Origin of the sequence: Idiomarina sp. X4 (genome assembly GCF_002808045.1) — a bacterium.
Taxonomy (GTDB): domain Bacteria; phylum Pseudomonadota; class Gammaproteobacteria; order Enterobacterales; family Alteromonadaceae; genus Idiomarina.
In genome coordinates, this window is the sequence record NZ_CP025000.1 from 2,065,298 (window position 1) to 2,122,968 (window position 57,671).

A 57,671-nucleotide genomic window follows, 5' to 3' on the forward strand; every position below is an offset into this window, starting at 1 on the left:
CGTGGCTAAATATCCAATTGTGACCTACGTTCATGGCTTTACCGGTCGTTCAGAGCTGGACAAGGCCTTTGCTCAAGCAGGTAAAGAACCGCAAATTGTGTTTACCGCAACCGATGCTGACGTCATAAAAACTTACGTCCGAATGGAACTAGGCATTGGTGTGTTGGCATCTATGGCCTATAACTCAGAAGAAGATCCTGATTTAGTCGCGATTCCGGCTAGCCACTTGTTTGAAGCCAGCACGACGAAAATTGGTTTCCGTCGCGGAACGTTTTTAAGAACTTATATGTATGACTTTATTGAAAGCTTTGCGCCACATTTGACTCGGGAAAAAGTTCAACAAGCGGCTCAGCTTAAAACTCAGGAAGAGATTGACGCCTTATTTGAGGGGTGTGAATTGCCGGTGCGCTAAGCACCGGCTTAAACTTCTAGCATTCGATGATATTAACTGCTAAGCCGCCCCGGGCGGTTTCTTTGTACTTGGTTTTCATATCGTTACCGGTATCCCACATGGTCTTAATGACCTTGTCCAGAGATACTTTATGGTCTCCGTTACCACGCATGGCTAAACGAGCGGCATTAATGGCTTTAACAGAGCCCATGGCATTTCGCTCAATGCACGGCACCTGAACTAAACCACCAACCGGGTCACACGTCAGACCAAGATTATGCTCCATACCAATCTCAGCAGCGTTCTCTACGGTTTCTGGACCACCGCCCATAAATTCGGCCAGTGCGCCTGCAGCCATAGAGCAGGCAACGCCCACTTCACCCTGACAGCCCACTTCTGCACCGGAGATGGAAGCGTTTTTCTTGTACAAAATACCGATAGCAGCCGAGGTTAATAAGAAACGAACGGCAGAGTCGTCGTCCAGTGTTTCAATGAATTTGTCCGCATAGCTCATGACGGCTGGAACAATGCCTGCTGCACCATTAGTTGGCGCAGTGACAATGCGACCGCCCGCGGCGTTTTCTTCGTTGACGGCCAAGGCGAACAGGTCCACCCAATCCATGACTTGCATAGCGTCGCTCGACTTTTCTTTTTTAAGACGCTGATAAAGCGACGATGCACGACGACGCACTTTCAAACCGCCTGGCAAAATACCCTCGGTGGTAATACCGTTGGTAATACTTTGTTGCATGGTACGCCAAATTTTCATTAAGCCGTCGCGAATTTCGTCTTCACTGCGGAACACTTTTTCGTTTGCCATCATTAATGAGCTAATGCGCAGTCCGTGCTCTTTGCAATGCCCTAATAGTTCAGCGGCACTGTCGAACGGATAGGGAATGGGCTTAGACGATTGCTCAATGGCTTCTTCTAGAGTCTCATCAAAGTCTTCGTCACGAACAATGAAGCCACCACCAATTGAGTAATACAGGTCGCTGTAGATAACGTCATCGCCTTTAAGCAGCTTAAGTTCCATAGCGTTAGCGTGCTTTGGCATGGTTTTACGACGATGGAACGTGATAGCACCTTCAGATGGAAAGGTTACTTCATGCTCTCCTAATAACGCCAGCTTTTCGGTTTTACGGGTTTGTTCAAGAAAGTTTTCAACGTTATCGGTATCAACCGTTTCCGGTAATTCGCCCGCTAACCCCAAAATAACCGCTTTACCGGTTCCGTGACCCTTACCGGTTTGTCCTAAAGAGCCGAACAGTTCTACTTTAACGCCGTCGGCCTGAGTTAAATGGCCAGCCTCTTTAGCGGCTTGCAGAAAATCAAATGCAGCCTTCATCGGACCCACTGTGTGCGAGCTTGAAGGGCCGATACCAATTTTGTAAATATCAAAAACGCTGATCATACTTATCCTTACCTGTCGCGTTTGTTTGTATTAATTATAGTATTGTCGCATGAATTGTGTGGGGGCTGGCAAGCTTTATAGCGAAATAACTGGTCAGTTGAGTGGTTTAAAGTGGCTTTTCTGGTCAGGTTGAAGCTGTTCGGCTAACTCACGCAGAATGCCTGCCGTTGCTCCCCAGATGTTTCGGTGCTGCCAGGGAATAAAGTAAACCCGGTCATAAATGAATTTACGGATACGGTAAACGTAATGGTTACTGGGGTTGATAATATCCGCTAGGGGAACCTCAAATATCTCGGCAACTTCACTTTCCTGTGCCACCAGTGCTTGCTGGGGAGACACAAATGCCACGTATGGACGAATCATAAAATAAGACAATACGGGGTAGTCGTGTAAACGTCCAATAACGTCGACTTGCGAGCGGGGCAGACCGATTTCTTCTTCTGTTTCTCTTAGTGCGGTTTCTAATAAGTCGCCGTCTGTTTTGTCGTAACGCCCTCCCGGGAAACTGATTTGCCCGGCGTGTTTTCTTAATGACGCAGAGCGTCGAGTCAGTATCAATGACAAGCCATGGGGACGTTCGACAATAGGAATAAGCACGGCTGCGGGTCGCAAACGCTTGCGCAAAGGCTCGTCGAGCTGTCGATTGACGGACGGTGAGGGCGTGAGGCTAAAGCGTCTGACAAACTCGGCGCGGCTTTTGATAGTCATGAGCTTAATACCGGCAAAATACGAGACACTTTGTCTTTGGTTTCCTGATACTCGTCTGCTGCTTGAGAGTCTGAGACCAGACCGCCGCCCGCCCAACAGTATAGTTGGCCTTCTTCGGCGAGTAGCGTACGAATCGTAATACTGGTGTCACTTTGTCCATGCTTAGAGAAATAGCCGATGCTACCACAATAAATGCCGCGGCGGTTCGGCTCGAGCTCTTCAATAATTTGCATAGCTCGAATTTTAGGTGCACCGGTGATAGATCCGCCTGGGAATGCGCCTTTAAACAGACTTAATGCAGAACAATTCGGCTTAAGTTTCCCAGTGATGGTTGATACCAAATGGTGCACCGCAGGAAAGCTTTCAATAGCAAACAGTGTTGGCGTTTTGACAGAGCCGGGGTTGCAGTTTTTACTTAAGTCATTACGCAGTAAATCCACAATCATGAGATTTTCCGCACGATCTTTTTCTGAATTCAACAGTGATTGGCGGCTGGCGGCGTCTTTGTTACTGTCCTCATAACGAGGGCGGGTGCCTTTTATCGGCTTAGTTTGTACTTCTCGCGCGGCACTGGTGCTGAGAAAGCGCTCAGGGGAAACGCTGAGAATAGCGCTTTGAGGCGTGCGCATGAAAGCCGAAAACGGCGCGTTATTCGACGCCCGTAACTGTTTATATGCTGCCCACTCACAACCTTGATAACTTGCTTGATAGCGTTGGGCTAAGTTAATTTGATAGGCGTCACCGCTGAGCAAATAGGCTTGCACCGCATTAAACTTAGTATGGTATTCAGCCTCTGACATATTGCTTTGCCAGGCACTGGTCAGTTTTAACCGGTTATTTGAGGCCGGTGTTAGTGACTGTTCCCAATAAGCTTTTTGTTTATTTAAATCCTGTTCAGGCGCAACCAGCCAAACCTCATTACGCCTCTTGTCAAAAATGACCGCTTCCGAGTAATAACCCAGTGCAGCATCGTTGGATTTGTATTCATTGGTGTTAAACTCAGGTATTACCTCCAGGCAACGACCAAAATCGTATCCTACCGCACCGGCGAAGCCCCCCTGGAAAGGTAGGTGGTCAGGCCCCTCATAACGACCCGCCAGCGCCATTAGTTGTTCAGCATAATCGAACATATCGGCAGCGTGAGTTGGTGCCTTAGGAAGGTCTGACTGGTTATTACCCGAAACGGTTAGCTTATTGTTTTTACTGCTGATGACACATTCGGGGGCTCGAAAGATAACGTCATAACGGGCGTTTTCGTGAGTCTTTGAGGCTGAGTCCAGAAACAGTGCATAAGGCTCATCCTGGCAGCGTTCAAACAGCTCTAGTGCGGTCAGGGATGTTTCCAATTTTACGGCGCACAAGTCAGGAAAAATGCTCACACTCAGCCCCTTGAGTTACTTAATGAGATCTCGAATTTACCGATAAAAACCATTCTATCACAGTGCCACTGACTCGGTTAGTTACACTGGTCAGTTGTCGGTGAAAACGCTATTATAGCGCCACGTTTATCAGAACCAATATCGGCATTGTTCGATATAAAAAGCAAAGAGGTAAGGCCATGACCACCATTCGTCAGGCGGATTTTATTGACAGTATTGCCGATGCGCTGCAGTACATTTCTTATTATCACCCATTGGACTTTATTAAAGCACTGGACGAGGCGTACCAGCGTGAAGAGAGCGAAGCGGCAAAGAATGCCATTGCGCAGGTGCTGACGAATTCGCGGATGTCGGCACAAGGACATCGTCCGATTTGTCAGGACACTGGTATTGTCACCTGCTTTGTGAAAGTGGGCATGGGTGTGCAATGGGACAAAACCGACCTGACCGTTCAGCAAATGGTGGATGAAGGCACGCGTCGTGCGTACAGCAACCCGGACAACCCGCTACGCGCCTCAATTGTTGCCGACCCTGCAGGCACCCGCAAGAACACCGGCGACAATACTCCGGCCGTGGTGCATATTGATATGGTGCCGGGCAATGAAATTGAAGTCATGATTGCCGCGAAAGGCGGCGGTTCTGAGAATAAATCGAAAATGGTCATGTTGAACCCCAGCGATTCGATTGCCGACTGGGTTGTTGAAACCTTGCCGAAGATGGGCGCTGGCTGGTGTCCGCCAGGTATGCTGGGCATCGGTGTGGGCGGTACTGCCGAGAAGTCAGCGGTACTGGCGAAAGAGTCATTGATGGAACCTGTTGATATTCATGAGCTGATAGAGCGTGGTCCGCAAAACGCCGAAGAAGAGCTGCGCTTAGAGATTTTTAACCGCGTTAACGCATTAGGTATCGGTGCTCAGGGACTGGGCGGTTTAACAACAGTGTTGGATGTGAAAATTAAATCACTGCCAACTCATGCGGCTTCTAAGCCAGTCACCTTAATTCCAAACTGTGCGGCAACGCGTCACGTCCACTTTACGTTGGACGGCAGTGGTGCTGCCGAATTAACCCCGCCGAAATTAGAAGATTGGCCGGATGTCACTTTTGAGTTAGGTGACGACGCACGTAGGGTGAACCTGGATGAAGTGACCAAAGAAGATATTCAGGACTGGAAAATGGGTGAAACCGTGCTCTTGTCTGGTAAGTTACTGACCGGGCGTGATGCGGCTCATAAACGCATTAAAGGTATGTTGGATAACGGTGAAGAGTTACCGGTAGATTTCAACAATCGCTTTATTTACTACGTTGGTCCGGTTGACCCTGTGGGTGACGAGGTTGTGGGTCCGGCAGGTCCGACAACGTCAACGCGTATGGATAAGTTTACCGATCAGATGCTCGAAGAAGCCGGCATTATTGGCATGGTTGGTAAAGCTGAACGCGGACCAGAAGCCGTAGAGAGTATTCGCAAACACAAAGCCGTCTACTTGATGGCGGTGGGCGGTGCTGCGTACCTAGTTGCTAAGGCTATTAAGAAAGCCAGAGTCGTCGCGTTTGAAGATTTGGGTATGGAAGCCATTTATGAGTTTGAAGTGGAAGACATGCCGGTCACAGTCGCTGTCGATAGCGACGGTCAAAATGCACATACTCAAGGTCCTGCTATTTGGAAAGCGAAAATTGCTGACTTGAATGAAAAACTAGGAGCTTAATGATGTCGCTGGCACTGTGGCAATGGATGGCAATAATTGGTGTGCCGGTTGTGACGGTCATTACGGCGTTGTTGTTGCTTTGGCAACAGCAGCGCCGTTTGCGCTTACAAGCAGAGCAACAAAATACGGTACTGGAGCAAGACGCGGACATTCTTCGCGAACGCATTGATGAGCTTCAACACGAGGTTTATGAAAAAGACAGCCGCCTTCGCGAGACGTTCGCCCGGGCTGATCATGAGCAAAAAACCGCAGAAGAAAAACTGAACTTGTTGAAAGCGAGCGAGGAGCGACTGACGCAGCAGTTTGAAAACCTAGCTAATCGCATTTTTGAAGAAAAATCGAAAGGCATGCAACAGCACCATCAGCAGTCATTGCAGGCAACGCTAGAGCCGTTTAAACAGCAAATTGAAGCCTTTAAAAAGCAAATTACTCAGCAGTATACGGACGAAACCAAAGAGCGTTCAGCACTTAAAAATGAGGTGATGTCGCTTAAGGATTTGAATCGCCAAATGGCGTCTGAGGCTGAAGCGCTAACCCGAGCTTTAAAAGGCGATACGAAGCAACAGGGTAACTGGGGCGAAGTCGTACTCGAGCGTATTCTGGAGCAATCGGGTTTGCGTGAAGGGCACGAATATCAAACCCAGGCACATCATCGAGATGAAGACGGAAAGTCTTTTAAACCGGATGTTATTGTGCACTTGCCGAATAAAAAAGACGTGGTGATTGACTCGAAAGTCAGTTTGTCGGCTTATGAACGCTACTTTAATTCGGACGATGACCTTGAGCGTGAGCGCGCGTTGAATGAACACGTTCAGTCACTGAAGCAGCATATTAAACAGTTGGGTAAGAAGAGTTACCACCAACTGGAAGGGCTGCGCACGCTGGATTACGTGTTGATGTTTATTCCGATTGAGCCAGCGTTTTTGTTGGCTGTTGATCGTGATCCAGAACTTATTCGGTTGGCACTGGACAATCAGATCATGTTGGTGAGCCCAACGAACTTACTGGTTGCGCTGCGCACGGTTCATAATATCTGGCAATACGAATACCAGAATCAAAACGCTGAGAAAATTGCTACCGACGCCGCACGTTTGTACGACAAGTTTGTGGGCTTTGTGGAAGACTTGGAAAAAATCGGTAACGGCTTACAAACGCTTGATAACCGCTACCAGGAAGCTATGAAAAAGCTAAGTACCGGGCGAGGTAACCTCATTGGGCGGGTCGATAAATTCCGTCAGATGGGTGTGCAAACCAATAAACGATTAAATTCTGACTATTTAGAGAGTGACACCGAACATGACGACTGAGCAATGCGCTCAGTCGTCATTAACGCTTTAGCGCGGCTCTAATGCGCTACGTCGGTAATGGTCAACCCACAACGCCGTTGCGCCAGAAACCGCCAACGGCATAATAATCAGGTTTACCAGAGGAATCATGGTCAGTAGGGTAATGCCCAGGCCAAACGAAAACGTGCGTCCGCGCTGCTGGTTTAGTTCCGAACGCATACGCTTGAAGGACAGCTTATGATTGTCAAACGGGTAGTCCAGGTATTGAATGGACATCATCCAGCAGACAAAAACGTACCAGAGCACTTGCCCAAACACTGGAATAATAAGCGATAGCAAGAAGAAGCCGATAGCCCGTGGCAGGTAATACATCAACTTCTGGAATTCACGGCCAACGGTTCTTGGTATGTCTTTAATTAACCCCATAAAGCCTTCATCACCTAATGCCTCACCACTCTCATAGCGCTCGACTTTCTCCGCTAGCAGCCCATTAAACGGTGCCGCCAGAAAGTTCATAATGCTGGTAAAAATAAAGGAGAAAAAGGCGACCATCACAATGACCACCAGTGGCCATAAGATAAATTCTAACCATTGGAAAAAGTCGGGTAGCCAAGCCATAAACTTATTAAGCCAGTAGTCGGCTTCGCTGTACAGCCAGCTGAAGGCAATGGTGAAGAGAATCAGGTTGGCCAGAATAGGGACAATAACGTAGCGCCGTAGCCCTTTGGTGCGAATGAGCTGTAAGCCCCTTCCTATATAGGATACTCCCGACTCACTGTAGATCGGTTTGTGCATGCGAACTCCTGCTGTCACTTTTGTTGCTCATAATAGGGCAAAACCACCCTTATGTGTCGTTGAAATTGTTACAAATGACTACGGGATCTGCTAGAGTCTTTGGATTATAAATAACGTCAGTAATAACTATAAAAACAGCCGAATGCGACTGAAACACATCAAACTCGTGGGCTTCAAATCGTTTGTCGACCCAACCAAAGTACCTTTTCCTGATCAAATGACCTGTGTTGTAGGTCCGAATGGCTGTGGCAAATCCAATGTCATTGACGCGGTACGTTGGGTGCTGGGAGAAAGTTCGGCAAAAAACCTGCGTGGCGACGCCATGACTGACGTTATTTTTAATGGCTCTAACGCCCGTAAACCGGTTTCCCAGGCCAGTGTTGAGCTGGTATTTGATAACAGCGCCGGACGCATTCAGGGAGAATACGCTGCTTTCAATGAAATTTCTGTAAAACGATTAGTCACCCGAGACGGGCAGTCCAATTATTTTCTGAATGGCAGTCGTTGCCGCCGTCGCGATATTACTGATTTATTCCTCGGAACAGGACTTGGACCGCGCAGCTACGCCATTATTGAACAAGGCATGATCTCCCGCTTAATTGAGTCAAAACCTCAAGAGTTGCGGGTGTTTATTGAAGAAGCTGCGGGTATTTCTAAATACAAAGAGCGTCGCCGCGAAACAGAAAACCGGATGAATCACACGCGCGAAAATTTGGAGCGTCTGAGTGATGTGCGTGAAGAACTGGGCCAGCAGCTGGATAAGTTAGAGCGTCAGGCGGCTGCGGCAATTCGCTATAAAGAACTGAAGAAACAAGAGCGCCAATTGAAAGGCGAGCTGCAGGCACTGCGTTGGTTAAAGTTAGATAACCAGCGGCAACAACTTGATGCCCAATACTCTGAGCAGCAGGCCGAACTTGAAAAGTGGCAAGCGCAGCAAAGCGGCGACGAACGTGGAGCTATAGAGCTGAAAGAAAGGGCTGAAGAGTTACGCTCTCAAGTTGAACAATCACAAGAGACAATGTTCACCTTGGGTAATGAAGTGACCCGCATTGAGCAAACTCTAAAGCATCAGCATGAAATTAAAGCGCAGCGCGAAGAGCGTTTGCAGCGAATTCAAAGCGAACTGACGCAACTTGAGTCGCAACTTGACGAAGATAAACTGCAAAAGGAGCAGTTGGTTGAGCAGGAAATGATGCTTGAACCGCAGCTTGAAGAGTTAGCTGAGCAGGTTGAAGAGGTTTCGGAGCAAGCGCAACTGGCTGATGAAAACTACCGAAGCTGGCAACAGCAACAACGCTCACAGCAGCAAAAAGTTCGTGATATTGAACAACAGCATCAACAGGCGCAGCTGAAAGAACAGCAGCTTCAGCAAAGCCGTGATTACACTGAACAACAGTTAGATCAAATTAACCACCAGCAACAAGAGCTTAAAAGGCAGCTTGGTGAGGTATCGTCAGACAGCTTGCAGCGCGAATTTGATGAGGCTAATGAGCGACTAAACATCGCTATTGAGCGGCTTCAAACGACAAAGCAACGGTTAACGGACAGTCGTGAGCAGGTAGAGCAGGCCCAGGAAGCGAAGCGCAGTGTTGAATTAGAACAAAATAAAGTACAGGCGAACCTGCAAGCCATTGAGCAGTTACTCGTTAAGCATCAGTCAGGCGATGACAGTGCGGATGAGTGGCTTGAAAAGTATTATCCAAATACCCCGAGAGTCCGTGACGCTCTGAAAGCTGAGCCTGGTTGGGAGTTAGCTGTTGAGCAGTTTTTGTATGAGTGGCTGGATGCCGCGGTTCTTGAAAGCGCACCTGAGCGAACTGAATCGGTAGCTGGCCTGAAGCTGATATGGCCAAGCGCCGGAGAGCCTAAGTCCACAACTTTGGCGAGCAAAGTTTCTGGCGCATTAAGGCATTGGTTGCCGCTGCAACTGTGTGCCGTCGCAGACAGTGATGAACAGGCGCAGAAACTGGTATTAGACGGTAACGTTGAGTTTGCTGTGTCAAAGCAGGGCAACTGGCACTGGCCGAATGGCTTTATGTCGTCACGAATTGACAGTGATACCAGCCAGTTACAGTTGCAGAATCAGTATGACGCTTTGGAAGTTGAGCAAAAAGCACTTGAGTCTTCTCTGGAAAGCGCCTCAAAAACACTAGAGCAGGCGCGCGAAACGCAAAAAGAAATTGAGCAGGAACTTGAGCACCAGCAGGAGCTGCAACAGGCTGCGCAGAGCGACGTAAATAAAGCGGAGCAACAGTTAAGCTGGGCTAAGCAGCAGCAACAACAGTATACGCAACAACTGGATAGGCTTAGCGACCAACAATCAGAGCTTGAGCAAAAAACAGGAGAGCTTAACGAACGTATTGAGGAAGTGGCATTACAGCGAGAAGAGCTGAATGAAAGGTTATTGGAGAGCGACGCGGCGGATGATGACTCAGGCGATGAGTTAGAACGGCAGGCCAGCGACAAGAAAGAGCAGCTGCAGGCACTAAAGTCTAAACAACAGCAGCTGTCTATGCAGCAACAAAACATTACTGCTCAGGTACAGCAGCTCGACACGGTCTTACAACGAAGCCAACAGCGTTATCAGCAATTACTTGATGAGCAGAATACGCAACAAAGTTCTGACAGCGAAGACAATAAGCAAGAATTGGAAGAGCGACTGACAGAGCTTCTCGACCAGCGTCAGCAGCAGGAAACTATTCTGCAGGAGCAACGCGCACAACTGTCCGAATTAGAGCACGAACTGTCAGAGCTCAATCAGGGACAGTCGGCCGTGCAAATGCGCATTGCACAAGCCAAAGAAGCACTGCAAAGTACCGAGATTGAAAAGGCTAAGTTGCAAGAACGCAGCCAGGGTGTTCTTGAGGGATTGACAGAAACGGGAATGACTTTAAAAACCTTGCTGCAGGAGCTGCCACAGGAAGCTGAGGAACAGCCGTGGCAGGTCAACCTCGAGAATGTGCAAAATAAAATTAAGCGTCTTGGTGCTATTAATCTGGCTGCCATTGAAGAGGCTGAAGCGCAAAGAGAGCGTAAACAGTATCTGGATCAGCAAGTGGATGACCTATCATCGTCGTTAGAAACGCTTGAGTCAGCGATTCGGAAAATTGACAAAGAAACCCGACACCGTTTTAAAACCACCTTCGATGCAGTGAATAACGACTTACAGGTTTTATTTCCGAAAGTGTTCGGTGGCGGTAGCGCGAGTCTTGAGCTCACCGATGACGATTTATTGGAAACCGGCGTCACCATCATGGCAAGACCACCGGGTAAAAAGAATAGTACGATTCACCTGCTAAGTGGTGGAGAAAAAGCATTGACCGCATTATCATTGGTGTTTGCCATTTTTCGGTTGAACCCAGCACCGTTTTGCTTGTTAGATGAGGTTGATGCGCCGCTCGATGACGCAAATGTGGGGCGTTTTTGCCGGTTAGTCAGTGAAATGTCGGAATCGGTACAGTTTATATATATCAGCCACAACAAAGTGGCTATGGAAATGGCGTCACACCTTGCCGGGGTGACAATGCAGGAAGCAGGTGTGTCGCGCCTGGTTGCCGTTGATGTAGAGCAGGCCGTCGCTATGACGGAAGCCTGACGATAATAAAAAGGTTGATAGAGCACATGGGCAATTTACAACTGACGCTCGGAATTTTAGGGGTACTGGCCATTGCTGGTATTATCGCGCACGGACTATGGAAAATTCGCAAAGGGAACCAGCAGCAACGCCAACAAGAACAACGTGTTGCTGAAAAGCGCCAGAAACAAAGTGGTGGTTTTGACGACGATGGCATAGGTGAAGTTAGGGTGGTTCGTCAGGCTCTCTCTGAAACACCGGATACCGCGGACGCGGCGTCAGCTGACGATGAAGATACGAGTGTCAGAGACTCTACTGCTGGGCCGAATACACCAAAGCGCGAAGAAAAGCTTCAAGAAAAAGCTCAGGAGAAACCAAGTCAGCCTCTTTCTGCGGCTGAGCAAATGGCTATGGATTTGGACGTTAATGACGAAATAGACTCGCCATTGCCTTCTATGCGGGTGGAGAAAAACGAAGAAGTAGAGCAAACGGAATTATCGCTAGAACCTTCAGAAGACCAGAGTTCTCAAGACTCTGAAGCGTCAAATGAAGCAGCAGAGTCAGAAACGCAACCTGATTCAGACATCGGTGAGCCTGAAGAGGTGATAGCGCTGCATGTAAAAGGTTCTGTCCAAGGCGCATTGCTGCTGCAAATGATGACCGAGCTTGGGTGTAAGTTTGGAGATTTAGGAATTTTTCACCGGTACGAAAACACGGCGGGCACGGGCGAGTTAATTTTTAGTGTCGCCAATATGTTTAATCCAGGCACTTTTGACCTCGATAACCTGGAAAACTTTGAAACCGACGGCGTTGCGTTTTTCATGACCTTGCCGATGAAGTTTGACGGCCAGCAAGCGTTTAATATGATGCTTAATGCCGCCAAAAAGCTGGCGACAGAAATACCTCAGGGGCAGGTTTTAGATGGCCAACGGCAACTGTTAACCCGCCAGTCGATTCACGAAGCGAGACAAACTATCCGTGAGTTTGAACGTCAACATTCAGCATAGAATTAGGTGTTATGAATCAATCTACTGCCCAGCGAATGCAAGAGCTGGAACAATTACTGAATCGCTACAACAAAGAATATTACGAAAATGATGAGCCGTCGGTTCCTGATGCTGAGTACGACAAACTATTTCGTGAATTGCAGGAACTGGAAAAGCAAAACCCGGACTTAAAAAGTAAGACATCGCCAACGACTAAAGTGGGCGGTAAGCCGTTAGCCAAATTTAACACGGTAAAACATGAAGTACCGATGTTGTCTTTAGATAATGCCTTTTCTGCGGAAGAGTTTGCGGCATTTTCTAAGCGCATTGGGCAAAAGCTGGATGAGGGAACTCAGGTCACGTTCTGTTGCGAACCCAAGCTGGATGGTGCGGCAGTGAGTTTGCTGTATGAGTCAGGAGTACTGGTGCGCGGCGCAACCCGTGGCGACGGTGAAAGTGGCGAGGACATTACCGAAAATGTCAAAACCATTCGCAATATCCCGCTCAAATTAACAGGCGATTTTCCTGAACGACTGGAAGTGAGAGGCGAAGTGGTGATGCCAATTAGCGCCTTTGATCGCTTTAATGACAAGGCGCGCCAACAGGGAGAGAAAGTATTTGCTAACCCAAGAAATGCGGCAGCGGGCAGCTTACGGCAACTGGACTCCCGGATAACCGCCAAGCGACCTTTGCATTTTTATGCCTATAGTCTGGGATTAGTTTCCGAACAAACCGTACTGCCGGACAGCCACTATGAGCGGCTTCAACAACTCGCTGGCTGGGGACTTCCTGTCAACAGTGAAATTGAACAAGTAGACTCCGTTGAGGGTTGCGATAATTACTACGAGAAAATACTTGAGCGCCGTGACTCATTGAATTACGACATTGATGGGGTGGTTTTTAAAGTTGATACCATCGCACTGCAGGAAACGCTTGGCTTTGTTGCCAGAGCGCCTCGCTGGGCTATTGCCCGAAAGTTTCCGGCACAAGAGCAGCTGACTACCATTACCGGTGTCGACTTTCAGGTAGGACGTACCGGCGCGATTACTCCAGTCGCTCGATTGAAACCCGTTAGTGTGGGAGGCGTTACCGTATCGAATGCAACCTTGCATAACGCCGATGAAATTGAGCGCTTGGGTGTGCAAATAGGAGACACGGTGAGTATCCGACGCGCCGGTGATGTGATTCCTCAAGTCGTCAGTGTGTTAAAAGACAAACGTCCGACGGACGCACAGGACATTATTTTCCCGACACATTGTCCCGTTTGTGATTCTGACGTTGAGCGCATTGAGGGCGAAGCTGTTGCTCGCTGCAGTGGTGGACTCTATTGTGCGGCTCAACGCAAAGAAGCAATTAAGCACTTTGCCTCGCGTAAGGCCATGGATATCGACGGGTTAGGGGACAAACTGGTCGATGTCTTGGTTGAAAAGGACTGGATAAAGTCTCCAGCTGATTTATACCGTTTGAGTAAAGCCGAGTTGGCAACCTTGCCAAGAATGGCGGCTAAATCCGCTGAAAACCTAAAAAGCGCAATAGCAGCAACCGAAGAGACAACGTTGGCTCGCTTTCTCTATGCGTTAGGTATTAGAGAGGTGGGTGAAGCTACTGCAAAGGCCTTAGCAAGGCACTTTAAAACCCTTGAGGCGATTCAGTCTGCCAGCAGCGAGCAATTGCAGGAAGTGCCTGATGTTGGGACGGTCGTGGCCGAACACATTGTGCGCTTTTTCCGCGAATCGCATAACGAAAACGTAGTGAAAGAGCTACGTGAGTTTATCCATTGGCCGGAAGGCGAAGACGCAGGCGACATACAAAGCGATCGCTTAGCTGGAAATACTTACGTCATTACCGGTACGTTGTCGACAATGACCCGTGACGAAGCCAAACAGGCGTTAGAAGCGCTAGGAGCAAAAGTCAGTGGCAGTGTGTCTAAGAAAACAACCGCGCTCATCGCTGGAGAAAGTGCCGGTTCAAAACTGACGAAAGCCCAGTCGCTTGGGCTTTCGATACTGTCCGAAGATGAACTGAAAGAGTTGCTGGAGAGCTAGCGACTGCGGGTGCTCAGGTCTTTTAACAGGCCTGAGCCGCTAATGTCGGCGATACCGTCTTCTTCGTCAAACTCAAATTTGATAGTCGGGTGTGTCGTATCAAGCAGGTAACTGCGATCATTAATGCGAACCCTCAGGTGTGATAACGGCTCTTCTTCATCAAATTCACGTCTGTGCTCGACCACAATATTGTGCTTACCGATAGCAAGTTCAAAGCCTTTGAAAAAGCCTTCGGCGAATTCAGCAACGTACACCTGGCCTTTATCATTCACAAACATATTGAGAATGTAGTTAGGTGGCATTTCAGAAGTGCGCATTTGTGATTTACCAGCGGTAAATACCACGGTGTCATAGACTTTCTTATATTCAAAACCGAAGTTCAGAGGCTCAGTTCTACCCGATGGGTAAATCACCTTGCCTTCCCCTTTAGCTTCCCAGTCTGCCAGACTTTGGGTGCTGAATATTAAAGCAATACAAGTAATAGCGTATTTAAACAGTTTCATAACGGGCCTCAACTACTCACCTCGGTTACATCTACTTTCAGTCGCAGCATCTGTCCAGGTTGCAGGTAACGGTTGCGTTGAATGTTATTCCATTGCTCAATTTGGCGAATGGTCACGTTAAATTTATTAGCTATCCTTGCAAGAGAATCTCCTGACCGTACACGGTAATTCACCGTTCGAATAATGCTGTTAACACTACTGCGAACAACAGAAGAAGGCTCAGCTTCGGTCCAAACAACAAGTTCTTGCCCAGGTCGCAAATAATCTCCGGGCGCCATTGAATTCCAGCGGGCCAAGTCCCTTAAATTGACATCGTAAGCTCGGCTGATATCCCAAAGAGTGTCGCCCGACTGGACAATATAATCAATACGTTTACCGTCGCGTTTTTGATCTTGGCGGTTTTCACGGCGCTGATCTTGCGACAGTGTGTAACTTTCTTCACCTAAAGTGGCAACGGGCACCAGCAGGTGCTCACCGGCACGAATGATATGACTGCTAATGTCATTAAGCTGCTGGATGACATCAACGGACGTATTGTATTTTTTAGAGATGGTCAGCAAGCTCTCTCCTGACTTCACCTTGTGGCGAGTCCAGGTCAGCCAGTCTTTAGGCTCGGTTTCTTTTAACGCCTGACTAAATAGCTCTGCATTGCTTTCTGGTAATAAAAAGCGGTGAGGGCCATCGGGTGCCGTCGCCCAGCGGTTATAACCAGAATTAAACTGATGCAGTTCCTCAAGTGACAGTTCAGCCATTTCAGCCGCTAAGGCTAAATCGATTTGTGCTGGCGCTTCGACAATTTCAAGCATGGGCTGATTTTCAATTGGATACCAGGTAATACCGTACTTCTCGCTATTGGCAAGAATATCCGCTAACGCTAATAGTTTAGGAACATAAGCGCGCGTTTCACGCGGTAAGTCCAGGCTCCAGAAATCTGTCGGTTTACCGGCTTGTTTGTTTCTGCGAATGGCATTTCCAACACGGCCTTCGCCGGAGTTATAGGCTGCCAACGCGTGCATCCAGTTACCGTCAAAATAGCGGTGCAGGGCTTCCAGGTAGTCCAGCGCAGCATGCGTAGCTGCGTAGACATCACGGCGACCGTCGTACCACCAATTGATATCCAATCCATATTGACGGGCTGTGCCGGGAATAAACTGCCAAACTCCCGATGCACTGCCGTGAGAGTACGCGAACGGGTCAAACGCACTTTCGACAATAGGCAGTAACGCCAGGTCGACTGGCATTTCGCGGCGTTCTAACTCTTCGACAATTAAATGCAAATAAGGCTCGGCACGCTTGGCTACGCGATCTAAATACTCAGGGTGGCTGGCGTACCAGTTTCTCTGGCTTTGTACTCGCTGCACATTCGGTACGTCAAAGACCAGTTGTTGACGAACACGCTGCCATAAGTCCTCTTGTTCTTGCGGTGTTAATTGCACCGGTTCAGGCTTTTTAGTCGTTGTAGCTTGGGTATCGGCAACGACCTCTTCAGGTACCGGTGTTAACTCTAAAGAGGGTGTTTCATGGTTGGTTTCTTGCTGCTTCTCAGCAAAGAAAAGACCAGTGCTTTGGCATCCTGAGAGAGCGATAGCGCTGGTCAGTACACTCAACTTCAGCCAAGTTTTGCTGCTTTTATTGATTACCATGAACTTTAAAACCCTGAATATGTTAAAACTTGGTGAAGTTTAAAGAATCAGCCGTTATCTTTCCACTGTCTAATAGTGTAAAAAACGTCCTCAGGGGCATTTTTTACACTTCCGGAGTGTTCAGATGCCGCTTCTATCACTGTTTTTTGATCAAATCGAAGGAACGGATTTATCGCAAGCTCCAGTTGCAGTGTGCTCGGCAGTGTAATTTCATTTTGTTCGCGTAGCATTTTGACCTTTTCGGCATAACTTTTCAGTATCGCGTTGTCAGGCTCTACTTTTTGCGCAAAGTCTAAGTTAGCCTGTGTGTATTCATGTGCGCAAAACACTCGAGTATCCCCGGGAAGTTGACGAAGCTTAAGTAACGACCGACTAAATTGCTCCGGCGTTCCCTCAAACATACGTCCACAGCCACCGGAAAATAGCGTGTCCCCACAGAACAGAAATCCGGGCGTGTAAAAACTAATGTGATCAAGTGTGTGTCCTGGAGTTTCCATGACTTCCCATTCAACGCCAGCCATTGAAAAGTGCTCACCTTCTTTGACCGGCTGGGTAATGGTTTTTATCTCGGGGTTGTGTGGACCAATAACCGGACATGCGTATTCTTTGAGCAAGTCAGCAATACCGCCAGTATGATCATAGTGATGGTGCGTGACAAAAATAGCGGTAATGGTTTTACTATTCTCTTTCAGCCACTCAAAAACGGGAGGGGACTCGCCGGGATCAACAATAATGACGCCATCGTTTGTGTTTGTCTCAATTGCCCAAATGTAATTGTCGTCAAACGCACAAATAGGGTGAACTCGCATAGAAACCTCGATAACGCTAAGCTATGATGAGTTAGCGATAGTGACAGAATGCTCCCATAATACAGGATGACGCAGTGTTTATTAAACCGGCATATTCTAAGGCTCCGTTAAAGACACCTACACAGTGGAGCAGTCTGGCTTGCGGAGACTTCATTAAGTCTCAAACTCGTGAGGTTATGCGCCGTTATGAGCGTAAGATGAAGCCCGGTTGCCAGGTCATTGTCGGCAATTTAGGGGCAGAACTTCAGCAACAAGAGCATATGGACAGGGTTTCAGTTGCGCCATCGGGACAGGCGGATATGTTAGGAATACTGACCGAGTTGCCAATAAAAACCGACAGTGTTGACACTTTAATTAGTCCTTTTACCCTTGAATTCCATCAACATCCCCACCAACTTTTAAGAGAGTACACACGGGTTCTGGATGACGATGGTGTCTTGGTATTAATGGGATTTAACCCACTAAGTCCAGCGGTGGTAAGTGGTTTTTTCTTACGCCATGTAAAACCATTTCCCTGGTGCGGACGTTATTTTTCAATAGCAAGAATGAAAGACTGGCTGGCGCTATTGGGGTTCGACGTAAAATACAGCGAGTATTTCGTCCCGCATTTGTTGCATAAAGCTGAATTTCAAGGACAGGACTGGTCCAGTGCACTCTGTGAAAAAGTTAAACCGTTTAGTGCAGCGTATTTATTAGTGGCAACCAAGCAGACATTGATTGGTCGAATTAACTCAGTATCAACACGACGAAAGATCAGCCTGTCAAGGCGACGGCCAGCGACAGCAATGACATCGGACAGTTTTAAATTAGATAAGTCAGAGAGGTAATTATGATTACAGCAAAAGAATTATGTGGAAAAGCGAAAGCAAACGTAAAAGAAGCGAATACGGAAGAGTTGCAAAAAGCCATAGAGCAGGGCGCTAGAGTGATTGATGTGCGCGAACCGGCGGAATACAGTCAGGGTCACATTCGCGAAGCGGTGAACATGCCGCGCGGCGTGTTGGAAATGCAGCTGAATCAACACCCCGACGTTGCTGGGTACGATGATGCATTAGAGCGTATCTCGCAAAAGCCACTGTATCTTATCTGCAAAACAGGTGGGCGCTCAGCGTTAGCCGCTGAGAGCCTTGAGCGCATGGGCTTTAATAACGTTTATAGCGTCGACGGCGGCATGACCGCATGGCAGGAAGAGAAACGCCCAGTCGTGGCGGGTGAGTAACTCACCTATTCAGGTTTAAACCCTGTATCTTCGAGTAAGGGCTCGCGACTGGCAGCGTCGCGGGCCAGCTCATCACAACGTTCGTTTTGAGGGTGCCCTGAATGGCCCTTTACCCATTGCCATTTTATTTTATGGTTTCGAACTTGCTCGTCTAACTGAACCCAGAGATCCTGGTTTTTAACCGGCTTCTTTGCGGCTGTTTTCCAGCCGTTTTTACGCCACTTGGTCATCCACTGCTCAATGCCTTGTTTAACGTATTGGCTGTCTGTGGAAAGGACGATCTCGCAGGAGCGTTTTAACGCTTTTAGCGCAACAATGGTTGCCAGCATTTCCATACGATTATTCGTGGTTAACCGATAGCCCTGACTCATTTCTTTGTGGTGAGAACCATACTCCATAACAATGCCATAACCCCCTGGCCCCGGATTGCCAAGGCATGAGCCGTCAGTATAGATGTGAACAGTTTTTGAGTTGGGCATGTTAATTGGTACTATATTGAAAAGTTTCAGCCAGTATATCAGGAATTTTAAATGCGTCAGGTCGTTTTAGATACGGAAACCACGGGCATAGACCCTCAGAAAGGGCACAGAATAATTGAAATAGGCTGTGTTGAGCTTATTGATCGGAAGCTCACCGGGAATCACTTTCATGTGTACATCAACCCTGAGCGAGTGGTGGAAGAAGAAGCCATAAAAATTCATGGTATTACTAACGATTTCTTGATCGATAAACCGGTGTTTGCTCAGGTTTGTGACGACTTTATTGAGTTTATTAAAGGCGCTCAGCTGGTGATTCACAATGCACCGTTTGACGTCGGCCATATGGACGCTGAGTTTTCGAGAATGAAGCCTTTCCCGGGTCTGACCAGCGATTTCAGTACCGTACTGGATACTTTGCAGCTCGCCCGGGAAATGCGGCCGGGTCAAAAGAACAACCTGGACGCTTTGTGCCGTGCTTATGATGTCGACAATTCGTCGCGTGAGCTGCACGGAGCCCTACTCGATGCGGAAATACTGGCTGACGTTTACTTAATGATGACCGGTGGGCAAAGAGCCCTCAACTTGTCAGAAAACAAAAAGTCCGCATCGGGTGTTGCCGGTGAAATACAGCATCAGGCCATTGATAACCGTCCACAATTAAAGGTTTTGCGTGCATCAGCCGATGAAGAAGTATTACATCAACAACGGCTTGATAAAGTTAAAGAAGAGGGTGGGCGCTGTTTGTGGCTAGATTCATAACTCAGCTTGTCTGGGCTGCGCTGGCATTTGTTCTGCTTTCCAGTTCAGTGACCGCAGTACAGCAAACATCGGACGCGTCATCTAAGGACGACGCTCTTAAAAAGGCGATGTCGCTCATCGATGGTGACATGAGCAACAAACTTCCTATCGACGGGCAGCGCTTTCGAATTGATGAAAACGTTGATGAAATCACCTTGCTATTTTTTCGGGAGCCGGGCAGTAAGCCCTTAATATTAATTAAGCCTGACGGTAGCAAGTGGTATGACAGCCGCTACCCTACCGACCAAGTGACCTGGTATACCGATCCAAATTTCGACATTATTCGCATTAAAAAACCGCAGCCCGGTCCATGGCAGGCGGCAGGGCGTATTGATGAAGAGAATAAGGCTTTAGTCGTTTCTGATATTCGCTTCGAAGCCGATCCGTTGCCAGAGCCGCTGTATCAGAACGAAGAGCTGAAAGTAGAAGGTCGACTCTATAATGGAGAAGACATTGTCGAAACAGCACGTTTTCGACAGACGGTGACTCTCGATGTGCTTTTTATCAGTACCAATAACGCCGATTTTGATAACTTTGGCGCGACACCAGTGCGAGTGGCGCAGTTCCTGGATAATGGGCGCGGTCATGACGAGCGTGTTGGTGACGGCGTGTTTACCGGTTTTTTTAACTTAGATGTTGAACCCGGCGAATGGATGGCGACTTATGAAATGACCACGCCGCTTTATGAGCGAGTGTTTGAATTTGGTCCTTTAGTGGTTAAGCCGTTACCCGTTGATTTTGAAGTGATAGAGTCTGACGCTGTAGAAGATGACCACCAACTGATTGTAACGGTTAATGAGAACGAAATAGACCCGGATAGTTTGGTGGTTAATGGTGAAACGCAATTTCCTAATGGCGAAGTGCGCAAATTTACCTTTAGCCAGGTTGATGAATTTCCGTATCAGGTGCCTATTGCGAATTTGGCATTCGGTAAGCACTTAATTGATATTGATATTTTTGCGACCACGTTGGCCGGACGTGAGTTTGAAGCCAGGCTTGATGATTTTAGTTTTATTTCCACAGAGCCACCGCCACCTGAACCCACAGCCGCGGAAATAGCAGAACGGCAGCGTATTGAAGCAGAGCGTCAGAGGGAAGTTGAACGACAAGAGCGTGAAGCAAAGGAAAAGCAGGCAATGATGAACTTAATTATCATTGTCATAGTGAACCTATTGATAATTTTTATCGCGCTTTTTGCACTGTGGTGGTTTAAGTTCAGAAAGAAGAAAACTGATAAAAATGACGCTTAGTGGTTAAAAAACCGCAAAACTGAATATAAATCAGACAAACAGAAAAAATCTTTAAAAAAAGTGTTGACTCATTTGTCCCTCACTCGTAATATGCACGCCGCGTTGAGGGACATACTTCAACGCAGTACTGATGCGGAGTGGTAGTTCAGTTGGTTAGAATACCGGCCTGTCACGCCGGGGGTCGCGGGTTCGAGTCCCGTCCACTCCGCCATTTAGTACATCCCCCGAATTTTTGCGGAGTGGTAGTTCAGTTGGTTAGAATACCGGCCTGTCACGCCGGGGGTCGCGGGTTCGAGTCCCGTCCACTCCGCCATTTTTCTTAAGCGCAAATCTGTGCAGCATCACCAATTATTTTTTTAGATACCACCAAAGCCGGTCTTGCTTGGTTTGGCTGAATCGTTTTCGCATTCGACTTGTACCTCCTGCTTTTTACCTCTAAGAATGGGCTTTTTGACGCTTACCCCTTGAGCAAGCGCTCATACAGGGCTAGAGTAATGGCACAAAAATCACAATGACAAGAAACAGTGGGAGTTATCCATGCGTAAAACATTATTAGCCGTCGCAATTGGTGCAGCGGTATCACTCGGCGCTTGCAGCGATGCGAGCAAGCCATCAAATACTGAAAACGGTTCTGCACAAGCTGAAAGTAGCCAGGAAGCAACGGCAATGAACCCATTCTTCGAAGCCAGCTCACTGCTTTATCAAGCGCCTGACTTCAATGCCATTGAGTTTAAACACTTCAAGCCTGCTTTTGAGCGTGGCATGAAAGAGCATATGGAAGAAATTAAAGCCATTGCGACCAACTCTGAAGAACCAACGTTTGAAAACACTATTGTTGCGATGGAAAAGTCTGGCGCAATTCTTGGTCGTGTAAGCTCTGTATTCTATAACTTGTCTTCGTCACACTCGAATGACCAAATTCGCGAACTGCAAGCTGAACTTGCACCCAAAATGGCGGCTCATGGTGACAACATTAGCTTAAACCCAGACTTGTTTGCTCGAATCAAAACCTTATACGAACAGCGCGATGAGCTGGAATTAAATGGTGAAGAAAAGCGCCTTCTGGAAGAAACCTATAAAGACTTCGTTCGTTCAGGTGCACTCCTAAACGAAGATGAGAAAGCGCAAATTCGTGAAATCAATGAGCAGCTTTCAAGCCTGACTAACGAATTCCGCGATGGTTTAATGTCGCTGACCCAAGAAACCGTTGTGTTTGTTGACGACAAAGAAAAGTTGGCAGGCTTAAGTGATAGCCGTATTGAGAGTCTGGCGAATGCAGCGAAAAGCCGCGATAAAGAAGGCCAGTACGCGATTGTTCTGACGAATACCACTCGCCAGTCTATCTTAGCTGAACTGGAAAATCGTGAGCTTCGTCAGGAAATCTGGGAAGCGTCTGCAAACCGTGGTACTGGCAACACGGAAACCGATCAAAACCCATTGGTTAAACAGTTAGTTAAGCTGCGTGCTGATAAAGCGCAACTTTTGGGCTACAACTCTTGGGGTGACTATGTTCTGGAAACGAACATGGCAGGTAACCCTGATGCGGCGAAGAAAATGCTGCGCGACTTAGTGCCTGCGGTAGTTTCAAATGTGGAACGTGAAGCGGCGGAAATTCAGGCGGCGATTGACGCGGACGGTAAAGATTTCGAATTGAAGCCTTGGGACTGGTTCTATTACGCTGAGAAAGTGCGTGCAGAGAAGTATTCACTCGATTCTGATGAAGTAAAAAAATACTTCGAATTTAACCGTGTATTAGAAGACGGTGTTTTCTATGCAATGGGTGAGCTGTTCGGTATTAAGTTTGAAGAGCGTAAAGACATTCCTGTATATCAGGAAGACGTAAAAGTTTACGAAGTCTTCGACGTTGACGGCAGCAGTTTAGGCCTTTTCTACGCTGACTATTATGCACGTGATAGTAAGCGTGGCGGCGCATGGATGAGCTCTTTCCGTACTCAGTCTGAGCTGATGAACCAGAAGCCGGTTATTCTGAACAACATGAATATCACAAAAGCGCCAGAGGGTGAGCCGACATTCCTGAGTTTTGATGAGGTATCGACAATGTTCCACGAAATGGGACACGCGCTTCATGGCATGTTCTCAGATGTGACTTACCCTTCATTAGCGGGTACATCGGTGTCTCGTGACTATGTCGAGTTCCCTTCAACGTTCCAGGAAGACTGGATGTTGAATGAAAAAGTGATTAATAACTTTGCGAAGCACTACGAAACGGGTGAACAAATCCCACAAGAGTTGTTGGACAAAGTATTAGCTGCGCGTAATTTCAACCAAGGTTTTGATACTCTAGAGTATGTAGCAGCTGCGTTACTGGATCTTGAATACCATACGGTTGAACCAGGTACTGAAATTAAGGACGTACAAGCGTTTGAAAAAGAAGCGTTAGAGCGTAACGGTGTTTTAGTTGAAGCGGTGCCTCCTCGTTATCGTTCGACTTATTTTGCGCACGTATTCGCGGGTGGTTATTCTGCAGGTTACTATGCGTACATGTGGAGTGAAGTCTTAGCGGCTGACGCGTTTAAACATATGAACAACAATGGTGGTTTAACGCTGGAAAATGGCCAAGCATTCCGTAAAGAGATTCTGTCGCAAGGTAACAGTAAAGATCCAATGCAGCAGTACATCGATTGGCGTGGTCAAGAGCCAACAGTTGAAGCGTTATTGGAGCGTCGAGGTCTGACGGATCCAAGTATCGACTAAGCTGCTATAAAAAATGACTGAATAGTCGCTATAAAAAGCCACTGGCGTTATCATCGTCAGTGGCTTTTTTGTATCTACAGGATGAGGTCGGTAATGAAGGAACGGATAGTAATTGTTGGCGGTGGCGCAGGTGGACTTGAGTTAGCGACACAGCTAGGTCGTAAATTGGGGCGTAAAGGTAAAGCTCAAATTACCTTGATAGATCGCAACACAACACATCTTTGGAAACCGTTATTACATGAGGTTGCTTCTGGCGCTTTAGACTCAAGATTGGCAGAGGTTGATTATCGAGGACAAAGCGCCCGGGAAGGCTTTCAGTTTCTGATTGGTACGTTGGAACACGTTGATAAAGATGCCAAAACTGTCACCCTTGCGGCCATTAATAATAGCGAGGGTGAGGAAGTCCTAAGTACAAGAAACGTGCCCTATGATCGTTTGATTCTAGCCGTTGGCAGTGTCACTGCAGATTTCGGTACCCCTGGGGTCAAAGAGAATTGCTATTTTTTGGACTCTTTAAAACAAGCTGACGCATTTCATGCTGAGCTGCTCGACGAGTTTTTGAGAGTGAACCAAGCACTCGAGGATGGTAAAGAGGCTGAATTGTCATTGGCTATTGTTGGCGGCGGTGCGACTGGCGTCGAGTTAGCTGCGGAGCTTGTTCACTCGGTGTCCTTATTGTCTATTTACGGACTCAAACATCTCGATAGAAGCCACTTCAAGGTTCAGTTGATTGAGGCTGGAGAGAGGTTGCTACCGGCTTTACCGGAACGTTTATCCACTTCCGTTCTGAAGAAACTCCGTAAGCTGGGTGTGGAGGTCATCTTGAATAACCCGGTTAAAGAGGTAACAAAACAACAGCTTTGCCTTTCAGAGGGGGAGCCAATAACGGCCGATATGATGGTATGGGCAGCAGGTGTCAGAGCGCCGGATATTACCCAGTCCTGGAATTTACAACTTAGAAAAAACAATCAAATAGAAGTTAATGAGTACCTTCAGTCAGTTTCAGATAAGTCCATTTATGCAATGGGCGATTGTTCGGCCTGTCGGATTGACGACGAACGCTGGGTGCCGCCGCGTGCTCAATCCGCGCATCAGATGGCTGAATGTTTATACAAAAATATTTCACGGGAATATGCTGGCCGCGACCCCAAACCTTTTCGTTACAAAGACAGAGGCTCGCTAGTTTCGCTGAGTCGTTTTTCGGCGGTGGGCAATTTAATGCAAAGCAAAAGTGTGTCTATGTCGATTGAAGGGACATTAGCACGATGGGCCTACGCTAGCTTGTACCGCATGCATCAGCGAGCGTTGCATGGCTGGTGGAAAATGTTTTTAATTCTGTTGGTCGATAAGTTAAACCATGCGGTGAAACCCCGTCTGAAGTTGCATTGACGATATACTTCAGTAGTCGCATCAGGCACAATATGGCGTCTGACATTAGAATAAAAAAGTAGACTGACACGGCGAAATGACAGCACCAAACTTTATCCATTTACGCATTCACAGCGACTTCTCCATGGTCGATGGCTTAGCCAAAGTCGGCCCGATATGTGATGCCGTAGCTGACGCCGGTATGCCGGCATTAGCGATAACCGATCAAATGAATTTTTGTGGTCTGGTTCGTTATTACGGTACGGCGCATAAATTAGGATTAAAACCTATTATCGGGTGTGACTTTTGGGTACAGCACAGCTATCCGGAAGGTGAGATATTTCGTTTGACGGCATTGGCAATGGATAACGACGGTTATCAGCAAATTACACAGTTAATGTCGAAAGCTTATTTGCGAGGACACATAGCGGATAAACCCGTTATTGATAAAGACTGGCTAAAAGAGCACAACCAGGGGATTATTTTGCTCTCCGGCGCTCGTGAAGGTGATATCGGCCATGCATTATTGAGAAACGACGATAAAGAACTTGATGCGGCATTGGACTTTTATCAAGAGTATTTTCCTGATCGCTTTTATCTTGAATTGGTGCGAACTGGACGTCCTAAAGAAGAAGACTACCTGCACAAAGCGGTAAAGTTAGCTGGTGAAACACAGCTACCCGTCGTTGCGACCAACGAAGTCGTTTTTCTGAAGGAAGAAAACTTTGACGCCCATGAGATTCGTGTATCTATTCATGACGGTTATCAGCTTGAAGATCGCCGCCGCCCCAAGAAGTATTCGCCGCAACAGTATCTAAAAACGGCCGAAGAAATGGCGGAGCTGTTCTCCGATATTCCTGAAGCGTTGGAAAATACCGTTGAAATCGCTAAGCGATGTAATGTGACGGTCCGTTTAGGCGAATACTTTCTGCCGAAATTTCCGACCGGAGATATGACGACGGAAGACTACTTGGTCAAAGTGTCTGAAGAAGGTTTAGAAGAGCGTCTCGCGTTTCTCTTTCCTGACGAGGAAGAACGCGCGGCTAAACGTCCAGAATATGATGAGCGTCTAGTAGAAGAGCTTAACGTCATTAATGGGATGGGCTTCCCGGGCTACTTCCTTATCGTTATGGAGTTCATCCAGTGGAGTAAAGACAATGGCATACCCGTTGGTCCGGGGCGAGGGTCGGGTGCGGGGTCGTTAGTTGCTTACGCACTGAAAATTACCGATTTGGATCCGCTCGAGTTTGACCTGCTTTTCGAACGGTTTCTGAACCCTGAACGGGTCTCTATGCCGGACTTTGATGTGGACTTCTGTATGGATCGTCGTGATGAGGTTATTGACCACGTTGCCGATTTGTACGGTCGCGAAGCGGTATCGCAGATCATTACGTTTGGCACCATGGCTGCGAAAGCCGCAATACGTGATGTAGGGCGTGTCCTGGGACACCCGTATGGCTTTGTTGATCGCATATCGAAGTTAGTGCCCGGTGACCCGGGGATGACGCTGGAGAAGGCATTTGAAATAGAGCCTCAGCTGGGAGAATTGTACGATCAGGACGGTGAGGTCAAAGCCATTATTGATATGGCCAGGATTCTAGAGGGTGTCACACGTAATGCCGGTAAACACGCCGGTGGCGTGGTTATTTCGCCTACCACTATTACCGACTTCTCACCGCTGTATTGTGACGATGAAGGCAAGAACCCGGTCACCCAGTTTGATAAAAACGATGTTGAATCGGCCGGCTTGGTCAAGTTTGACTTTTTAGGCTTGCGAACACTGACCATTATTCAGTGGGCCGTCGATATGGTAAATGCCCGCAAGGAGAAAGCAGGCGAAGAGCTTATCGATATCACCGCTATCGATTTGACCGATCCGGCATGTTTCAAATTACTTAAAAAGGCCGAAACAACCGCCGTTTTCCAGCTGGAGTCGCGCGGCATGAAGGAGCTAATTAAGAAGCTTTTGCCTGACTCTTTTGAAGACATTATCGCATTGGTTGCTCTATTCAGACCGGGACCGTTGCAGTCGGGTATGGTCGATAACTTCATTGACCGAAAGCATGGTCGTGAAGAAATCTCTTATCCGGATGTTAAGTATCAGCATGACAGCTTGCAGCCGATTCTCGAACCGACATACGGCGTTATTTTGTACCAAGAGCAAGTTATGCAAATTGCACAGGTACTGGCGGGCTATACTCTGGGTGGCGCTGATTTGTTGCGTCGAGCTATGGGTAAGAAAAAGCCCGAGGAAATGGCAAAGCAGCGCGAGATTTTCCGGGAAGGAGCAGCGAAGAATAATATTGACCCTGAATTGGCGATGAAAATCTTCGATTTGGTAGAGAAGTTCGCCGGTTATGGGTTTAATAAATCGCACTCGGCCGCTTATGCCTTAGTGTCGTATCAAACGCTGTGGATGAAGACTCATTATCCGGCAGAGTTTATGGCTGCGGTGATGTCAGCGGATATGGATAACACCGATAAAATTGTTACGCTGGCGGATGAGTGTGAGCGAATGGGTCTTGAATTATTGCCGCCAGACGTCAATAAGGGCGCCTATAAGTTTACTGTTGATGAACAACAGCGTGTTGTTTATGGCATTGGGGCTATTAAAGGTGTTGGCGAAGCGCCGATTGAGTCTATTATTCAAGCTAGAAATGAAGGTGGTCCGTTCAAAGATTTGTTCGACTTCTGCTGTCGGGTGAATTTGAAAAAAATGAATAAGCGGGTTCTGGAGCGGCTAATACGAGCAGGTGCTATGGATAATTTAGGACCACACCGCGCGGCGCTTATGGCGACGCTGGAAAAAGCCATTCGCCAGGCAGAGCAGCATTTGCAGGCAGAGCAAATTGGTCAGTCCGATATGTTTGGTGTGCTGACTACCGAGCCGGAAGCCGTTGAGCAGGAATTTGTGCAAGTGCGTCACTGGCCGGAGGCCGTGTGGCTGGAAGGTGAACGGGAGACTCTTGGGCTTTACCTCACCGGACACCCCATTAACCGCTTTAGAAGTGAGTTGAAACACTATGTGTCAAATACTCTGTCTAATGTCGGTCCTACACCAAAAGACCAAAGTGTTGCTATTGCGGGACTCGTGATAGATATTCGCGTGCTGACAAACAAACGGGGCCAACGTTTTGCTATAGTAACGTTAGATGACAAGACGGCGCGCATGGATGTACGATTATTCAGCAATGAATACGAAAGTTATCAAGAATTGCTCGAAAAAGACCGAATTTTGTGGGTAAAAGGTGAGGTCAGATTTGATAACTTTAGTAATAGCAATACAATGACCGCTAGAGAAGTGATGGCTATCGAGCAAGCGCGTGAGAGTTATTTACGCAGTTTGTCGATTACGCTGACGGAAGATGCACTTGAAAATGGTGTGGCAGGTAAGCTGGAGACAGTGCTGGCGCCTTATGCGAAAGGAACCTGCCCAATAAAGCTTCGTTATAACTCGTCGTATGCGAAGGCAGAATTGTCAGTGGAAGCGAATTGGTATGTGACGCCATCGGATGAATTAATAGACGAATTACAGAACTTGCTGGGGAATCAGCAGGTTTCACTCGAATTTTAAAGGAAATGACAGCGAATGAGCCTTAATTTTCTGGATTTTGAACAGCCAATAGCTGAGCTCGAAGCGCAGATCGAAGAATTAAAGTCAGTCGGCAAGCGCGGCGAACTTGACATTAATATTGAAGAAGAAGTTCAGCGTTTAACAAAGAAGAGCCAGGAGCTCACAGAAAAAATATTTTCTGATTTAGGCGCCTGGCAGGTTGCGCAGTTGGCTCGCCATCCATTACGACCGTATACACTCGATTACATTCGGATGATTTTTACCGAGTTTGATGAGCTGGCGGGTGATAGAACGTTTGCGAATGACGAAGCTATTGTTGGCGGTATGGCACGCCTTGATGGCACACCGGTGATGGTGATTGGCCAGCAGAAAGGACGCGAGACCAAAGAGAAAATTCGCCGTAACTTTGGTATGCCAAAACCAGAGGGCTACCGCAAAGCGCTGCGATTAATGGAAACCGCGGAACGTTTTAATTTACCTATTATTACATTCATCGACACCCCAGGAGCCTACCCGGGCATTGGTGCCGAAGAGCGCGGACAAAGTGAAGCCATTGCCCGTAACTTAAAAGTTATGTCGCGACTGAATGTGCCCATTATCTGTACGGTAATTGGTGAGGGAGGCTCAGGTGGTGCATTAGCGATTGGTGTTGGCGATAAAGTGAATATGTTGCAGTACAGCACTTACTCGGTTATTTCACCCGAAGGGTGTGCGTCTATTCTATGGAAGAGTGCCAGTAAAGCGCCATTAGCGGCAGAAGCCATGGGGGTTACTGCGCAGCGGAGTAAAGAGCTTGGCCTTATTGATGCTATTATCCCAGAGCCGTTGGGCGGTGCGCATCGCCACGCAGAGGAAATGGCGAGCCGTTTGAAGCAGCAACTGCTGTCAGACGTGAAATCATTGGAAGGACTGAGTAAGTCTGAACGTTTGGATCAGCGTTACAAAAAACTGATGTCGTTTGGGTACTGCTAAGCATAATGTCCACTGATGCGCTTTATGAGCGTTTCTTAAATGTTATTAACCGACTATCTCTGCACCCGGGGCAGCAAATTGTTGCTGCCTTAGGTGGTGGAGCCGACTCACAAACCATCCTCGATTTATTGATGCGCTTTCGGCGCGACAACCCGCAGTACAATTACTTAGCTATTCATTTGGATCATAGCTTTCATCCAGACTCAGGTCGATGGTCAGACGTTATTCACGAAGCTGCAAAGGCTTATGGGGTTGATACCATTTTTGAGCCTCTTGAAGTTCCCATGAAAAGTCGAGTGAGCAAAGAAGCTATTGGTCGAGAGCTTCGCTATAAGCGTTTGGCAGAGCTGACCGAACCTAATGCGGTGTTGCTGCTAGGGCAACATAAGAATGATCAAATAGAAACCTTTTTGCTGCAATTAAAACGAGGTAGCGGTCCTAAGGGTTTAGCGTCCATGGCTGAGGTTCAGCCCTGGGAAGGGGAACGCACGATTTGTCGACCGTTACTGAGTACCAGTAAAAATGAAATCTTAGGCTACGCCGAGTCTAATCAGTTAACCTGGATTGAAGACGACACCAACTACGACACGACAATTGAGCGTAACTTCTTAAGGCATGACGTTATTCCTACATTAGAAAAACGCTGGCCCCACTTTGGTATGAGTGTTATACGCTCTGCCAAACTGTGTGCCGAACAACAGGACGTCATGGATGAGCTACTTCTGGAAAAGTTACAGTTGGCTCAGCAAGAGAAGAGCTCCCATTGTTTTCCTCTGAATATACTCGAAGGCGCATCGGCGGCAATGCAACGTGCATTACTGCGCACCTGGCTTCAAACGCTCGGCAAAAGTTTGCCAAGTTATGAGCAACTCGAGCAAATAAGGCGGCAAAGTTTGAACGTTCGTTCAGACAGTCAGCTGGAAATTAGCTGCCAAGGTTATTGGGTTCGGTATTTTCAGAACGCTCTATGGGTTGATGACGGTGCTCCGGAAGCTATTTCCGAAGTAGCCATTTCCAAGCCCTTGACAAATTTTGGCGGATGGGGAAGTTTGCGGGTTCCTGAAAGCTTATTGTCGGAGTCGGAACGACTTACCATCAGTTGCATCCATCCGAAAAGCAAACTTGGCAAGCCTGGGCGGAGCGGACGCAAGAAGTTAATAGACTGGCTGAAAGAAAGAGGTTTAGCGCCCTGGTTGAGGCAGCGGATGCCAGTTTTACAATCTGGCGACAACTGTATCTGGACACCTGTCACAGGCTGGTTGACCACAGATCCCGAAAACCACAAACCGCCGACGTTAAAACCAAGCTGGGAAACGTCGCTACAATGGCTAAATGATTAGTTCACCCTAGAGCGCAATGACTTTGCCTCGTACAAACGCTTATCCACTTCGTCAAGAACATCGTCTGCAGAGTGAAAGCTTTCCATCTGTATCGCACCTGAGCTAAAAGCAACATTTAAAGACATCAACTTTGAATCGCGACTAATGGCTTTCTTTATACGTTCAATAATTTCACTCACCTGGCTTTTGGGCGTATCTTCCAAAACCAAAACGAACTCATCGCCGCCGTAGCGAAAAATGCGATCGGTGTCTCTGAGTTCATGTTTGATAAGCTGAGCGAACTGCTGTAATACTTCATCACCCTGTTGATGACCAAAGTTATCATTCACCTGTTTAAAGTTATCCATGTCGATAAGCACAATACTCACATCTTTTTGAGGGTCGCGCTTAAGTTTGGCGGTGATGTGTGCCAGAGTTTCATCGAGCAGCGATCGGTTGCCAACACCGGTTAGGTGGTCTTTAACCGCTGCCTGACGTACTTTGGAATAAGCCATGGAGTTGCGCAAAGGGAAAGTCAATTGTTTATGCATTTGCTCAAGACGAAGCTTTACAGCGTACGACGCCGGTTGCTTGAATTGGTAAAGCATTTGCCCAAGATATTGGTCGTCAGCGTAAAGCATAACCGCATATTCAAAGTGACTTTCGTCGTATTGACCGCATAAGTTAATGACTTGATCATCGGAGACAAATTGCATCGCTTTGACAGGCATTCGCTCTAAAACGGCATGGCTGTAAATTGATAGCAAAGAGGTAATATCAAGCGTTGTCTGCAGCTTCTCACTCAACGACGATGAGTTTGCTTTAATATCGTCACTTGAGGTGAGTTGGCTGACCAACGCCTGAGTTTTGTTGATAGCAGAGTTTAAGCGATCTCTAATTACAGCTTTACCTAACATGTGCTATTTGACTCCAGTGAATTTTGTCTGAATATCGTTAAGCAAAATTCAAGCCAATATAAAAAATAACAATTAAAACAAATGGTTATAAAGTCAGTTTTTCTGAAACAAAACAGTGTTAATATTTTGACAGCAATATTTAAGACAAAGAGGGACTGAATGAACGGGACGTTTTCCAGCTTATTGATGTTACTGGCGGTAGCGGTAGTGCTTGTATGGCTCTTCCGAAGAGTAAAACTACCCGCAATACTGGCGTATCTGGTGGCTGGAATTATAGCCGGGCCGGAAATCATGGGTTGGATTAAGGATCCTGACGATTACCACTTGGTTGCAGAGTTGGGTATTGTTTTCCTTCTGTTCTCTCTTGGTTTGGAATTTTCCTTGCCCAAAATGATGGCAATGCGTCGTTGGGTATTTGGTTTAGGTGCAGCTCAGGTCATTGGCTCATTACTGGTGTTTATGCTTATCGGCTTCCTTTGGCTTGGTGAGTGGGCGGCGTCACTCGCGATTGCCGGGGCGCTGGCGTTGTCATCGACTGCCGTGGTTATTAAACAGCTCAAAGAAAGTGCACAAACCGCGACTCGACGAGGGCAAATGACGGTAGCCATTTTGCTGTTCCAGGACATTGCGGTTGTTCCGTTACTAATTATTATTCCGTTGTTGGCGTCAGATTCAGGCAGTATCGGTTATACGTTACTCCTGGCCTTAGCCAAAGGTACCGCCGTTATCGCTGTACTTATGGCTGTGGGTAAATGGGTACTACCGTACTTATTTAAAGAAATAGCCAAGCAAAGAACCGACGAGCTGTTTGTACTGGCAACCTTGTTGGTCGCATTGGTTGCCGGTGGTATGACGCATTTATTTGGCTTGTCGATGGCGCTTGGCGCGTTTTTGGCCGGTATGATGCTGGGCGAGAGTCAATACAAACATCAGTTAGAGGCTGATATTAGGCCGTTCCGCGACATTCTAATGGGCTTGTTTTTCACCACCATAGGCATGCAGTTACAGTTGGATGGCTTTGTAAACAACCTGCACTGGATCTTACTGGCCGTTTTGATCATGTCCATTGTTAAAATTGCCATTATCAGTTCTGTTGCCAGACTGATGGGGGAGCGAGATACCGACTCCTGGGGTAGTGCGATATCGCTGTTTCAAATGGGCGAGTTTGGTTTTGTTATTGTGGCTTTGGCCAATAATCACAATCTTTTGTCGCCGGAAATTGTGACCAGCATGATAGGTATTGGTGTGTTTAGTATGGCGATAACGCCAATCATTATTCACCGCCTCAAGCCTTTAGTCGATGCAATTATTCGCACACCTGACCCTATTGAGCAAATAGAAAGTCAGCGCATACCAAAAGGGGACGGACTGGAAAATCAAGTACTTATTTGTGGTTTTGGACGCACAGGACAAACCATCAGTCGCTTCTTGGATGCCGAAGGTATTACACACATAGCCGTTGATAACGACCCTTTACGTGTCCAGGAAGCGGTTGCGGGTGGCGCACGTGTTTACTTTGGTGACAGTGCTCGCAAAGACATATTACGGGCGGTTGGCGCTGAGAAAGTTGACCTGGTTATTATCAGTTTTGCAGATGATGTGCGAGCAATAGAGGTATTAAAAGAGCTGCGGTTACTCAATCCGAACGCCTATGTCATTGTGCGCAGTCGGGACGATCAAAATCTAAGCGCTTTGCAAAATTCTGGTGCTTCTCAGGTTGTGCCGGACACACTCGAAGCCAGCCTAATGCTTATTTCTCATGTATTAAGCCACAGTGGCATCCCTATTCGCCGTATTTTAGCGCGCCTGGATAAAGAGCGTCGTAATCATTACGGGGAAATGCACGGGTTTTTCCAGGGGTCAGAAACCGATATGGGGCCTGAAATGGTGGATAAACTGGAGTTCTTGCGCGCGGTAACTTTACCTGAAGGCGCTTGGGCGAACGGCAAAACAGTCGCGTCTCTAAATTGGGAAGAGCATAATGTTCAGCTTAAAGCGATACGCCGCGACGATGAAGAGTATCCTAACCCGGACGATGCCACCGAATTTGAACCTCAAGACGTGGTTCTGTTAGTCGGAAAACCGCGCTATGTAGAGGCGGCGGAGCGTTGGTTATTGGAAGGGTAACTTAGTTTTGTAATAGTCCGTTACAACTTATTAGGGAAAAATCACAGTTCGCAACAGTTAAGGTCTAACAATTTACATTTGTTAGGCTGATAATAACACTATAAGAAATCTTAAAATTAACTAAAGCTGAGCGAACTGTGATGAAACTAAAAAAACGCGCTTTTATACCACCTCTCATTATTCTTTTGGCAATCTTGCTTGCCGTGTTAGCGAGCATGGCTGCTAAACCACCAGAGAAGAAACAACAGCAGAAGCCTGCGGCTATGGTCGAGGTGAAGGAAGTTACTCCGCGAGACATGACCTTCCTGGTTGATTCTCAGGGGACTGCTGTGCCGAAGCATTCCACGACTTTAGTTGCTGAAGTTAGCGGCCAAATTATTAGTGTTTCTGATAAATACAATGCTGGCGGCTTTTTCAAAAAAGGGGATGCGCTGCTCCAAATTGATCCGTCTGACTATGAAGTTGCGGTTCAACAAGCTCGAGCTCAGTTACTTCAAGCTCAGGCCGCTCTCGAGGAAGAAAAAGCTCGAGCTCGAGTGGCTGAGGAAGAGTGGGCGCAATTTAAAGAGGGTGAAGCCCCGGCTCTGGGATTACGCAAACCTCAATTAGCCAGTGCCTTAGCAGCGCTAGAGTCAGCGGAAGCTAACCTGGCTATGGCAGAACGGAACTTAGAACGTACTACAATACGTGCACCTTATGACAGCGTCTTAAGAAGCAAGCAAGCAGACTTAGGGCAGTTTGTCGGTGCCGGTTCGCAAATCGCAACCTTGTATGGAACGGAAGTGGCCGAAGTACGTCTGCCATTAAGCGACCTAGACATTACTTATTTGAACTTGCCAGGTGAGTCTAACACTGAGCCGAAAGTCCTTTTGGAGTCTCAAGTATCTGGGGTCGATACTCAGTGGTTGGGTAGTTTGGTTAGAACCGAGGGCGTTTTGGATGAAGCGAGCAGAGTTATTTATGGTGTTGTAGAAGTAAAAGACCCTTATAACCTTAATGGTGAAACACACAAAGAACCTTTGCGCTTTGGTCGATTTGTTCAGGCTCAGGTAGAAGGGCAAAAGGTCAGTGGGGTTATGGAAGTTCCAACTTATGCGATTAACCCTGATGGCTCAGTATGGACCGTTGGTGAAGAACGTAAGCTTAAGAAAAAAGCGGTTGAAGTAGTGCGTACTCAAGCAAACACAAGCATTGTCAGTGATGGCCTGGAAAGCGGGGATTTGGTTGTTCTTACGCAATTGAAGAATGCACTGAACGGAATGAAAGTTCGTCTACCCGGTGATCCACTTCCTGAGCAGATGGAAACGGTAACTGAAAATGATGGGCAGGGTGAGCAAGTCGCCGACACTGCTAATAGTGAGAGTGAGTAAGCATTATGTCCATAGATACTCGTAAAGGAATAATTTCTTGGTTTGCACGTAATACCGTTGCTGCAAACTTATTAATGATTCTTATTCTGGTCGCAGGCGCAATGTCGGTTTTTTCTGTGCGCAAGCAGATGTTTCCGGAAATAGAGCTGAATATCATCAGTATTCAAGTGCCATTCCCCGGTGCCGCACCTCAGGAAGTTGAGCAGGGCGTTATTATGCTCATCGAAGATGCCATTGAGGACGTTGACGGTATTGAGGAAATGACGTCGCGTTCGCAAGAGGGTATTGGTAGCGTGACTTTAGAAGTTGAACCTGACTACGATGTCCAGGTTGTAATGGATGAAGTCAAAATGCTTGTTGACGCCATTCCAAACTTTCCGCAGCAGATAGAAAAGCCGAATATTTATCGTGTCAGACCGAATCGGGAAGTCATTTGGATGACGGTTTACGGCGATGTTAATGAGCGGACTCGAAAAGAATTGGCGAAAAGCATTCGTGATGAGTTAAAAACGGTCGGCGGCATTACTAAAGTGGACGTGATTGGTGCACGTGACTACGAAATTTCTATTCAAATCTCTCAGCAGGATCTCGAGCGTTATAATTTGACGTTCCAGCAAATTGTTAATGCGGTTCGAGGTACCTCTATTGATGTGGCTGGTGGTTCTATCAAGACACCTAACGGTGATATTTTACTCCGGGCTAATAACCAAGCTTATCAAGGTGGTGAGTTTGAGAAGATTGTATTGATTAGCCGCCCTGACGGAACTCGATTAACCTTGGGTGACATAGCGAAAGTTGAAGATGGCTTTGTTGAAACTGAAGCATTTACTCGCTTTGACGGCAAGCCTGCGACGTTTATTCGTGTTAATTCTGTAGGTGATCAAAACGACTTAAAAATTGCAGAATATGTTCGTAACTACGTTGATAGAAAACAACAGGAACTGCCTGATGAAGTTAAGTTAGCACAGTGGGGAGACTCTTCGTATTACCTGCAAGGGCGTCTGGACCTCATGCTAAATAACATGTGGATGGGCGGCTTATTAGTCTTCTTGATGTTGTCTTTATTCCTTCAATTGCGTTTGGCTTTCTGGGTCATGCTGGGAATACCTGTATGCTTCCTTGGGACTATCGCAATGATGCCGTTACCCATGTTTGATATTTCTATCAACATGATTTCGTTATTCGGTTTTATATTGGTGTTAGGTATAGTGGTTGATGACGCCATTGTTATAGGCGAAAGTGCGTATACCGAAATCGAAGAAAAGGGTAAGTCGGTCGATAACGTAGTTGCCGGTGCGAAGCGTGTTGCTATGCCGGCAACCTTTGGTGTTTTAACAACCATGGTGGCATTTATTCCAATGCTGATGGTTGACGGTGGTATGGGGGCTATCTGGGAGTCTATCGCCTGGGTGGTTATTTTGTGTCTGGCATTCTCTTTGGTTGAGTCAAAACTGATTCTGCCAGCGCACATTGCCAACATGAAATATTCAAAAACGGAAACTGAAAAGCCGAACGCGTTTCAGCGCTTCCGTAACGGTTTTGCCAATACCGTACAACGCTTTGTCACCAATAAATACCGACCGTTTTTGAAGAAATGTCTGCATTATCGATACACAACCCTGGCAACGTTTGTCGCTATGCTCATTTTAATGGTCGGGCTTATTAGTGGCGGTATTGTGCGTTGGGTGTTTTTCCCTGATATTCCAAGTGATTTCATTCGCGCCAATGTTGAAATGCAACCCGGAACCTCAGAAGAGCGGACTATTGAAGTTCTGACCGAAGTATCTGCGGCACTTAATAAAGTGGATGAAAAAGCCGAAGAGGCTGAAGGTGAAGGTGTTGTTCGACATACGAATATTTGGATGAACGGAACGGTCGCCGGGACAGTGTTTGCGGAACTGAAAAAGGGAGAAGAACGTAACATCGATGGCTACGAAATCGTTAATCAGTGGCGTGAGAAAGTTCCTGAATTAGCAGGTGTCCGAACCATTAACTTCCAAGGTGGTATTGGTGGCGGCAGTGGCTTTGATCTTGAGTTCCAGCTGGTTGGTGATGACTTAAATGAACTTAAGGCTGCAGCCGATGATTTAAAGGTGGTTTTAAGTGAATACGATGGCGTCTTTGACATTGAGGACACCTTTGGTGATGGCAAAGATGAGATTCTTGTTACCACTAAGCCGTTGGCTAATGCGATGGGAATCAACCTTGCTGAACTGGCTACTCAGGTTCGTTATGCGTTTTACGGAGCAGAAGCTCAGCGTATTCAGCGAGGCGACGAAGAAGTCAAAGTAATGGTGCGTTATCCAGAGTCACAACGACAGTCAGTTGGAAACCTTCAGGATATGAAGCTTCGTACTGCAGATGGTGCAGAAATTCCATTTACAGAACTGGCTAATATCGAGTTTGCTGAAGGCTACTCAACCATTACCCGAATTGATCGCGAGCGCTCTGTGAATGTCAGAGCTAGAGTAGATAAAGAATCAGTCGAGCCGTTTCGTATCGTTAAAGAAGTTCGTGAGCAGAAAATTCAGACCATTCTGGATAAGTACCCGAGTGTTGGCTTCCAACTTCAGGGCGCGACGCAGGATGAAGCGGAAGCAACCGGCTCTTTGGCTATTGGTGGATTACTCGCTATGCTTGCTGTCTATGCATTGATGGCGATTCCGCTGAAATCATATAGTCAGCCACTTATTATAATGTCAGTTATTCCGTTCGGTATTATCGGTGCCGTATTAGGGCACTGGGTATTGGGTATGCCTGTAAGTATCTTAAGTTTATTTGGTATTATTGCCCTGGCTGGTGTTGTTGTTAACGACTCATTAGTAATGGTTGACTACGTAAACAGAGCCCGGGCTGCTGGTACGGATCTGCGTCATGCGGTACTGGACGCCGGTTGCCGACGCTTCCGTGCTATAACCTTGACATCATTAACGACCTTCTTTGGTTTATTACCAATAGTACTGGAAAAGAGTCTGCAGGCTAAAATTGTTATTCCAATGGCAATATCACTGGCGTTCGGTATTATTTTTGCGACGATTATCACGCTTTTATTAATACCATGTCTGTACCTGATATTGGCGGATGCAAAACGCAATACTCAGTCCTTTTTGTCCTGGTACGGACTGGCGAAGCCGCCTGAGCCTAAAGACATGACCACAGAGGAAGCATTGAAAGACTATTAATGTTAAGTCTTAAGAACACAAAGCCGGGGCAATATGCGCCGGCTTTGTCGTATGTGCTGTCATAAACTGGTAAACTTGATGCTATAACTTTAAGACATTATTTGAGGCTTCGGGTCATTCACATGTTGCTGTCATTCCTCGATATTTTTGCATTGGCTTTGTTCTTCTTTTGCTGGATAGGCTACTCTCTTTTTGCCCGTAAGCGCGCTAAAACCACCCATTGCCTCTCGAGTATTTTATGCTCTCTGCGAATTGACTGGTTTACGACGGTTGTAAATAAGGAAAACCAAGTTGCCGACGCTTCCCTTATTGGTAATGTTGAACGCACGGTGACTTTTTTCGCTTCCTCTACCGTGCTTGTACTGGCTGGTGTGATTACCGTGCTGGCTCATGCTGAGGAAGTCGTGACGGTTCTAAACGAAATTCCGTTGAGCCCGAACACGAATGCGCTATTGGTTCAATTTAAACTGGCTGTGCTGGCGCTCATATTTGTGTATGCATTTTTTAAATTTACCTGGTCTATTAGGCAGTTTGGTTTTGTATCAGTGCTACTGGGCGCATCGGTTGAGTATCACAAAGAGAATAAAACGCAGGAAGAGCGAGATCGTTTTGCCCGCCACGCGGCAAAAGTATTGGATCAGTCGGGACATGAGTACAATAAGGGGTTGCGTACGTATTATTTTGCGTTGGCCTATTTGTCGTGGTTTTTGCATCCGGCAATGTTAGTCATTTCAAGTCTCATTGTTGTTGCCGTTCTTTATCGTCGTGAGTATCGCTCACGGGTGCTGCGTGAGCTGTTGGCAACAAAAGGCTTTGTACCCGGGAAAAAATCATAGGAGTTTGGTTTGAATAAGGCATTTCAGGACTTTTTAGGTTGGACCTGCGTCAATGAATGGGGCAGTGAAGAGACTCAGAAAAAAATATTGAATAACGGTGTCACCCTTTCCATATGGGATAGTGGTGTATTGGAAGTCGCGCCACCAAAGCCCGGTAAAAAAGACATTGTGCTATCGTGCGCCGTGCATGGCAACGAAACCGCGCCTATTGAGATATGCCGCGATATTATTAATGACATTATCACTGAAAAGCAGACAGTCGTTCATAGAACCTTATTTTTGATTGCGAATCCGGCATCTATTAATAAAGGTGAACGCTTCGTTGAAGAAAACATGAATCGATTGTTCAGTGGGGCTCATAGCGATGGTAAGGCGCACAACAAAGAGCGTGAGCGCGCGGCTAAAATTGAACAGTATGTAAGACGTTTTTATGAAACGGCCCCAGAGGGTGAGCGAGAGCGTTTACACTATGACTTGCACACTGCCATACGTGACTCAAAACGTGAAAAATTCGCTGTTTATCCATTTACTCACGGGAAACCGTACAACAAGCATCAGCTTCAATTCCTATTAGCGTGCGGTGTCGATACTGTGTTGTTAAATCAAGCACCGACAACCACGTTCTCCTACTTCAGCGTGAATGAATTTAATGCACACGCGTTTACTGTTGAATTGGGGAAAGTACGTCCGTTTGGACAAAATGACCGTTCGAAGTTCGCTGCCTCAGAGCAAACGCTACGTCGGTTAATTAGTGAAGACTCGGTCGATTTTGGTGAGTTTGACCCTAATAAACATTTTATCTTTAAAGAAGCTCAGACAATTAATCGCATGAATGAAGATTTTGAGCTTAACTTTGCTGATGACGTGGCCAACTTTACGTCTTTTGACAAGGGCGACTTATTGGCGCGAGACGGTGATAAGAACCTTTATGCACTTCATGACGGCGAACATATTATTTTCCCGAATGCTAACGTGGCTTTGGGACAAAGAGCGTTATTAACCGTAGTAAGAGTGCCAACAGAATCGCTCGAATTGGAATAGCCTATACTGGTCTTAGTAGTCAGGCTTTATTGTTAATCCTGTTCGTTTCTATTTACACTTACTGCGTTAACTTTTCGTTAGTTTGTGGTTTGCATGTCACTTTACGTAAAGGTAAAGTAGCGGCAAATTTCACCCAGCTTGCAACCGAAAGAGAAGGTTATGGCAAAGGATAAAAAACACAACACAGAAATTGTGACAAAACCGCAATGGTTTGACGGTGAGTCGGTCACAATTCCAATGCTGCAAATCCTCAAAGAGGACGGTAGCTTCCATAAAGGCGCTGACATGCCTGAATACGATAAAGACCTTATCGTGAAAATCCATGACACCATGCAGTTTATCCGCACATTGGACGAGCGCATGATTGCGGCACAGCGTCAGGGGCGTATTAGTTTTTACCTCGCTTCGCGTGGTGAAGAGGCTGAAAGTGTCGCTTCTGCGGCCGCATTAGATGACGGCGATATGATCATGGGGCAGTATCGCGAGCAGGGTGCGTTGGCGTACCGTGGCTTTACCGTTGAGCAGTTCATGAACCAGTTGTTCTCGAACGAAAAAGACTTAGGTAAAGGTCGCCAAATGCCGGTTCACTATGGCTGTGCTGACTTAAACTTTATGACCATTTCTTCGCCGCTGGGTACACAAATACCACAAGCGACCGGTTATGCGTTCGGGCAGAAGATGGATAAAACCGGCAAGTGTACCATTTGCTATTTCGGCGAAGGTGCTGCTTCTGAGGGTGACTTCCACGCTGCTTTGAACATGGCATCGGTTTACAAAGTGCCGGTTATTTTCTTCTGTCGTAACAATGGTTACGCCATTTCAACGCCGTCGCAAGGCGAGCAGTATGGCGGTGACGGCATTGCGCCACGCGGTATTGGTTATGGCATGAAAACCATCCGTATCGATGGTAACGACGTGTTTGCCGTACTAAGAGCGACACAAGAAGCACGTCGCTTAGCGGTGGAAGAAAACGAACCTGTACTGATTGAAGCCATGTCTTATCGTATGTCGGGTCACTCGACGTCGGACGACCCAACGGGCTATCGTACGCGCGAAGAAGAAGATGACTGGAAAGTAAAAGATCCGCTTGATCGTCTGCAAAAATGGATGATGAACGAAGGCTGGTTGGATAAAGACCATGTTGAAGAGCATCATGCAGAAGTCAAAGCGAAGGTTCTGGCTGCATTAAAAGAAGCCGAAAAAGTACCTGCGCCACATATCGATGAACTGATTAATGACGTATATGACGAACCGACGCCATTGCTGAAAGAGCAATTGGAAGAGTTGAAAGAGCATATCCGTAAGTATCCGGATGCGTATCCGAAAACGTCAGGGAGAATCGACTAATGGCTAAAATGAATTTATTACAAGCCATCAACAGCGCACTCGACCTGGCGATGGCCAAACACGACAATGTCTACAGTTTTGGTGAAGACACCGGTGGCTTTGGTGGCGTATTCCGCGCAACCTCAGGTTTGACCGAAAAATACGGCAAGCACCGTAACTTTAATACACCACTGGTTGAGCAGGGCATCATTGGTTTTGCTAACGGTCTGGCTTCACAAGGTAGCTATGCGGTTGCGGAAATTCAGTTTGGTGACTATATATTCCCCGCGTTTGACCAAATCGTAAACGAGTCGGCTAAGTTCCGTTATCGCTCAGGTAACGAGTTTGATGTAGGCGGTTTAACCATTCGTACACCATACGGCGGTGGTATTGCTGGTGGTCACTATCACTCGCAGTCACCGGAAGCGTATTTTGCTCATACCCCGGGTATGAAAATTGTAACTCCGCGTAATCCTTACGAAGCTAAGGGTCTATTGCTGAGCGCCATTTTTGATAAAAACCCGGTGTTATTTATGGAGCCGAAGCGCCTGTATCGTGCATCGACGGGTGAGGTTCCTGAAGAAGAATACACCATTCCATTAGGCAAAGCTGACGTCGTTAAAGAAGGTACGGATATTACTGTACTGGGCTGGGGCGCACAGATGGAAGTGACCGAAAAAGCAGTCGAAAAAGCCGAAGAAGACGGTGTGTCTTGTGAAGTGATCGACTTACGGACTATTTTGCCGTGGGACGTTGAAACAGTCACTCAGTCGGTACTGAAAACCGGACGTTTGGTTATTTCTCAGGAAGCCCCGATTACCGGTGGTTTTGCCAGCGAAATTGCTGCAACGGTGCAGGATAAGTGTTTCTTATACCTTGAGTCACCCATCGCGCGTGTATCAGGTATTGATGTGCCGTATCCGTTGTGTCACGAGAAAGAGTATATGGCTGATCACTTGAAGATCTACGAAGCCATCAAACGCTCAATGAACTACTAAGGACCCATCGACATGAGTAAAGATTTTATTCTGCCCGATATCGGCGAAGGGATCGTAGAGTGCGAAATCGTTGAGTGGCTGGTAGCCGAAGGCGACGAAGTTAAAGAAGATCAGCCCGTTGTTGAGGTCATGACTGACAAAGCCATGGTTGAGATACCGGCGAAAGACGACGGTGTGGTTGAAAAGCTGTATTACCAAAAAGGCGATATTGCTAAAGTCCACGAGCCGTTATTCCGCATTAATGCTGCGGGCGATTCAAGCGAAGCTGCTGAAGAAAAAACGGCTGAGAAAGAAGCGCCAAAATCTGACAGTAAGCCAGATAGTAACCAAGCAGCTGGCGGTGGAACCACTGACTTTATTTTACCGGATATCGGTGAAGGTATTGTTGAGTGTGAAATCGTTGAGTGGTTGGTTGCTGAAGGCGATGAAGTGAAAGAAGACCAACCAGTGGTTGAGGTTATGACCGATAAAGCCACGGTTGAAATTCCAGCGAAAGATGACGGTAAAGTCGTTAAGCTGTACCACAAAAAAGGCGATATCGCCGAAGTACATAAGCCTTTATTTGCCTTGCAGCCAGCCGGCGGCGTTCAGGCTTCAGGCTCCGGCGAGACTGCTTCAGGCAGCGCTTCGCAAAACAATGCAGAGTCTAAGCCGCAGGCAGCTACAAAAGCAGAAGCTGAGCCACCTGCGAAAGCACGCCAGGGTAAAGCGATTGCCAGTCCGGCAGTACGTCGCTTAGCTCGCGAGAATGACATTAATATCGCTGACGTTTCTGGCTCTGGTAAGAAAGGTCGTGTCTTGAAAAAAGACATTGAAGCCTTCAAGTCGGGTGGTCAAAGTGCTGCAACCAGCACGGACAGCAAGCCGACTCAGCAGCCAGCAGCGACTAGCGGCGGCACGCGTACCGAAGCTATTCGTGGTGTGAAAGCGGCAATGGCTAAGCAAATGATGAACTCGGTCAGCACCATTCCTCACTTCACTTATGCCGATGAGTTCGACGTTACGAACCTGATTGCGCTGCGTGAAAAGTTGAAAGAGCAATACAAAGAAAAAGGCGTACGCTTAACTGTCATGCCGTTCTTCATTAAAGCTCTGTCGCTGGCACTAAAAGAGTTTCCGGTAATGAATGCGCAGGTGAACGAAGATTGCACAGAAATTACTTACTTCGATGACCACAACATCGGTATGGCAGTCGATACCAAAATTGGCTTGTTAGTGCCTAACGTAAAGCAGGTACAGAACAAGAGCATTATCGATGTGGCTAATGAAGTAACTCGTTTAACGCAAGCTGCTCGGGAAGGCAAAGTACCTCAGGCTGACATGAAAGGCGGTACTATTAGTATCTCTAACATTGGTGTTATTGGCGGTACGGTGGCAACACCTATCATTAACAAGCCAGAAGCAGCCATTGTCGCCTTAGGTAAAGTGCAGGAGTTACCGCGCTTTGACGAAAACGGCAATGTGGTAGCCCGTAAGATAATGACGGTAAGCTGGTCAGGCGACCATCGTATTATCGACGGCGGTACCATTGCTCGTTTCAACAAACTCTGGCAGGAATACCTCGAAGACCCAACCAGCATGCTGGTTAACATGGTCTGAGATAACGGAAGAGCCAGAAACTAAGAGTTAGGAAAGTTAAGAAACACGCCGTGAACCCTTCCTTGGGGGCTTGAGTGACGCCATCCTTGGCGTCACACAGTTTCTTAACTTACGCCTAACTCTTTTTTTGTTTCTGGCTATCTACATCTGCGTTCAGTAAGTTAAATAAAGCTAGCAGATCCTACGGATTGTGGGCGTAGCGCCTAGAGTTAAAACCCTCTGATACAGGAGTGTCGAAGGCCATGGATGGCCTTCGTCAAGCCCTCATGGATGAGCTTGTTGCGTCTCCTGTATCAGAGGGTTTTGACTCCAAGCGGAGCACGCTATCCGTAGGAGCTCCACCAAGCTTAACACTTCCTTTCCCCTTATTTTCTATAGCTGTGCTATGGTTTTCTTATCTGAGAAGCATAGAGAGCCAAGATGTTTGAAATTATTTACCTTTCTTTAGCGATATTACTGGCTGTGCTGACGTTAGCGCCGTTGTCGTGGTCGCAGGTTTGGTGGATTCGCGGGTTGGATTTTCCGCGTTTGCAGCTTTCGGTGCTGCTTGGGGTACTGTTGGTCATTGGCTTTGTGGTTATACGTGACTGGACGTCGGTCACTGCGGTGGCTATGGGGCTGATCATTGGTTGTCTTGTTTGTCAGCTATGGTGGGTGGTGCCTTACACGGTATTTTTTCCCAAAGAGGTGAAGGCGGTGAATAAGCGTGGGACAGACGGTCGGCTTCGGGTAATGACGGCGAATGTGCTGACGCCTAATCGTAACAGTGACCGACTTATTCAGTTAGTTCGGGATTATACGCCGGATGTTCTGGTGACGCTTGAGTCTGATGCATGGTGGGGTAAGCAGTTAGAAGCTATTGAAGAGAACTACCCTCATACGGTTAAGGTGCCTCTGGACAACCTTTATGGTATGCACGTCTACTCGAGGTTGCCATTGTCTGACGTTAGTGTTGAATACTTAATTGAGGATGATAAGCCGTCGATACATTGCTTTATTGAATTGCCAACAGGCCAAAGGGTCAAAGCACACTTTGTGCATCCGGCACCGCCGAGTCCAACGGAAAATGAGGAGTCGGAAGAACGTGACGGTGAGCTGCTTTTGGTTGCCCGACAGGTTGAGCCTGATAAGCATCCAACGATAGTTACTGGTGACTTGAACGATGTGGCGTGGTCGAGAACGACACTGCTCTTTCGAAAGGTAAGCGGTCTGTTAGACCCGCGTGTGGGGCGGGGCATGTTTAACACGTTCCACGCGGACTATTGGTTTGCTCGCTGGCCGCTTGATCATATTTTTCATAGTCACCACTTTGCGCTGGTCTCAATGACTCGCTTACCTAGGTTTGGCTCTGACCACTTCCCGCTACTCACGGAACTGGCTCTTGCGCCGGGTGAAAATGGTATTAATGACGGCCCTTCGCCTGACGAAGAAGACAAAGAAGCTGCAGATGAAATCGTCAAAAAGGCTATGGCTTAAGCTTTTTCTTAAAATGAATACGCTGTACTAGTAATCCGGTAATGATGAGCGCTAAGCCTACAATAGTGCTGACATAAATGGTTTCGCCAATAATTGCTGACAGTAGTAGCAGTGAAATAAACGGCGATACAAAAATCAGGTTGCTAATAAGTGCGGTGTTAGTGGCTGTTTTCATGGCTTTTAGCCAAAACAAAAACGTAATACCCATCTCAAATAACCCGACATAACTGACAGCCGCCCAGCCTTGCCAGGGGATATTGGACCAGTCGCTCCATATAAAGCTGGCAACAATTAAAACCGGCAGAGCTAAACCAAAGGATAAAACCAGGCTAACAACAGAATCAGCATTGCGCCGGGTGTTCAGTATCCAGTAACCGGCCCACAGGAAGGTTGATATTAAGGCTAATAAAACACCCCAGGGGTTGCTAAAGCTCATGCCTAAAATATCGCCTCGTGTTGCGATAACTAATACACCCAAATAACCCAGTGCACAGGCTACCCAGTCGCGGCGACGGATATGCTGCTTTAAGAATAAGGCCGCCATAATACTGAGTGCTATTGCCCAGGTGTAATTCAGGGGTTGAGCTTCGGAGGCAGGTAGCAGTTTATAGGCCTGAAAAAGCACCAAATAGTAGATAAGAGGGTTAATAAGCCCCATTAGTACGTAGTACAAGGGCATTTTTCGTAGTTCAAGTAACAACAAGTGAGATTTTTTCTGAATCACACAGACGAGGCTTAAAACAGCAAAGGATACCGCACTGGCGGCTGTCACCATCTGTAACGGCGTCATGTACTCTAGTGTAATTTTAAACGCCGTAGCGACCGTCGACCATAATAAAACGGCGATAATGGCGTAGATAAAGGCGAGTTTATCAGCGGCTATGGTGTGATGGCATGGCGTCCCCTTAACTCATACGTCGATGAGCACTGCAGCTTGTTGGTGTTCAATCCAGAGAAAGGCATTCTGCTGATATCGGCGGGCAAGGTCAATGACTGTTTGTTGACTCAACCCTAAAACCATAAAGCTTTCTTCGGTGGGCCATTGATTGTCGCGATCTTCTCCTGCGCCGTAAAAGTAACGAATGCCTTTTAAATTGCTAATATCTGCTTCTAAAAGTTGATTACGGTCTCGATTTTCGCTAATGCTTAAAAGCGAACTAAGTGGGTTAAAGGCAGTGATAAAGGCTCCGGTTTTACAATTAACGTCACGACATAGCGAGTCAAAATCGCTGTTGATGTCGCCAACGGACAGAGTGATTTTTCGCTCATTCACGACAAACCAGTAGTCGGTATTTTTGTAGTGTTCAAGCAACGTTGTATCCATATTTTGACCATGGCTTAAGCGTTAATTAAAGTAAGAGTGTAACTTTTGCGACAGTGAGATTCTATGAACCCAAGTATTAGTGTTATTACGCTGGGCGTTGATGACTTAAAGCGTGCACTCGCTTTTTATCAGGACGGTTTAGGATGGGAAACGGATGGCATAGTCGGTGAGGATCTTGAAAATGGTGCGGTTGTTTTCTTTAAACTGCCGGGCGGCATAAGGTTGGCTTTGTGGCCGCGTAAAAGCATTGCTGCTGAAATGGGTGTTGATGTTGCTAAAAATGCTAATGAGGTACTGCTGAGCCACAATGTCAGTTCCCGCTCTGAAGTTGATGCCGTCATGAATGAAGCGAAATTGGCAGGAGCAACCACTCTTCATGAGGCTAAAGATTTATTTTGGGGTGGCTACGGCGGTTTCTTCAAAGACCTGGACGGCCATATTTGGGAAGTTACCTGGAATCCGGAGTGGAGCTCCTAGTCTTGGTTAAAGTTATTGTTTTGATTTAGATCAAATATATGTGAGTATTTACTCTAAAATAGAATTTGTTTTGATCTGATACAGGCACCGACGCGTAAAATACTGCATTCAGATGCCCTTATTTGTAGTAGGAATGCCCAGATGCTCTGCGCTAAAACGAAACACCAGCTTGCCAAGACCACCGAAGAGCTTGAGCAGTACAAACAATTAATGAATGCAATTGACAGTAACGTTGCACGTATTGATTTTACCCCTCAGGGCTACGTTTTGAACGCCAATAATCAGTTCTTAGAAACGATGGGTTATAGTCTGGATGATGTGATATCTAAGCATCACAAAATGTTTTGTGAATCGAGCTATTCGTCTTCTCAAGCGTATCGAACGTTTTGGCAGCAGTTGGCAGAGGGCAAGTCGCAACGTGAGCGATTTAAGCGCATTCGCAGTAATGGCGACATTATTTGGTTAGAAGCGACGTACTTTCCCGTTAAAAACGAGAAAGGAGAGGTGGTTTTCATTACGAAAATTGCCAGTGACGTCACTGATGAAGTCACAGCCTTAGAGCAGCAAGCCGCTATTAATACAGCAATTAATAAGTCAATGGCGACGATTGAGTTCTCACCTGACGGAATGATTACCTGGGCAAATGATAACTTTCTGAAAACAGTAGGTTATTCGTTAAGCGATATTACCGGAAAACACCACAAGCTATTTTGTGAACAAAGCTTCTACGATGAGAACCCAGGGTTTTGGCGTGAGCTTGCTAAAGGCGAGTTTAAAACCGGGCGTTTTAAGCGCGTTAGTAAGCAAGGACAACCAATTTGGTTGGAAGCCAGTTATAACCCAATTTTTGATAGTAGTGGTCAAGTTGTGAAAGTCATTAAGTTCGCCAGTGATGTCACGGAGCAAGTGCTCAAAGCCCAACAAACCACTGAAGCAGCGGAAATTGCGTATTCAACGTCTCAGCAAACGGCGATGATAGTGAAAGACGGTAAAGCTTCTATGGATGTCTCGGTGGAAATGTCGAGTGAAATACTCGCTAAAAGCCAGAGAACGGATGCCATTATTGAGCAGTTGCAAGAGCAGGCGACTAGTATTGAAGACATTGTGAAAACGATAAATGCCCTGGCTGATCAAACGAATCTACTGGCGCTAAACGCGGCGATTGAAGCGGCCAGAGCGGGTGAGCATGGGCGTGGGTTTGCTGTTGTTGCTGACGAAGTAAGAAACCTGGCGACTCGAACCACTCAGGCCACTAGCGAAATATCAGGCGTTATGCAGCGAAGCTCTGAAGTTTCTGAAGCCATTTCCTTATCGATTGACGATATTCAGGAAATGGCAAAACGAGGACAAGAGCAAATAGAAAAAGTAAAAGCGGTAATGGACGAAATAGACGAAGGCGCAACGAATGTCGTTAACGCTGTCAGTCATCTGTCATAGCGGTTTTATCGTTTAGCGAGCATTTTTCGTAATAAGCCAGGTAAAAAGCGCTGGAGTAACGGCGCTATTTTGCTCATACCTTTGCCGCTCACCACTTCCGCCTTGTTGGCCTCTATTGCTCGAATAATATCAGAAGCACACTGCTCAGGGCTGATACCGCCAGCGTTGTCGGTGTCTTCCCGGCCTCTTAAAGAGCCGTCACCCGTTAACGCATTATGTGCAATTTTCGTATGCACAAAGCCTGGAAGTATAGTGGTGCAATGTACACCATGCTCAGCCATCTCAGCTCGTAAACAGTCCATATAGCCAATAACTGCAAATTTAGCGCCGGAATAACCACTACGAAGTTTGGTGCCTACTTTTCCAGCGACGCTGGAAACGGTGACGATGTGCCCGTTCTGACGTTCCATCATCCCCGGAAGTACGACTTGATTTAATGCAACAACCGAGAAGTAGTCGACTTCCATTAGTGTTCGGTAAACCGGAAGCTCTGTTTCCATTGCCAGGCTGCGCTGAGAAACGCCGGCATTATTAATTAAAATATCTACCGTTTTACCAGCTAACGCTGACGACGCCGTTTCTTTTGCTTTTTCTGGATAGTTTAAGTCGAGAGCTAAGACGCTGTGAGCATCCGGGTTTGCCAGTGATAAGCGTAACTCCTCCAGCTGAGCTTCACGACGCGAAGTGAGAATAAGCTTTGCGCCTTTTTCAGCGAGTTGGTGTGCCAAAGCCAAACCGATGCCTGAAGAGGCACCGGTCAGCCAGACTGTCTTATTCGCAATAGCGGTCATGGGTTAGCCTGCCGGGTAGGTGTAGCTAGCCTGGAAGCCCAGAGGAATACCGAGTGTCCAGTAGATAACCAGGAACGCTGACCACAACACCAGTAATGAAACGGTGTAAGGCAGCATCATGGAAACCAGCGTGCCTATACCGGTTTTCTTAACGTACCGCTGGCAGTAAACCACAACCAGAGGGAAGTACGGCAGTAAAGGAGTAATAATGTTACTGGACGAGTCGCCCACGCGATAAGCTGCTTGCGTTAAATCGGGCGAGTAACCCAGTTGCATCAGCATAGGCACAAAAATAGGTGAAATAAGCGCCCATTTGGCTGATGCCGAACCTACAAATAAGTTGATGAATGCGACTAAAATAACGATGCCAACCATAGTGACGCCACCTGACAACTCAAGGCTCGCCAGAAAGTTCGCACCTTTTACTGAAATGAGCGTGCCCAGCTGAGAGTCACCAAAGGCTTTAATAAACAGCGCACAGAAGAAGGCCATGACCATATAGTAAGCCATGCCCTCCATTGACTTGGTCATTGCACCGATAACGTCTTGTGAATTGGTGAAGTTACCTGATACGTACCCGTGAACAATACCCGGAATAATAAACAGCAGGAATATTAACGGGACAATCATGCCCATTAGTGGTGCGCCCAAAGAAGCTAATTCACCCGTTTGTGGATCGGCCAGTGGCGAATTTTCTGCTGTCGCTGAAAAGTATAGTAGAACAATGCCAGCCAACATGGTGAAAGAGGCGGCATAAAACGCTTTGCGATCACGTGGAGAGACATCATCAACCGCCGGCATATCGTCAGGATGACCGTCGATTTCAGCGCCGCGCAGACGCGGCTCAACGACCTTGTCAGTCAGGAACCAGCCAATAGCGACCACCACAATGGAAGACGCTGCCGTAAAGAAGTAGTTATTTAACGGGTTCAGTTGAATGTCAGCATCAATAATTTGCGCCGCGCTTTGGGTAAAACCTTGCAGTAAGGGGTCAATAGCGGAAGGCACAAAGTTAGCACTGAAACCTCCGGAAACCCCGGCGAATGCGGCTGCAATACCGGCCAGCGGATGACGACCTGCCGCATAGAAGATAACGCCACCTAACGGAATGACCAACACGTAGCCCGCGTCGACGGCAGTGTGGCTGACAATAGCCACCAAAATAAGCATTGGTGTGAGTAAGGTTTTTGGCGTTACGTTCAGCATAAGCTTAATGGCTACGTCAATATAACCTGAGCGTTCAGCCACACCGACCCCCAGCATTGCCAGCAATACAACGCCTAACGGCGCAAAGCCCATAAAGGTATCGACCATGTTGGCCAAAAATGCGGTTATTTCAGGGCCGCTGAGCAAATTAGTAACGCTAATAGCTTCGCCGGTTAGTGGGTGAGTTTCGTCAAAGCTAACGCCTGACATCGCCCAGGACATGATCCAAACAATAATGAGTAAGCCGAAGAACATAACGGCCGGGTCAGGAAGCTTATTGCCGACTTTTTCTACGCCGTCGAGCATGCGGTTGAGCAGACTGTTCGGTTTTTCCTTTTGCGAACGATCCGGTTGAGGAGATTGAGCCATGGTATATTCCGGATTGTTATTTTATTGGTCTAATTATTATCCGCAGGTATCATAACCATTATTTAGTGTCTGAACAAAGCAACAAGGTGAAAATTTCCCCATGATTTGTGGTGTCGATGAAGCGGGCAGAGGTCCTATTGCAGGGCCGGTTGTCGCCGCTGCGGTTATTCTTGATCCTGAACGTCCTATTGAAGGGCTCAATGACTCGAAAAAGTTGAGTGAGAAAAAGCGTGCAAAGCTCAGCACAGAGATAAAAGAAAAAGCCCTGTACTGGGCGATAGCGCAGTCTGATCCGGACGAGATTGAACAAATCAATATACTCTGGGCAACGATGAAAGCCATGCAGCGTTCCGTGGAAGCCTTGCCGGTGGCCCCAAGTAAGGTATTGATTGATGGTAACCGCGTTCCCGAATTGAATGTACCCGCCGAAGCTATTGTGGGCGGTGACGCCAGTGAAGCTTGTATTGCCGCCGCCTCTATTTTGGCGAAAGTTGAGCGGGACCGGCAAATGCTCGAATGGCACGAGCGCTATCCGGAATACGAGTTTCATAAGCACAAAGCGTACGGAACGGCGCGCCACATTGAGTTATTAAAAAAGTATGGACCGTGTCCTATTCACCGGCGCGACTATAAGCCGGTTCGTGAGGCCTTGGCTAACTTGTGATTTTATCTCCCAAGCCTTAAAATATCGGCTCTTTCCGTTATTTCTAAATTGATAAGTTGGAACACCACCATGCAGTCTATTCCTCACGTCGATATGCGACGTTATCATGATAATTTCGATGCTTTTACTCAGGATGTTGGGCAGGGCTATGAAAAATATGGCTTTATTGCACTCACCCAGCATGGTGTTGATACTGCGCTTATTGAACGTGCGTTGGACACGTGTCGTGAGTTATTCGCACTGCCGGACGAAGTGAAAAAACAATATCACCGTCCCGGAGAAGGTGGCGCGCGCGGCTATACGCCATTTGGCACAGAAATAGCCAAAGACGCAGAGCACGTGGACTTAAAAGAATTCTGGCACGTTGGTCGAGAAGTAGAGGGTACGCCTGCGTATCCGCAACTATTACCGAATGTCTGGCCAGCAGAGTTACCAAAGTTTAAAGACGACATGCTAGCTATCTATGAAGCATTGGATAAGTTGGGTAACCAGGTGCTGGATGCGTTGGCTGTATACTTAGGCCAGCCTAAAGACTTTTTTCGCGACAAAGTGAATAACGGCAACTCTATTTTGCGCCCATTGCACTACCCGCCTATTATTGATGAAGACACACCGTCGGTGCGTGCAGGCGCACACGAAGATATTAATGTTCTGACTTTATTGGTTGGCTCGAGGGAGCCGGGGTTAGAAGTCTTAGCAAAAGACGGTAGTTGGGTACCTGTGACTATTATCGAAGGTGCGATTATTTGTAACGTGGGCGATATGCTTCAGCGTTTAACCAACCATGTATTACCGTCGACGACGCACCGAGTGGTTAATCCGCCGGCGCCGTATAATGAAAAGTCGCGTTATTCAATTCCGTTCTTTTTACACTTTAATCCGGACGTGATGATAACGCCGCTTGAGAGCTGTATTACAGCCGAGAACCCGCAGCGAGACGAACCGATTACGGCAGATGATTATTTAATGCAGCGTTTGCGTGAAATTGGTCTGATTAAAGACTAACAGCAACCCACACGAAGGAGTATGCAGGTGAATAAGAACAAGCGTCTTTTCAGTCAGCTAGCGCGTGGTATCGCTATCGTTTTCGGCTCTGCGGCCGTGCTCAGTTGCGTGTCTGCGCCTGAACCAATGCCCAAAAGCGAAAATTTCGAGCTGACGGTGTTGCATGTCAACGACCACCACTCAACGTTAGACGCAAAGCAGCAAACGCTGGTATGGGCTGACCAGGAGTGGCAGGTAGAAGCCGGTGGCTTTCCACGTGTTGGCGCGCAGATAAAAGCGCTAAGAGCCGCTAATGATAATGTTCTTACCCTGCATGCCGGAGACGCGGTAACCGGCAGCCTGTATTTTACGTTGTTTGGCAGTGAAGCCGATGCCCGCATGATGAATAACGTTTGCTTCGATGCGTTTACCATAGGTAATCACGAGTTTGACACGGGTGACGCAGGTCTTGCCAAGTTTTTACAGCAGCTGGGTTCACCTCAGTGTCAGACGGCTAAACTGAGTGCCAATATACAACCCGAAGTGGGTCAGTCACCGCTGGCGCCAGATAATCAATGGCAAATGTTTAAGCCTTACACCATTGTTAAGCGTGGTGGTGAAGAGGTGGCGATTATTGGCTTAACCATTGCCAGTAAAACCAAAAAATCCTCACAACCGGATAAAAGTACTGAGTTTTTAGACGAACTTGAAACGGCACAAAAATACATTGCTGAGGTTCAGCAGCAGGGCGTTGAAAAAATTGTTTTGCTGACGCACATTCAATATGAGCGCGATAAGGAACTGGTTCAACAATTGACTGGCGTCGATATTGTTATTGGTGGTGACTCTCATACCTTACTCGGTGACTTTAGCGAGTTTGGAATGACTGCCGCTGACTCTTATCCGACAGAGCTTACCAATGTAAACGGCGAAAAAGTCTGCGTTGTTCAAGCGTATCAATATTCGTTGGTGGTGGGAGAATTAAAAGCAACATTTGATGGCGACAAAATAGCAGAGTGCGGCGGTCGTCCACATTATCTGTTGAGTGAAGATATTCAATTAGCTGATGGTATCGTGACGACTTATGAACCGATTAAAACAGCGTTGAGAGAAAGTGGTGTTTACAGTTTTGTCCAACCCGATCCGGAACTTCAATCGATATTGGATGACTACCGAAGCAAGGTCGATGACTTCTCGGCTGAAGTGATAGCGAATGTGCCTGAGCAAATCTGTTCTCAACAAGTCGATAAAAGCCGTCGTGCCGGCTGTGCGCAGGTAATCAGCTCAGGCGCTCACCGAGTGGTGGCTGAAGCGTTTCTACACTCGGTACCGGAAGCTGACTTTGCGATTCAAAATGGTGGCGGAGTTCGTTCTGACATTGCCGAAGGCGACTTTACGGTGGGTGATGCCTTTACCGTATTACCGTTCGCAAATACCTTAGTGAAATTAGAGCTGACAGGCTCCGAGTTTAAGCAGGCAATGGAAGAAGCCTTAGCCTATGCTGTTTCCGATGGTGGCTCCCAAGGAGCTTACCCTTACGGGGCTGGTATTCGCTACTCAGTCGATTTAACCGAAGAAACCGGCTCTCGCGTATCTAACCTAGAAGTGTGGGATAAAGGCAGCCAGAGTTGGCAGCCGATGTCGGCGCGAGCCACTTATATTTTGGTGACGAATAGTTTTATTGCCGGCGGTCAGGATGGCTGGGACACTTTTTATCGTGTCAGTGAACGAGGCCGCGCCCGTAATACAGGCATAGACTATGCCCAGTCGTTAGTTAATTATGCGCGAGCGCAGGAAGTCTTGCAGCGACCTGATGAGTTCGCAACTCAAGCCTACACACCTTTAGAGGACAAATAGTGGCTCATTCATTTGAGCCAAGACCGGTCTCCGATAACGCCAGATTCGATTTTATTGTTGTCATTCTGGCGTTACTTACGGCGTTTGCGCCGCTGTCTATTGATATGTACCTGCCGGCGTTTAGCGCGATTGCCAGTGACTACGCGACCGACACTCATCACGTTGAGCTATCACTAACCGCATTTTTCTTTGGCTTGTTTATAGGGCAACTACTGTACGGCACGGCCACGGATAAATTTGGCCGTAAAAACCCATTGTATATTGGCTTAGCCATCTATGTGTTGACCTCTATTGCCTGCGCTTATGCCCCAGATATTCAGTGGTTGATTGTGCTGCGGTTTTTCCAGGCCATAGGCGCTTGTGCAGGCATTGTTATTGCCCGGGCTGTCGTGCGTGATCTCTATACACCGCAAGCGTCAGCACGAGTCTTCTCGTTTTTAATTCTTGTCATGGGGGTTGCGCCTATACTGGCGCCATTGTTCGGTGCTTATATTACCGAATGGATGGGGTGGCGAGCTCTGTTTCTCATTGTCGCTGCCTTAGGTGTCGCTTCCGCAGTGACAATTCACTTTGTGCTGCCGGAAACTCGCGGTCGCCGTTATGACGTGCGTATGCGCCATACCGGCACTACTTACTGGGCGGTATTCAGAGACCCTTCCTTCTTGCGCTATTCTCTTACCGGTGCTATCGCCCAGTCGGGATTATTTGCTTACATTACCGGCTCACCGAAAATGTTTATTGAAATTTTTGGGCTGGATCCGACGCATTACAGTTGGCTATTTGGTGTCAATGCCATTGGTATTATCGGCTTTTCTCAGTTAAATGGCTGGTTATTGAAGTACTATTCTTCCCGGAAAATATTGAATGTTTCTTTGCCAATACTGGCAATTGTGTCGACCGTTATGTGTGTCATGGCCTATATTAATGCCAGCTTTTGGGGCATTTTACTGCCTTTATTCGCTTATATTTCAACGCTGGGTTTGGTCTTTCCGAACGCTATGGCGGGCGCCCTAGCGGAGCAACAGGAACGCGCTGGTTCAGCGTCTGCGGTTACCGGAAGTTTACAGTTCTTAATTGCAGGTTTAGTGTCAGCCGGTGTGAGTCAAGCAGGGGGCTTCACGGACTACGCAATGGCATGGATAATAGGCGTGGCCGGCTTATTAGCAGTACTAGCGTACCGTGTAATGCGCCGGCCAGAATAACCAGTTATCCGTAATAGGTGGGGGCTGCCGGACCAACCGGTAGTCCAAAGCCAAATACCCAAATAAAGAACAACACGGTCCATCCTAAGAAGAAAATCATTGAGTAAGGCAGCATCATAGCGACCAATGTCCCAATACCTAAGTTTTGCTTATAGCGGGCAGCAACAGCCAGTATTAAGCCAAAGTAACTCATCATGGGCGTTATCACGTTAGTGACCGAGTCTCCGATACGATAAGCCGCTTGAATCACTTCCGGTGAGTAACCAATAAGCATCAGCATAGGTACGAAAATTGGGGCAGTGATAGCCCATTGCGCGGACGCTGAGCCCAGCATTAGGTTTACAAAGCCGCAGACCATAATGAAAAACACAAAAATGAGTGGTCCAGTCATGCCGATGTTGGTTAAAAACTCCGCGCCATTGATAGCGAAAATGGTGCCAAAGTTGGTCCATTTAAAGAAGTTAACGAACTGAGCGGCGAAAAATACCAGCACGATATACATACCCATCGTGCCCATGCTGTGCGACATCGCATCAATGACGTCACGGTCGTTCTTCATCGTTTTTACGACTCGACCATAAACAAAGCCTGGAATGGCGAAGAAGAAGAAAATGTAAACCACTACGCCTTTTAAGAAAGGAGAGCCTTTCACATCACCGGTTTCAGGGTGGCGAAGAATACCCCATTCAGGTACCACTGTTAATGCAAGAATACCAGCTAGGACTAACGCACTTACGCCGGCCAGCTTCAAACCGCGTTTCTCCATAATATTGAGTGGTTCCATCGATGACTGATCGGATAAATCAATGGACGCTTCGTCCTTATTGTATTTACCCAGCTTAGGTTCAACGATTTTGTCGGTAATGACCGCACCCATAATGGCAATAAGGAAGGTGCTTATCATCATAAAATACCAGTTGGCTTCAGCGCCCACGGTATAGTTTTCGTCGACTATTTTTGCTGCTTCCTGAGTGATGCCGGAAAGTAATGGGTCAACGGTACCTATTAATAAATTGGCGCTATAGCCCGCCGAAACGCCAGCGAACGCGGCTGCCAGACCAGCGAGTGGGTGGCGACCCAGGCCATAGAAGATCATAGCCGCTAAAGGTACGAGAACAACATAACCTAACTCTGATGCGGTATTCGAAATAACGCCCGCAAAAACGACCGTCACCGTAATAAGCTTAGGCGGGGCTTTCATAACCAAGCCACGCATAGCCGCAGAAATCAGCCCGGAACGCTCAGCCACACCAACACCTAATAAAGCGACAAGCACCGTTCCCAATGGCGTAAAACCAGTAAAGTTAGTGACCAGGTTTGTCACAATTTTTTGTATGCCTTCGGCATTTAAAAGACTAACCGCCTGAATGACCGTTTCGCCGTCGCGAGGGTCAATAGCGCTAACGCCAAAATAGGCGGCCACACCGCTGGCAACAATAACCAGTAAACAAAAAATTGCGAATAAGGTGATAGGGTGAGGCAACAAGTTGCCTAACCATTCAACCATATCGAGGAATCGGGTAAACCAGCCGCGCTTACTGGTCTCTGAATAGCCATTATT

43 protein-coding genes, 2 tRNA genes and 2 pseudogenes (2 of these 47 running past the window's edge) are annotated in these 57,671 nt (G+C 47.3%); 33 read left to right on the forward strand and 14 right to left on the reverse strand.

The window, feature by feature from the left end:
- Nucleotides 1-412: the 3' end of an HTH-type transcriptional regulator CysB gene (gene cysB, locus CWC33_RS10010; RefSeq protein ID WP_100691798.1), read on the forward strand. Its footprint begins 563 nt before the window's first position; the window shows 412 of its 975 coding nt (coding positions 564-975); the start codon falls outside the window, past its left edge; the stop codon is at nucleotides 410-412.
- Nucleotides 413-428: 16 nt separating this feature from the next.
- Here the strand turns inward: cysB and CWC33_RS10015 are convergent, their stop codons facing one another.
- From CWC33_RS10015 to pabB, 3 genes are all read right to left on the reverse strand, one after another.
- Complete coding sequence (locus CWC33_RS10015; protein ID WP_100691799.1) at nucleotides 429-1,802, reverse strand: L-serine ammonia-lyase; 1,374 nt, start codon at nucleotides 1,800-1,802, stop codon at nucleotides 429-431.
- A gap of 93 nt (nucleotides 1,803-1,895) precedes the next feature.
- The gene (locus CWC33_RS10020) at nucleotides 1,896-2,510 is read right to left on the reverse strand and encodes a CoA pyrophosphatase (RefSeq protein ID WP_100691800.1); all 615 of its coding nucleotides are present in this window, start codon (nucleotides 2,508-2,510) and stop codon (nucleotides 1,896-1,898) included.
- Nucleotides 2,507-3,889: an aminodeoxychorismate synthase component I gene (gene pabB / locus CWC33_RS10025; protein ID WP_100691801.1), complete on the reverse strand. Its 1,383-nt coding sequence runs from the start codon at nucleotides 3,887-3,889 to the stop codon at nucleotides 2,507-2,509. The genes CWC33_RS10020 and pabB overlap by 4 nt, the downstream gene beginning before the upstream one ends.
- Nucleotides 3,890-4,068: 179 nt before the next feature.
- On the opposite strand from pabB, the gene CWC33_RS10030 reads away from it, so the two are divergent.
- The gene (locus CWC33_RS10030; protein ID WP_100691802.1) at nucleotides 4,069-5,592 is read left to right on the forward strand and encodes a fumarate hydratase; all 1,524 of its coding nucleotides are present in this window, start codon (nucleotides 4,069-4,071) and stop codon (nucleotides 5,590-5,592) included.
- The gene (rmuC, locus tag CWC33_RS10035; protein ID WP_100691803.1) at nucleotides 5,592-6,899 is read left to right on the forward strand and encodes a DNA recombination protein RmuC; all 1,308 of its coding nucleotides are present in this window, start codon (nucleotides 5,592-5,594) and stop codon (nucleotides 6,897-6,899) included. Before CWC33_RS10030 ends, rmuC begins: the two co-directional genes overlap by 1 nt.
- A 27-nt stretch (nucleotides 6,900-6,926) precedes the next feature.
- Here rmuC and cysZ read toward each other — a convergent pair whose 3' ends face one another.
- Nucleotides 6,927-7,673, reverse strand: a complete 747-nt coding sequence (gene cysZ / locus CWC33_RS10040; protein WP_100691804.1) for a sulfate transporter CysZ — start codon at nucleotides 7,671-7,673, stop codon at nucleotides 6,927-6,929.
- A gap of 142 nt (nucleotides 7,674-7,815) precedes the next feature.
- Between cysZ and smc the strand changes: the two genes are divergently transcribed.
- From smc to ligA, 3 genes are read left to right on the forward strand one after another with little or no spacing between them, the layout of a single operon-like run.
- Nucleotides 7,816-11,268: a chromosome segregation protein SMC gene (smc, locus tag CWC33_RS10045; RefSeq protein ID WP_100691805.1), complete on the forward strand. Its 3,453-nt coding sequence runs from the start codon at nucleotides 7,816-7,818 to the stop codon at nucleotides 11,266-11,268.
- A gap of 26 nt (nucleotides 11,269-11,294) precedes the next feature.
- Entirely contained in the window at nucleotides 11,295-12,254 is a 960-nt protein-coding gene (gene zipA / locus CWC33_RS10050) for a cell division protein ZipA (protein ID WP_100691806.1), read from the forward strand.
- Between the two features lie 11 nt (nucleotides 12,255-12,265).
- Nucleotides 12,266-14,278, forward strand: a complete 2,013-nt coding sequence (ligA, locus tag CWC33_RS10055; RefSeq protein ID WP_100691807.1) for an NAD-dependent DNA ligase LigA — start codon at nucleotides 12,266-12,268, stop codon at nucleotides 14,276-14,278.
- Here ligA and CWC33_RS10060 read toward each other — a convergent pair.
- From CWC33_RS10060 to gloB, 3 genes are read right to left on the reverse strand one after another with little or no spacing between them, the layout of a single operon-like run.
- Nucleotides 14,275-14,781, reverse strand: a complete 507-nt coding sequence (locus tag CWC33_RS10060; protein ID WP_088767858.1) for a hypothetical protein — start codon at nucleotides 14,779-14,781, stop codon at nucleotides 14,275-14,277. The two genes, ligA and CWC33_RS10060, sit on opposite strands and share 4 nt — an antisense overlap.
- Nucleotides 14,782-14,789: 8 nt before the next feature.
- Complete coding sequence (locus CWC33_RS10065; RefSeq protein WP_100691808.1) at nucleotides 14,790-16,424, reverse strand: lytic transglycosylase; 1,635 nt, start codon at nucleotides 16,422-16,424, stop codon at nucleotides 14,790-14,792.
- Nucleotides 16,425-16,471: 47 nt separating this feature from the next.
- Nucleotides 16,472-17,233, reverse strand: coding sequence for a hydroxyacylglutathione hydrolase (gene gloB / locus CWC33_RS10070; RefSeq protein ID WP_100691809.1), 762 nt, complete (start codon nucleotides 17,231-17,233; stop codon nucleotides 16,472-16,474).
- A 74-nt stretch (nucleotides 17,234-17,307) separates the two neighbouring features.
- Between gloB and CWC33_RS10075 the strand changes: the two genes are divergently transcribed.
- Both CWC33_RS10075 and CWC33_RS10080 read left to right on the forward strand, forming a co-directional pair.
- Nucleotides 17,308-18,060, forward strand: a complete 753-nt coding sequence (locus CWC33_RS10075; RefSeq protein ID WP_100691810.1) for a class I SAM-dependent methyltransferase — start codon at nucleotides 17,308-17,310, stop codon at nucleotides 18,058-18,060.
- Between the two features lie 2 nt (nucleotides 18,061-18,062).
- Nucleotides 18,063-18,452 (forward strand): rhodanese-like domain-containing protein, encoded by a 390-nt coding sequence (locus CWC33_RS10080; RefSeq protein ID WP_088767862.1) that lies wholly within the window; start codon nucleotides 18,063-18,065, stop codon nucleotides 18,450-18,452.
- Nucleotides 18,453-18,457: 5 nt separating this feature from the next.
- Here CWC33_RS10080 and rnhA read toward each other — a convergent pair whose 3' ends face one another.
- Nucleotides 18,458-18,931, reverse strand: coding sequence for a ribonuclease HI (gene rnhA / locus CWC33_RS10085; RefSeq protein WP_100691811.1), 474 nt, complete (start codon nucleotides 18,929-18,931; stop codon nucleotides 18,458-18,460).
- Between the two features lie 51 nt (nucleotides 18,932-18,982).
- Between rnhA and dnaQ the strand changes: the two genes are divergently transcribed.
- From dnaQ to tilS, 9 genes are all read left to right on the forward strand, one after another.
- Nucleotides 18,983-19,690 (forward strand): DNA polymerase III subunit epsilon, encoded by a 708-nt coding sequence (gene dnaQ / locus CWC33_RS10090; protein WP_100691812.1) that lies wholly within the window; start codon nucleotides 18,983-18,985, stop codon nucleotides 19,688-19,690.
- Entirely contained in the window at nucleotides 19,675-20,979 is a 1,305-nt protein-coding gene (locus CWC33_RS10095; RefSeq protein ID WP_232709787.1) for a TIGR03503 family protein, read from the forward strand. The genes dnaQ and CWC33_RS10095 overlap by 16 nt, the downstream gene beginning before the upstream one ends.
- 134 nt (nucleotides 20,980-21,113) lie before the next feature.
- Nucleotides 21,114-21,190: transfer RNA gene (locus tag CWC33_RS10100), tRNA-Asp, on the forward strand.
- Between the two features lie 25 nt (nucleotides 21,191-21,215).
- Nucleotides 21,216-21,292: transfer RNA gene (locus CWC33_RS10105), tRNA-Asp, on the forward strand.
- Nucleotides 21,293-21,516: 224 nt separating this feature from the next.
- Complete coding sequence (locus tag CWC33_RS10110; protein ID WP_100691814.1) at nucleotides 21,517-23,694, forward strand: M3 family metallopeptidase; 2,178 nt, start codon at nucleotides 21,517-21,519, stop codon at nucleotides 23,692-23,694.
- Between the two features lie 93 nt (nucleotides 23,695-23,787).
- Nucleotides 23,788-25,083 carry an NAD(P)/FAD-dependent oxidoreductase gene (locus CWC33_RS10115; RefSeq protein WP_100691815.1) on the forward strand — a complete coding sequence of 432 codons (1,296 nt, stop codon included), beginning with the start codon at nucleotides 23,788-23,790 and terminating at the stop codon, nucleotides 25,081-25,083.
- A 76-nt stretch (nucleotides 25,084-25,159) separates the two neighbouring features.
- On the forward strand, nucleotides 25,160-28,636 hold the full coding sequence (dnaE, locus tag CWC33_RS10120) for a DNA polymerase III subunit alpha (RefSeq protein ID WP_100691816.1): 3,477 nt from the start codon (nucleotides 25,160-25,162) through the stop codon (nucleotides 28,634-28,636).
- Nucleotides 28,637-28,651: 15 nt separating this feature from the next.
- The gene (accA, locus tag CWC33_RS10125) at nucleotides 28,652-29,608 is read left to right on the forward strand and encodes an acetyl-CoA carboxylase carboxyl transferase subunit alpha (RefSeq protein WP_088767869.1); all 957 of its coding nucleotides are present in this window, start codon (nucleotides 28,652-28,654) and stop codon (nucleotides 29,606-29,608) included.
- Between the two features lie 5 nt (nucleotides 29,609-29,613).
- A complete protein-coding gene (gene tilS, locus CWC33_RS10130) occupies nucleotides 29,614-30,948 on the forward strand; it encodes a tRNA lysidine(34) synthetase TilS (RefSeq protein ID WP_100691817.1) in 1,335 nt (444 codons plus the stop codon).
- Here tilS and CWC33_RS10135 read toward each other — a convergent pair.
- Nucleotides 30,945-31,844, reverse strand: a complete 900-nt coding sequence (locus tag CWC33_RS10135; protein ID WP_100691818.1) for a GGDEF domain-containing protein — start codon at nucleotides 31,842-31,844, stop codon at nucleotides 30,945-30,947. The two genes, tilS and CWC33_RS10135, sit on opposite strands and share 4 nt — an antisense overlap.
- Nucleotides 31,845-32,003: 159 nt before the next feature.
- Here CWC33_RS10135 and CWC33_RS10140 point away from each other — a divergent pair, with 159 nt between their 5' ends.
- From CWC33_RS10140 to CWC33_RS10185, 9 genes are all read left to right on the forward strand, one after another.
- Entirely contained in the window at nucleotides 32,004-33,971 is a 1,968-nt protein-coding gene (locus tag CWC33_RS10140; protein WP_100691819.1) for a monovalent cation:proton antiporter family protein, read from the forward strand.
- Nucleotides 33,972-34,111: 140 nt separating this feature from the next.
- A complete protein-coding gene (locus tag CWC33_RS10145; RefSeq protein WP_100691820.1) occupies nucleotides 34,112-35,341 on the forward strand; it encodes an efflux RND transporter periplasmic adaptor subunit in 1,230 nt (409 codons plus the stop codon).
- Between the two features lie 5 nt (nucleotides 35,342-35,346).
- The gene (locus CWC33_RS10150) at nucleotides 35,347-38,523 is read left to right on the forward strand and encodes an efflux RND transporter permease subunit (protein WP_100691821.1); all 3,177 of its coding nucleotides are present in this window, start codon (nucleotides 35,347-35,349) and stop codon (nucleotides 38,521-38,523) included.
- A 122-nt stretch (nucleotides 38,524-38,645) separates the two neighbouring features.
- Nucleotides 38,646-39,359: a DUF599 domain-containing protein gene (locus tag CWC33_RS10155; protein WP_100691822.1), complete on the forward strand. Its 714-nt coding sequence runs from the start codon at nucleotides 38,646-38,648 to the stop codon at nucleotides 39,357-39,359.
- Nucleotides 39,360-39,368: 9 nt separating this feature from the next.
- Nucleotides 39,369-40,400: a succinylglutamate desuccinylase gene (gene astE / locus CWC33_RS10160; RefSeq protein ID WP_100691823.1), complete on the forward strand. Its 1,032-nt coding sequence runs from the start codon at nucleotides 39,369-39,371 to the stop codon at nucleotides 40,398-40,400.
- A 159-nt stretch (nucleotides 40,401-40,559) separates the two neighbouring features.
- Nucleotides 40,560-41,747, forward strand: a complete 1,188-nt coding sequence (locus CWC33_RS10165) for a thiamine pyrophosphate-dependent dehydrogenase E1 component subunit alpha (protein ID WP_053952457.1) — start codon at nucleotides 40,560-40,562, stop codon at nucleotides 41,745-41,747.
- On the forward strand, nucleotides 41,747-42,724 hold the full coding sequence (locus CWC33_RS10170) for an alpha-ketoacid dehydrogenase subunit beta (protein WP_058578847.1): 978 nt from the start codon (nucleotides 41,747-41,749) through the stop codon (nucleotides 42,722-42,724). Before CWC33_RS10165 ends, CWC33_RS10170 begins: the two co-directional genes overlap by 1 nt.
- A gap of 12 nt (nucleotides 42,725-42,736) precedes the next feature.
- Nucleotides 42,737-44,323 (forward strand): dihydrolipoyllysine-residue acetyltransferase, encoded by a 1,587-nt coding sequence (locus tag CWC33_RS10175; RefSeq protein ID WP_100691824.1) that lies wholly within the window; start codon nucleotides 42,737-42,739, stop codon nucleotides 44,321-44,323.
- Between the two features lie 420 nt (nucleotides 44,324-44,743).
- The gene (locus CWC33_RS10185; protein WP_100691826.1) at nucleotides 44,744-45,799 is read left to right on the forward strand and encodes an endonuclease/exonuclease/phosphatase family protein; all 1,056 of its coding nucleotides are present in this window, start codon (nucleotides 44,744-44,746) and stop codon (nucleotides 45,797-45,799) included.
- Here the strand turns inward: CWC33_RS10185 and CWC33_RS10190 are convergent.
- Nucleotides 45,789-46,682, reverse strand: coding sequence for a DMT family transporter (locus tag CWC33_RS10190; RefSeq protein ID WP_100691827.1), 894 nt, complete (start codon nucleotides 46,680-46,682; stop codon nucleotides 45,789-45,791). The genes CWC33_RS10185 and CWC33_RS10190 overlap by 11 nt on opposite strands.
- 27 nt (nucleotides 46,683-46,709) lie before the next feature.
- Nucleotides 46,710-47,123: a DUF3293 domain-containing protein gene (locus CWC33_RS10195; protein ID WP_100691828.1), complete on the reverse strand. Its 414-nt coding sequence runs from the start codon at nucleotides 47,121-47,123 to the stop codon at nucleotides 46,710-46,712.
- Nucleotides 47,124-47,186: 63 nt separating this feature from the next.
- Here CWC33_RS10195 and CWC33_RS10200 point away from each other — a divergent pair, with 63 nt between their 5' ends.
- From CWC33_RS10200 to CWC33_RS12815, 3 genes and pseudogenes are all read left to right on the forward strand, one after another.
- Nucleotides 47,187-47,600 carry a VOC family protein gene (locus CWC33_RS10200; RefSeq protein ID WP_100691829.1) on the forward strand — a complete coding sequence of 138 codons (414 nt, stop codon included), beginning with the start codon at nucleotides 47,187-47,189 and terminating at the stop codon, nucleotides 47,598-47,600.
- Between the two features lie 210 nt (nucleotides 47,601-47,810).
- Nucleotides 47,811-48,449 (forward strand): annotated as a pseudogene (locus tag CWC33_RS12810) (PAS domain-containing protein); the annotation flags it as partial.
- A gap of 264 nt (nucleotides 48,450-48,713) precedes the next feature.
- Nucleotides 48,714-49,037 (forward strand): annotated as a pseudogene (locus CWC33_RS12815) (methyl-accepting chemotaxis protein); the annotation flags it as partial.
- Between the two features lie 5 nt (nucleotides 49,038-49,042).
- On the opposite strand, the gene CWC33_RS10210 reads toward CWC33_RS12815, so the two are convergent.
- Together CWC33_RS10210 and CWC33_RS10215 are read right to left on the reverse strand one after the other, a co-directional pair.
- Nucleotides 49,043-49,828 (reverse strand): SDR family oxidoreductase, encoded by a 786-nt coding sequence (locus CWC33_RS10210; protein ID WP_100691831.1) that lies wholly within the window; start codon nucleotides 49,826-49,828, stop codon nucleotides 49,043-49,045.
- A 3-nt stretch (nucleotides 49,829-49,831) separates the two neighbouring features.
- A complete protein-coding gene (locus CWC33_RS10215; RefSeq protein WP_100691832.1) occupies nucleotides 49,832-51,403 on the reverse strand; it encodes an AbgT family transporter in 1,572 nt (523 codons plus the stop codon).
- 100 nt (nucleotides 51,404-51,503) lie between these two features.
- Here CWC33_RS10215 and rnhB point away from each other — a divergent pair, with 100 nt between their 5' ends.
- From rnhB to CWC33_RS10235, 4 genes are all read left to right on the forward strand, one after another.
- Nucleotides 51,504-52,067 (forward strand): ribonuclease HII, encoded by a 564-nt coding sequence (gene rnhB / locus CWC33_RS10220; RefSeq protein ID WP_088767885.1) that lies wholly within the window; start codon nucleotides 51,504-51,506, stop codon nucleotides 52,065-52,067.
- 69 nt (nucleotides 52,068-52,136) lie between these two features.
- Entirely contained in the window at nucleotides 52,137-53,072 is a 936-nt protein-coding gene (locus CWC33_RS10225) for an isopenicillin N synthase family dioxygenase (RefSeq protein WP_088767886.1), read from the forward strand.
- 27 nt (nucleotides 53,073-53,099) lie between these two features.
- Nucleotides 53,100-54,908, forward strand: a complete 1,809-nt coding sequence (locus CWC33_RS10230; protein WP_232709788.1) for a bifunctional metallophosphatase/5'-nucleotidase — start codon at nucleotides 53,100-53,102, stop codon at nucleotides 54,906-54,908.
- Nucleotides 54,908-56,110: a multidrug effflux MFS transporter gene (locus CWC33_RS10235; RefSeq protein WP_100691834.1), complete on the forward strand. Its 1,203-nt coding sequence runs from the start codon at nucleotides 54,908-54,910 to the stop codon at nucleotides 56,108-56,110. Before CWC33_RS10230 ends, CWC33_RS10235 begins: the two co-directional genes overlap by 1 nt.
- Nucleotides 56,111-56,114: 4 nt before the next feature.
- Here the strand turns inward: CWC33_RS10235 and CWC33_RS10240 are convergent, their stop codons facing one another.
- A protein-coding gene (locus CWC33_RS10240) for an AbgT family transporter (RefSeq protein WP_100691835.1) crosses the window boundary here: on the reverse strand, nucleotides 56,115-57,671 show its 3' portion. Its footprint extends 12 nt past the window's final position; only the last 1,557 of its 1,569 coding nucleotides appear in the window; the start codon falls outside the window, past its right edge; the stop codon is at nucleotides 56,115-56,117.

Excerpts from the sequence above, each read along its gene's own strand:
- CWC33_RS10015 (WP_100691799.1), bottom strand. The coding sequence starts at position 1,802 with ATGATCAGCGTTTTTGATATTTACAAAATTGGTATCGGCCCTTCAAGC.
- CWC33_RS10020 (WP_100691800.1), bottom strand. The coding sequence starts at position 2,510 with ATGACTATCAAAAGCCGCGCCGAGTTTGTCAGACGCTTTAGCCTCACG.
- CWC33_RS10030 (WP_100691802.1), top strand. The coding sequence starts at position 4,069 with ATGACCACCATTCGTCAGGCGGATTTTATTGACAGTATTGCCGATGCG.
- rmuC (WP_100691803.1), top strand. The coding sequence starts at position 5,592 with ATGATGTCGCTGGCACTGTGGCAATGGATGGCAATAATTGGTGTGCCG.
- cysZ (WP_100691804.1), bottom strand. The coding sequence starts at position 7,673 with ATGCACAAACCGATCTACAGTGAGTCGGGAGTATCCTATATAGGAAGG.
- smc (WP_100691805.1), top strand. The coding sequence starts at position 7,816 with ATGCGACTGAAACACATCAAACTCGTGGGCTTCAAATCGTTTGTCGAC.
- zipA (WP_100691806.1), top strand. The coding sequence starts at position 11,295 with ATGGGCAATTTACAACTGACGCTCGGAATTTTAGGGGTACTGGCCATT.
- ligA (WP_100691807.1), top strand. The coding sequence starts at position 12,266 with ATGAATCAATCTACTGCCCAGCGAATGCAAGAGCTGGAACAATTACTG.
- CWC33_RS10060 (WP_088767858.1), bottom strand. The coding sequence starts at position 14,781 with ATGAAACTGTTTAAATACGCTATTACTTGTATTGCTTTAATATTCAGC.
- CWC33_RS10065 (WP_100691808.1), bottom strand. The coding sequence starts at position 16,424 with ATGGTAATCAATAAAAGCAGCAAAACTTGGCTGAAGTTGAGTGTACTG.
- gloB (WP_100691809.1), bottom strand. The coding sequence starts at position 17,233 with ATGCGAGTTCACCCTATTTGTGCGTTTGACGACAATTACATTTGGGCA.
- CWC33_RS10080 (WP_088767862.1), top strand. The coding sequence starts at position 18,063 with ATGATTACAGCAAAAGAATTATGTGGAAAAGCGAAAGCAAACGTAAAA.
- rnhA (WP_100691811.1), bottom strand. The coding sequence starts at position 18,931 with ATGCCCAACTCAAAAACTGTTCACATCTATACTGACGGCTCATGCCTT.
- dnaQ (WP_100691812.1), top strand. The coding sequence starts at position 18,983 with ATGCGTCAGGTCGTTTTAGATACGGAAACCACGGGCATAGACCCTCAG.
- CWC33_RS10110 (WP_100691814.1), top strand. The coding sequence starts at position 21,517 with ATGCGTAAAACATTATTAGCCGTCGCAATTGGTGCAGCGGTATCACTC.
- CWC33_RS10115 (WP_100691815.1), top strand. The coding sequence starts at position 23,788 with ATGAAGGAACGGATAGTAATTGTTGGCGGTGGCGCAGGTGGACTTGAG.
- dnaE (WP_100691816.1), top strand. The coding sequence starts at position 25,160 with ATGACAGCACCAAACTTTATCCATTTACGCATTCACAGCGACTTCTCC.
- accA (WP_088767869.1), top strand. The coding sequence starts at position 28,652 with ATGAGCCTTAATTTTCTGGATTTTGAACAGCCAATAGCTGAGCTCGAA.
- tilS (WP_100691817.1), top strand. The coding sequence starts at position 29,614 with ATGTCCACTGATGCGCTTTATGAGCGTTTCTTAAATGTTATTAACCGA.
- CWC33_RS10135 (WP_100691818.1), bottom strand. The coding sequence starts at position 31,844 with ATGTTAGGTAAAGCTGTAATTAGAGATCGCTTAAACTCTGCTATCAAC.
- CWC33_RS10140 (WP_100691819.1), top strand. The coding sequence starts at position 32,004 with ATGAACGGGACGTTTTCCAGCTTATTGATGTTACTGGCGGTAGCGGTA.
- CWC33_RS10145 (WP_100691820.1), top strand. The coding sequence starts at position 34,112 with ATGAAACTAAAAAAACGCGCTTTTATACCACCTCTCATTATTCTTTTG.
- CWC33_RS10150 (WP_100691821.1), top strand. The coding sequence starts at position 35,347 with ATGTCCATAGATACTCGTAAAGGAATAATTTCTTGGTTTGCACGTAAT.
- CWC33_RS10155 (WP_100691822.1), top strand. The coding sequence starts at position 38,646 with ATGTTGCTGTCATTCCTCGATATTTTTGCATTGGCTTTGTTCTTCTTT.
- CWC33_RS10165 (WP_053952457.1), top strand. The coding sequence starts at position 40,560 with ATGGCAAAGGATAAAAAACACAACACAGAAATTGTGACAAAACCGCAA.
- CWC33_RS10170 (WP_058578847.1), top strand. The coding sequence starts at position 41,747 with ATGGCTAAAATGAATTTATTACAAGCCATCAACAGCGCACTCGACCTG.
- CWC33_RS10175 (WP_100691824.1), top strand. The coding sequence starts at position 42,737 with ATGAGTAAAGATTTTATTCTGCCCGATATCGGCGAAGGGATCGTAGAG.
- CWC33_RS10185 (WP_100691826.1), top strand. The coding sequence starts at position 44,744 with ATGTTTGAAATTATTTACCTTTCTTTAGCGATATTACTGGCTGTGCTG.
- CWC33_RS10195 (WP_100691828.1), bottom strand. The coding sequence starts at position 47,123 with ATGGATACAACGTTGCTTGAACACTACAAAAATACCGACTACTGGTTT.
- CWC33_RS10200 (WP_100691829.1), top strand. The coding sequence starts at position 47,187 with ATGAACCCAAGTATTAGTGTTATTACGCTGGGCGTTGATGACTTAAAG.
- CWC33_RS10210 (WP_100691831.1), bottom strand. The coding sequence starts at position 49,828 with ATGACCGCTATTGCGAATAAGACAGTCTGGCTGACCGGTGCCTCTTCA.
- CWC33_RS10215 (WP_100691832.1), bottom strand. The coding sequence starts at position 51,403 with ATGGCTCAATCTCCTCAACCGGATCGTTCGCAAAAGGAAAAACCGAAC.
- rnhB (WP_088767885.1), top strand. The coding sequence starts at position 51,504 with ATGATTTGTGGTGTCGATGAAGCGGGCAGAGGTCCTATTGCAGGGCCG.
- CWC33_RS10225 (WP_088767886.1), top strand. The coding sequence starts at position 52,137 with ATGCAGTCTATTCCTCACGTCGATATGCGACGTTATCATGATAATTTC.